Annotated in this window: 53 protein-coding genes (2 of these 53 cut by a window edge); 40 read left to right on the plus strand and 13 right to left on the minus strand. The window is 46.7% G+C overall.

What is annotated here, in order from left to right; all coding sequences use genetic code 11:
- Positions 1–611, minus strand: partial view of a hypothetical protein gene (locus tag HQ865_RS02030; RefSeq protein WP_173413285.1) — the 5' end (the start) only. It extends 1,474 nt beyond the left edge of the window; 611 of the gene's 2,085 nt are visible here — the first part of the coding sequence; its start codon is at positions 609–611; the stop codon falls past the left edge of the window.
- A gap of 143 nt (positions 612–754) precedes the next feature.
- The gene (locus HQ865_RS02035; RefSeq protein ID WP_173413286.1) at positions 755–1,444 is read right to left on the minus strand and encodes a DUF4397 domain-containing protein; all 690 of its coding nucleotides are present in this window, start codon (positions 1,442–1,444) and stop codon (positions 755–757) included.
- A 269-nt stretch (positions 1,445–1,713) separates the two neighbouring features.
- Here HQ865_RS02035 and HQ865_RS02040 point away from each other — a divergent pair, with 269 nt between their 5' ends.
- A complete protein-coding gene (locus HQ865_RS02040) occupies positions 1,714–3,018 on the plus strand; it encodes a DASH family cryptochrome (RefSeq protein WP_173413287.1) in 1,305 nt (434 codons plus the stop codon).
- Between the two features lie 429 nt (positions 3,019–3,447).
- Here the strand turns inward: HQ865_RS02040 and HQ865_RS02045 are convergent, their stop codons facing one another.
- Together HQ865_RS02045 and metK are read right to left on the minus strand one after the other, a co-directional pair.
- Entirely contained in the window at positions 3,448–4,983 is a 1,536-nt protein-coding gene (locus HQ865_RS02045; RefSeq protein WP_173412997.1) for an IS1182 family transposase, read from the minus strand.
- A gap of 152 nt (positions 4,984–5,135) precedes the next feature.
- Positions 5,136–6,386 (minus strand): methionine adenosyltransferase, encoded by a 1,251-nt coding sequence (metK, locus tag HQ865_RS02050; protein ID WP_173413288.1) that lies wholly within the window; start codon positions 6,384–6,386, stop codon positions 5,136–5,138.
- A 205-nt stretch (positions 6,387–6,591) separates the two neighbouring features.
- Here metK and HQ865_RS02055 point away from each other — a divergent pair, with 205 nt between their 5' ends.
- The 4 genes from HQ865_RS02055 to HQ865_RS02070 all read left to right on the plus strand — a co-directional run bounded on the left by HQ865_RS02055 (position 6,592) and on the right by HQ865_RS02070 (position 9,560).
- Positions 6,592–7,479 carry a diacylglycerol/lipid kinase family protein gene (locus HQ865_RS02055; RefSeq protein ID WP_173413289.1) on the plus strand — a complete coding sequence of 296 codons (888 nt, stop codon included), beginning with the start codon at positions 6,592–6,594 and terminating at the stop codon, positions 7,477–7,479.
- A 5-nt stretch (positions 7,480–7,484) separates the two neighbouring features.
- Positions 7,485–7,826, plus strand: coding sequence for a translation initiation factor (locus tag HQ865_RS02060; RefSeq protein WP_173413290.1), 342 nt, complete (start codon positions 7,485–7,487; stop codon positions 7,824–7,826).
- A gap of 366 nt (positions 7,827–8,192) precedes the next feature.
- Positions 8,193–8,807: a hypothetical protein gene (locus HQ865_RS02065; RefSeq protein ID WP_173413291.1), complete on the plus strand. Its 615-nt coding sequence runs from the start codon at positions 8,193–8,195 to the stop codon at positions 8,805–8,807.
- Positions 8,808–9,113: 306 nt separating this feature from the next.
- Positions 9,114–9,560 carry a KTSC domain-containing protein gene (locus HQ865_RS02070; protein ID WP_173413292.1) on the plus strand — a complete coding sequence of 149 codons (447 nt, stop codon included), beginning with the start codon at positions 9,114–9,116 and terminating at the stop codon, positions 9,558–9,560.
- Between the two features lie 214 nt (positions 9,561–9,774).
- Here the strand turns inward: HQ865_RS02070 and HQ865_RS02075 are convergent, their stop codons facing one another.
- Entirely contained in the window at positions 9,775–10,587 is an 813-nt protein-coding gene (locus tag HQ865_RS02075; RefSeq protein ID WP_173413293.1) for a glycoside hydrolase family 16 protein, read from the minus strand.
- Positions 10,588–10,919: 332 nt separating this feature from the next.
- Between HQ865_RS02075 and HQ865_RS02080 the strand changes: the two genes are divergently transcribed.
- Positions 10,920–12,275, plus strand: coding sequence for a Gfo/Idh/MocA family protein (locus HQ865_RS02080; protein WP_173413294.1), 1,356 nt, complete (start codon positions 10,920–10,922; stop codon positions 12,273–12,275).
- A 609-nt stretch (positions 12,276–12,884) separates the two neighbouring features.
- Positions 12,885–13,928 carry a DUF6807 domain-containing protein gene (locus HQ865_RS02085; protein ID WP_202020440.1) on the plus strand — a complete coding sequence of 348 codons (1,044 nt, stop codon included), beginning with the start codon at positions 12,885–12,887 and terminating at the stop codon, positions 13,926–13,928.
- A 197-nt stretch (positions 13,929–14,125) separates the two neighbouring features.
- Here HQ865_RS02085 and HQ865_RS02090 read toward each other — a convergent pair whose 3' ends face one another.
- Complete coding sequence (locus tag HQ865_RS02090) at positions 14,126–14,551, minus strand: SRPBCC family protein (protein WP_173413295.1); 426 nt, start codon at positions 14,549–14,551, stop codon at positions 14,126–14,128.
- Between the two features lie 179 nt (positions 14,552–14,730).
- Between HQ865_RS02090 and HQ865_RS02095 the strand changes: the two genes are divergently transcribed.
- Positions 14,731–15,126 carry a hypothetical protein gene (locus tag HQ865_RS02095; RefSeq protein ID WP_173413296.1) on the plus strand — a complete coding sequence of 132 codons (396 nt, stop codon included), beginning with the start codon at positions 14,731–14,733 and terminating at the stop codon, positions 15,124–15,126.
- Between the two features lie 146 nt (positions 15,127–15,272).
- On the opposite strand, the gene HQ865_RS02100 is transcribed toward HQ865_RS02095, so the two are convergent.
- Positions 15,273–17,435 (minus strand): polysaccharide lyase family protein, encoded by a 2,163-nt coding sequence (locus HQ865_RS02100; RefSeq protein WP_202020441.1) that lies wholly within the window; start codon positions 17,433–17,435, stop codon positions 15,273–15,275.
- Between the two features lie 434 nt (positions 17,436–17,869).
- Between HQ865_RS02100 and tyrS the strand changes: the two genes are divergently transcribed.
- Positions 17,870–19,159, plus strand: coding sequence for a tyrosine--tRNA ligase (gene tyrS, locus HQ865_RS02105; RefSeq protein ID WP_173413297.1), 1,290 nt, complete (start codon positions 17,870–17,872; stop codon positions 19,157–19,159).
- Positions 19,160–19,205: 46 nt separating this feature from the next.
- Here tyrS and meaB read toward each other — a convergent pair whose 3' ends face one another.
- The 3 genes from meaB to HQ865_RS02120 all read right to left on the minus strand — a co-directional run bounded on the left by meaB (position 19,206) and on the right by HQ865_RS02120 (position 23,221).
- Positions 19,206–20,090: a methylmalonyl Co-A mutase-associated GTPase MeaB gene (gene meaB / locus HQ865_RS02110; protein ID WP_173413298.1), complete on the minus strand. Its 885-nt coding sequence runs from the start codon at positions 20,088–20,090 to the stop codon at positions 19,206–19,208.
- A 340-nt stretch (positions 20,091–20,430) separates the two neighbouring features.
- A complete protein-coding gene (locus HQ865_RS02115) occupies positions 20,431–21,015 on the minus strand; it encodes an RNA polymerase sigma factor (RefSeq protein ID WP_173413299.1) in 585 nt (194 codons plus the stop codon).
- A gap of 349 nt (positions 21,016–21,364) precedes the next feature.
- Entirely contained in the window at positions 21,365–23,221 is a 1,857-nt protein-coding gene (locus HQ865_RS02120; RefSeq protein WP_173413300.1) for an amidohydrolase, read from the minus strand.
- Between the two features lie 500 nt (positions 23,222–23,721).
- On the opposite strand from HQ865_RS02120, the gene uvrA reads away from it, so the two are divergent.
- Complete coding sequence (gene uvrA / locus HQ865_RS02125) at positions 23,722–26,604, plus strand: excinuclease ABC subunit UvrA (protein ID WP_173413301.1); 2,883 nt, start codon at positions 23,722–23,724, stop codon at positions 26,602–26,604.
- A gap of 184 nt (positions 26,605–26,788) precedes the next feature.
- Entirely contained in the window at positions 26,789–27,460 is a 672-nt protein-coding gene (nth, locus tag HQ865_RS02130) for an endonuclease III (RefSeq protein ID WP_173413302.1), read from the plus strand.
- Between the two features lie 169 nt (positions 27,461–27,629).
- Here nth and HQ865_RS02135 read toward each other — a convergent pair whose 3' ends face one another.
- Positions 27,630–28,136: a DinB family protein gene (locus tag HQ865_RS02135; protein WP_173413303.1), complete on the minus strand. Its 507-nt coding sequence runs from the start codon at positions 28,134–28,136 to the stop codon at positions 27,630–27,632.
- Between the two features lie 479 nt (positions 28,137–28,615).
- On the opposite strand from HQ865_RS02135, the gene pckA reads away from it, so the two are divergent.
- From pckA to HQ865_RS02280, 29 genes are all read left to right on the plus strand, one after another.
- On the plus strand, positions 28,616–30,220 hold the full coding sequence (gene pckA / locus HQ865_RS02140) for a phosphoenolpyruvate carboxykinase (ATP) (protein WP_173413304.1): 1,605 nt from the start codon (positions 28,616–28,618) through the stop codon (positions 30,218–30,220).
- A gap of 273 nt (positions 30,221–30,493) precedes the next feature.
- Positions 30,494–31,330 (plus strand): MotA/TolQ/ExbB proton channel family protein, encoded by an 837-nt coding sequence (locus tag HQ865_RS02145; protein WP_173413305.1) that lies wholly within the window; start codon positions 30,494–30,496, stop codon positions 31,328–31,330.
- An 82-nt stretch (positions 31,331–31,412) separates the two neighbouring features.
- Positions 31,413–32,027, plus strand: a complete 615-nt coding sequence (locus tag HQ865_RS02150) for an ExbD/TolR family protein (RefSeq protein WP_173413306.1) — start codon at positions 31,413–31,415, stop codon at positions 32,025–32,027.
- 4 nt (positions 32,028–32,031) lie between these two features.
- Positions 32,032–32,580: an ExbD/TolR family protein gene (locus HQ865_RS02155; protein ID WP_173413307.1), complete on the plus strand. Its 549-nt coding sequence runs from the start codon at positions 32,032–32,034 to the stop codon at positions 32,578–32,580.
- A gap of 85 nt (positions 32,581–32,665) precedes the next feature.
- Positions 32,666–33,490, plus strand: coding sequence for an energy transducer TonB (locus HQ865_RS02160; protein WP_173413308.1), 825 nt, complete (start codon positions 32,666–32,668; stop codon positions 33,488–33,490).
- 237 nt (positions 33,491–33,727) lie between these two features.
- On the plus strand, positions 33,728–34,642 hold the full coding sequence (locus HQ865_RS02165) for a PstS family phosphate ABC transporter substrate-binding protein (RefSeq protein ID WP_173413309.1): 915 nt from the start codon (positions 33,728–33,730) through the stop codon (positions 34,640–34,642).
- 21 nt (positions 34,643–34,663) lie between these two features.
- On the plus strand, positions 34,664–36,367 hold the full coding sequence (locus HQ865_RS02170; RefSeq protein ID WP_173413310.1) for a tetratricopeptide repeat protein: 1,704 nt from the start codon (positions 34,664–34,666) through the stop codon (positions 36,365–36,367).
- A 91-nt stretch (positions 36,368–36,458) separates the two neighbouring features.
- Positions 36,459–36,830, plus strand: coding sequence for an NADH-quinone oxidoreductase subunit A (locus tag HQ865_RS02175; RefSeq protein WP_173413311.1), 372 nt, complete (start codon positions 36,459–36,461; stop codon positions 36,828–36,830).
- A 203-nt stretch (positions 36,831–37,033) separates the two neighbouring features.
- The gene (locus HQ865_RS02180) at positions 37,034–37,576 is read left to right on the plus strand and encodes an NADH-quinone oxidoreductase subunit B (protein ID WP_173413312.1); all 543 of its coding nucleotides are present in this window, start codon (positions 37,034–37,036) and stop codon (positions 37,574–37,576) included.
- Positions 37,577–38,080: an NADH-quinone oxidoreductase subunit C gene (locus HQ865_RS02185; protein WP_173413313.1), complete on the plus strand. Its 504-nt coding sequence runs from the start codon at positions 37,577–37,579 to the stop codon at positions 38,078–38,080. It begins immediately after the preceding gene.
- Positions 38,081–38,083: 3 nt separating this feature from the next.
- Complete coding sequence (locus HQ865_RS02190; RefSeq protein ID WP_173413314.1) at positions 38,084–39,295, plus strand: NADH-quinone oxidoreductase subunit D; 1,212 nt, start codon at positions 38,084–38,086, stop codon at positions 39,293–39,295.
- Positions 39,288–39,821: an NADH-quinone oxidoreductase subunit NuoE family protein gene (locus HQ865_RS02195; RefSeq protein ID WP_173413315.1), complete on the plus strand. Its 534-nt coding sequence runs from the start codon at positions 39,288–39,290 to the stop codon at positions 39,819–39,821. Before HQ865_RS02190 ends, HQ865_RS02195 begins: the two co-directional genes overlap by 8 nt.
- A 116-nt stretch (positions 39,822–39,937) precedes the next feature.
- Positions 39,938–41,302 carry an NADH-quinone oxidoreductase subunit NuoF gene (nuoF, locus tag HQ865_RS02200; RefSeq protein ID WP_173413316.1) on the plus strand — a complete coding sequence of 455 codons (1,365 nt, stop codon included), beginning with the start codon at positions 39,938–39,940 and terminating at the stop codon, positions 41,300–41,302.
- A 137-nt stretch (positions 41,303–41,439) separates the two neighbouring features.
- Entirely contained in the window at positions 41,440–42,450 is a 1,011-nt protein-coding gene (locus HQ865_RS02205; RefSeq protein WP_173413317.1) for a 2Fe-2S iron-sulfur cluster-binding protein, read from the plus strand.
- Entirely contained in the window at positions 42,450–43,493 is a 1,044-nt protein-coding gene (gene nuoH / locus HQ865_RS02210) for an NADH-quinone oxidoreductase subunit NuoH (RefSeq protein WP_173413318.1), read from the plus strand. The genes HQ865_RS02205 and nuoH overlap by 1 nt, the downstream gene beginning before the upstream one ends.
- A gap of 9 nt (positions 43,494–43,502) precedes the next feature.
- Positions 43,503–44,000, plus strand: coding sequence for a NuoI/complex I 23 kDa subunit family protein (locus HQ865_RS02215; protein ID WP_173413319.1), 498 nt, complete (start codon positions 43,503–43,505; stop codon positions 43,998–44,000).
- Positions 44,001–44,063: 63 nt separating this feature from the next.
- Positions 44,064–44,573, plus strand: a complete 510-nt coding sequence (locus HQ865_RS02220; protein WP_173413320.1) for an NADH-quinone oxidoreductase subunit J family protein — start codon at positions 44,064–44,066, stop codon at positions 44,571–44,573.
- A complete protein-coding gene (nuoK, locus tag HQ865_RS02225; RefSeq protein ID WP_173413321.1) occupies positions 44,557–44,886 on the plus strand; it encodes an NADH-quinone oxidoreductase subunit NuoK in 330 nt (109 codons plus the stop codon). The genes HQ865_RS02220 and nuoK overlap by 17 nt, the downstream gene beginning before the upstream one ends.
- 222 nt (positions 44,887–45,108) lie before the next feature.
- Complete coding sequence (nuoL, locus tag HQ865_RS02230; RefSeq protein ID WP_173413322.1) at positions 45,109–47,028, plus strand: NADH-quinone oxidoreductase subunit L; 1,920 nt, start codon at positions 45,109–45,111, stop codon at positions 47,026–47,028.
- Positions 47,025–48,515, plus strand: a complete 1,491-nt coding sequence (locus tag HQ865_RS02235) for a complex I subunit 4 family protein (protein ID WP_173413323.1) — start codon at positions 47,025–47,027, stop codon at positions 48,513–48,515. Before nuoL ends, HQ865_RS02235 begins: the two co-directional genes overlap by 4 nt.
- 28 nt (positions 48,516–48,543) lie before the next feature.
- Positions 48,544–49,926: an NADH-quinone oxidoreductase subunit N gene (locus tag HQ865_RS02240; RefSeq protein WP_173413324.1), complete on the plus strand. Its 1,383-nt coding sequence runs from the start codon at positions 48,544–48,546 to the stop codon at positions 49,924–49,926.
- Between the two features lie 54 nt (positions 49,927–49,980).
- Complete coding sequence (locus HQ865_RS02245) at positions 49,981–50,637, plus strand: DedA family protein (protein ID WP_173413325.1); 657 nt, start codon at positions 49,981–49,983, stop codon at positions 50,635–50,637.
- Positions 50,638–50,655: 18 nt separating this feature from the next.
- Positions 50,656–51,201 carry an inorganic diphosphatase gene (locus HQ865_RS02250; RefSeq protein ID WP_173413326.1) on the plus strand — a complete coding sequence of 182 codons (546 nt, stop codon included), beginning with the start codon at positions 50,656–50,658 and terminating at the stop codon, positions 51,199–51,201.
- A 9-nt stretch (positions 51,202–51,210) separates the two neighbouring features.
- Positions 51,211–52,554: a hemolysin family protein gene (locus tag HQ865_RS02255; protein WP_173413327.1), complete on the plus strand. Its 1,344-nt coding sequence runs from the start codon at positions 51,211–51,213 to the stop codon at positions 52,552–52,554.
- Positions 52,555–52,566: 12 nt separating this feature from the next.
- On the plus strand, positions 52,567–53,274 hold the full coding sequence (locus HQ865_RS02260; RefSeq protein ID WP_173413328.1) for a 16S rRNA (uracil(1498)-N(3))-methyltransferase: 708 nt from the start codon (positions 52,567–52,569) through the stop codon (positions 53,272–53,274).
- Between the two features lie 2 nt (positions 53,275–53,276).
- The gene (locus HQ865_RS02265; RefSeq protein WP_173413329.1) at positions 53,277–53,936 is read left to right on the plus strand and encodes a DUF4159 domain-containing protein; all 660 of its coding nucleotides are present in this window, start codon (positions 53,277–53,279) and stop codon (positions 53,934–53,936) included.
- Positions 53,937–53,940: 4 nt separating this feature from the next.
- On the plus strand, positions 53,941–54,438 hold the full coding sequence (locus HQ865_RS02270) for a biotin/lipoyl-containing protein (protein ID WP_173413330.1): 498 nt from the start codon (positions 53,941–53,943) through the stop codon (positions 54,436–54,438).
- Between the two features lie 300 nt (positions 54,439–54,738).
- Entirely contained in the window at positions 54,739–56,364 is a 1,626-nt protein-coding gene (locus tag HQ865_RS02275; RefSeq protein ID WP_173413331.1) for a hypothetical protein, read from the plus strand.
- A gap of 265 nt (positions 56,365–56,629) precedes the next feature.
- Positions 56,630–57,076, plus strand: a complete 447-nt coding sequence (locus HQ865_RS02280) for a hypothetical protein (RefSeq protein ID WP_173413332.1) — start codon at positions 56,630–56,632, stop codon at positions 57,074–57,076.
- Between the two features lie 3 nt (positions 57,077–57,079).
- Here the strand turns inward: HQ865_RS02280 and ispF are convergent, their stop codons facing one another.
- A complete protein-coding gene (gene ispF, locus HQ865_RS02285; protein ID WP_173413333.1) occupies positions 57,080–57,562 on the minus strand; it encodes a 2-C-methyl-D-erythritol 2,4-cyclodiphosphate synthase in 483 nt (160 codons plus the stop codon).
- A 3-nt stretch (positions 57,563–57,565) separates the two neighbouring features.
- Positions 57,566–57,671, minus strand: partial view of a type IX secretion system outer membrane channel protein PorV gene (gene porV / locus HQ865_RS02290; RefSeq protein WP_237073727.1) — the 3' end only. It continues 1,091 nt past the right edge of the window; only the last 106 of its 1,197 coding nucleotides appear in the window; the start codon falls outside the window, past its right edge — the gene reads right to left on this strand; the stop codon is at positions 57,566–57,568.

Below are 57,671 nucleotides of genomic sequence, written 5' to 3' on the forward strand. Positions count from 1 at the left end.
ACAGGCGCGCCATATTTAGTATTGCCAACCCGTAGCTGTGGCAGGGTGTAGTGTTGCCAGTCTGCCGAAAAACCGGTTTGCGTTGCCGATGTGTTTGAATACACCGATGCGTAATACTGGTGATAAAAACTGGTGGTACTTTTGGCATCGGGCAATGTGCTGCTATTGGTATTGCGCAGGCTGATCAGATTAGTTTGCCCGGCAACCGTAACGCCCGATTTGCCGGCACCACCGCGTTTAGTTTTAACCAGCAACAGCATTTGCGATGGCGATATACCGTTTAAATGCACCATGGCATTTTGCACCAGGGTTATTTCTTCTATATCGTAAATACTGTAAGCGTTAATATCGGCATTTAACAGGCCATCTATCACCGTGGCATAGTTTACATTTGTGCCATAAACACCGTGCAGCCAGTTGGCCACAGCATCGCTCAGGGTAAGAAACGGGATCTTTTCAAGGTCGGCAGCTTTTATGGTTACGGCTTGGGTAAAGTCCTTTTTTACGGCAATGCGGCCAAGATCGTATTTGGTATCATCGGTTTGTGCACTGGCTTGCAGCAACGATAGGGTTAGGATTGCTGCGATAGTTGCGGGTAGATATTTTTTCATAAATTGTATAAGGCAAGGCTAAAATATAAAACAAACGACGAATTTAGTTAACAAAATGAAAAAATCCCTGCATGGCCTAAGTCATACAGGGATTCAATAGCCTGGCTTTAAATGCTAAAATCAGCCAGAGTTTTTGGGTAACATTAGTTTTGAGCTATAATGTGGTAGCTTAAAGTAGCGGTTGTTGCACCCGATACATAAATGGTATAAATTTTACCGGCCTGTATGGTAACAGGGATGCTTAAAGTAGCTGTAGTTGAACCAGAGGCATATAAAAAGAAAGTAGTATTGGCATCAACCGTGTTATAGGCCGAAACTGCTTTGTAGGCCAAACCGGTAACCAGCTTATTAGTAGCCGAGATACCAAAATCAACCGCTGTAGACGCTGCGGCCGATGCCAGGTGGATAAAGCGTACTTTAGCTTTGCCTGATGCAGGGGCTGACTGATCGTCCTGGGCAACTACATAACTGTTTGAAGATGCGCTGCCAGTATAGTAAACGCTATAGTATTGACCGCCGCTTAACGACATGCTAAATGACGCGTTTGCTGTTGTTGACCCTGAATTGGTAAACTGCGCGGCGCGGTTACCACTGCTGGCGGTAAGATAACTTGAACTTTGTGTATAAGCTACTGCCGACGCGTTTAGTTTGGCATTATCAAGGTAAAAGTCCTGGGCTGAAGATCCTTCTGCCGCGTTTGTGATCATTACATACGCTGAACCGGAAATGCCGGCATTACTATCATCTTTTTTACATGATGACAGCGCAGCTATAGCAAATAGCACCAGCAGGAACAGGTATTTAAATTGGAGTGTGTGTTTGAACGTTTTCATATTTATAATTTTTTAAATAGATACTTAGCCATAGTCAAGTTGTATTCCAAAAAGTGTTAAAACGGGCTTTGGGTAATGTAGAGGCAGTTTTGTCCATATGCTGGAAAAATACTATGTATCTTTTTTGATACAATCAAGGCGAGGGATGTTGGCTCAATTGGGCAATAATCCCTCTCATTATAGTGTAAATATTTTATTAACCGTTATATCAACAGCTAAATAATTACGATAATTGTAGATTGGCTGAATTTCCGGGGAGCACTATCACTATGAGCGAAAGAATAATATTGGTTTGGTTTAGAAATGATCTGCGCATACAGGACAATGAAATTTTGCTCGAAGCCACCCGCAAGGCCGATAAGGTAATCCCTGTTTACTGCTTCGATCCTTATTATTTTAAAACCACACCATCCGGCACACTTAAAACCGGCAACTTCAGGGCTAAGTTTTTGATCGAGTCGGTACAAAACCTGCGCGATAATTTGCGGGCAATGGGTTCTGAACTGGTGGTGCGCATCGGTTCACCAACCGAAGTTATTCCCCAACTCGCTGCCGAATATGCTGTGAACGAAGTATATCATCACCGCGAAGTGGCGTTTGAAGAAACCGGCATATCCGAACAGGTAGAAGCCGCGCTTTGGAAGATCAAACTTAACCTGAAGCATTTTATAGGGCATACGCTTTATCATAAGGAGGATCTGCCATTCCCAATCAAGGATATACCCGACAGCTTCGCCACGTTCCGTAAAAAGATAGAGCGCGATAGTTCGGTAAGGGTAATCGTACCCGCGCCGCAAACCATCAGCACTCCTGATATTAACGATGCAGGCGAAATCCCTACTTTGCAGCAATTGGGATTGGATAAACCCGTTAACGACCCCCGCGATCACTTTCATTTTACCGGAGGCGAAACCATAGCGCATGAACGACTGCAACAGTACTTCCAAAACTTCGATCCGGCCCTCAACGGAAAAAATATCCGTACGGCTACATCCGGTTCGCAACTATCACCATGGTTAACCTTTGGCTGCATATCGCCAAGGCAGGTTTACCACGAGGCTATTAAGCACGAACACCGCACCAACCACTCGTTGATACTGGAACTGCTTTGGCGCGATTACTTCCGCTTTATGTTTAAAAAATACGGCAACCAGTTTTTTAAGGCCGATGGTTTTAAAGATGAAGCCCCCGAAGTAAGCGCCGATCAGCACGCGCTTTTAGAGCAATGGAAGCATGGCAGCACGGGCGTGCCTTTTGTTGATGCCTGTATGCACGAACTGAATGCCACCGGGTACTTTAATAATTACTGCCGCCAAACCGTGGCATCGTACCTGGTGAAGGAAATGAAGGTAGACTGGACTAAAGGCGCCGCCTATTTTGAAGAAAAACTGATTGACTACTCGCCGGCCAGTAACTGGGGCAACTGGGCCTTTATAGCCGGCGTAGGCAGCGATCCGCGCGATAATAAATACTTCAGCAACTTTAAACCCGCCGCCGAGCACGACCCGCGGGATGAATTTATTCAAACCTGGCTGCCTGCAAACGCGGCGGAGTTGGATGCGTTGATGGGGTAACCCGGTCCGGCTTATTCTATAAATATTCTTCTGAAAAAATATACTACCGGTAAAATATCAGCGTATATTTATTATCATGAACTCGTTCGAACAATTTACCATCATCATCGGCGCCTTAGCCATTTTGTTTGAGGGGTATGATTACCTGCGCAATTATGTGCGAAAGTTGATGCACTGATAATAATCCGTCATGCTGAGCGATAGCGAAGCATCCCCGATAAGCAGAGTGAAAATGCATAGCTTGGGATGTTTCGCTATCGCTCAACATGACGAATAGGTAATAAATAAAAAGAGGCCGTATCATAAATCAAATGATGCGGTCTTTATTTTTTTAGCCTAATAGCTGAATTTGGTATTGAGTTTCTATGGAATTTTTTGAGGGGGAGGGGGTAGCTTTCTTGGGCGAACCTGAGTGGTAAAACGACTCATTTAAGCCGCTTTTTTCCTTAGATTTTGTGCGATTGCAACTAAACCCCATTCTATTTCTACTTTTTCCTTGCCGCGGAGCATAAACCGTTTAAAGCCATGGTTCTGCTTAATATTACCAAATACAGGTTCTACATCAAAGCAGCGTTTCTTTCGCCGTTGTATGCCTTCTTCACTGTTTAACAGCTCGTGCGCCTTTTGTTTCAGGCGGTTCAGGTTTTCATTGATTTCAATGATCCGATTCCCTTTTGATTTATGGCAAATACCGTTCAGCGGACAGTTAGCGCAGTTAACTGCCTGGTATCTTTTTACCGTTTGTTCAAACTCCGTGCTTGTTTTTCTTTTACTTGTTCCGATGAAATTCATTTGCTGGCCCATCGGGCAGATGTAACAATCTTTCTCCTGGTTGTAAAAAAGCTTATTTGCTGCAAAAGGGTGCTTGTTGTTGTGATTCTCATTTTGTTCCTTATCGAACATCCCATACTTTACAAAGGCGATTGTTCCTTTTTGTTCCAACCGCGTGTAGTTCTCCTCGGAGCCATATCCGGCATCGGCTGTAAGCACTTGCGGTGCTTTGCCAAAGCTGACTTCATGCTGCGCTAAATGAGCACTTAATGTATTGGTGTCTGTGGTGTTGGAGTGAATGGTGTAATTGACAATGAACTGGTTGGATGTGGATATCTGAACATTATACCCCGGTTTTAACTGGCCGTTTTTCATGTGGTCTTCCTTCATCCGCATGAATGTGGCATCCGTATCGGTCTTGGAATAGCTGTTGCGTTCACCCAGCAGAGCTTCCTGCTGCTCATAGCGGGCAATGGCCTGCGGGTAATGTTTGCTGATATACCGCAGCTTGCTTTTGACCTGTTTGGAAACATCCTCACGCGAGGAAAGCTTCTCATTGAGTTTATCTACTGCGGCATTGACCTTTTCACTGTCAATAACAGTAAAGTCAGGCGGATCAGGCAGCCTGTCTTCTTCTTTTGCTACGCTTTGGGCATAGTCCCATATCTCTGACAGCTGCTTTTTCATCTTTTCCTTATTGGTCTGAATCGCTTTCTTCCAGACAAAGGTATACCGGTTTGCATTCGCCTCTATCTTTGTCCCGTCCGTATTCACTTCTTCAATACTGAGCAGGCCTTCCTCTGCCAAAAGTTTCACCACATCTTCGAACACATCACGCAGCGCATGCTTCAAACGTACGCCCCGGAAACGGTTGATCGTATTATGATCAGGATAGTTCATCGAACTCAGCCACATCAGGTAAACGCTTTCCCGGCAGGCTGCTGCCAGCTTTCGGCTGGAGTAGGTGTTGGTTACATACCCATATACCAGCACCTTTAACAACATTTGCGGGTGATAGCTTGAACTCCCGCGGATATGATAAGCTTTCAGCAATGGTTCCAGATAGAGCCTGTCGATCACATCGTTAACTACACGCACCGGGTGCGATGCCGGAACTAATTCGTCAAGTGTCGGAGGAATAGCCATCAACTGCCGTTGCTGGTAGGGCTTGAATACAGGTCTTTTAGAGGACATACTACGCTACTTTCGATACATAAATATATGAAAATCAGATTATTATATCAAATAAATACCCCTCTTTATTCCAATAAATTATGCACAAATAAAAAAGAGGCCATACCATGATTTATGATACAGCCCCTTTTTATTTTATAAAGTCAGTCAGATTACAATCCAAAAGCAGCTTTCACTTTATCTACATAATCCAGCTTCTCCCAGGTAAACAGCTCAACCTCTTTGCTGATCGAAGAGCCATCGGGGCTGAAGAATGTTTTGGTTACGGTTTGGCTTGGTTTGCCAAAGTGGCCGTATGCAGCAGTTTCGCTATAGATAGGGTTACGCAGTTTAAAGCGGGTTTCGATAGCATAAGGTGTCATGTTGAAGATCTGCTCAACTTTAGCGGCAATCTCGCCATCGTGCAGGCCAACTTTACCTGTACCGTAAGTATTTACGTAGATCCCCATTGGCTGTGCTACACCAATAGCGTAGCTAACCTGTACCAGTACCTCGCTGCAAACACCGGCAGCCACCAGGTTTTTGGCAATGTGACGGGTAGCATAAGCAGCCGAACGGTCAACCTTTGACGGGTCTTTACCGCTGAACGCGCCACCACCGTGTGCGCCTTTACCGCCGTAGGTGTCAACAATAATTTTACGGCCAGTCAGACCAGTATCGCCATGCGGGCCGCCGATAACGAATTTACCGGTTGGGTTAATGTGATATTTGATCTGATCGTTAAAGAAGTGAGCGTATTTTGGATATTTAGCTTTTACGCGCGGGATCAGGATGCCAATAATATCGGCTTTGATCTTGGCAAGCATCGCTTGTTCCTCGTCAAAATCATCGTGCTGGGTACTGATAACGATCGCGTCGATACGGATAGGCTGGTTGTTATCATCGTATTCCAGCGTTACCTGCGATTTTGCATCAGGGCGCAGGTATTTAATATCGGTCATTTCGCGGCGGATAACGGCCAGCTCTAATAAAAGGGCGTGGGCGATGTCCAGTGCCAATGGCATGTAGTTATCGGTTTCAACAGTCGCATACCCGAACATCATACCCTGATCGCCGGCGCCTTGCTCTTCTTTGCTTTTACGGTCGACACCCTGGTTAATATCAGGCGATTGCTCGTGAATAGCCGAAAGCACACCGCAGCTGCTGCCATCAAACATGTATTCGCCTTTGGTGTAACCAATTTTATTGATCACATCGCGGGCAATTTTTTGCACATCTAAATAAGCTTTTGATTTAACCTCGCCTGCAAGTATTACCTGGCCGGTGGTTACTAAAGTTTCGCAGGCTACTTTCGATTCTGCGTCGAACGCCAGGAAGTTATCAATTAACGCGTCTGATATCTGGTCGGCAACTTTATCCGGGTGGCCTTCTGATACGGATTCTGATGTGAATAAATATGGCATAAATAATAATTAATATATGTACAATACGAAAGTGGGCAAGAAACAGATTGCGGATGAAAAAAGCATGAGTTTTTAGCACTTTTTTACGTGGTTGCAATCCAGCCTTAATATAAGGCATCAAATCAGTCCACTTTCAGGCGCAAATGTAAAACAATTTTACAAAAGCCGAAAATAGGTTACTTTTGACCGCTGAAAAAAATTAAGCTTGAAACAGAAGATCCTATTTATTATTAATCCGATATCGGGCGGAAAGAAAAAAGACGCAGTGCCGCAACTTATTCAGCAATACCTGGATGTTGAAAAATACGAATACGCCATAGTGTATACCGCCGGCGTTGCGCACGGCCGTAAGCTGGCGCTGGAAGCCCGTGGTAATTACGATGTGGTAGTAGCCGTAGGTGGCGATGGCACGATAAACGAAATAGCTTCGGCATTAGTGGGCAGCAGTACCGTAATGGGAGTTATCCCTTTTGGTTCGGGTAACGGGCTATCCCGGTTTTTAAGCATCCCGATGGATATTGTGGGCGCCGTAAAAAACATCAACAACGGACGGGTAGAAACCATAGATGCCGGTCGGTTGAATGGCAAATACTTTTTTAATATGGCCGGCATGGGCTTTGATGCCCACATCAGCGAAGTATTCTCGCACGATAAAAAACGGGGTTTCGGGACGTATATCAAGTCGTCGTTCCGCGAGATCAATAATTATAGGTCGGAGACCTACCAGTTAAATATCGACGGCAAGGAGTACACCCGCCAGGCCTTTATGCTTAGCTTTGCCAACTCATCGCAGTATGGCAATAACGCGCATATATCGCCCTATGCTTCGGTGCAGGATGGCCTGTTGGATGTTTGTGTGGTAAAACCTTTCCCGCTTTATAAGTTTATCATTATGGGGCTGCGCATGTTTACCAAAACTACCGATAGCTCTAAATATGTCGAGATCATCCGCGGGAAGCATATCACCGTGAAACGCGAAAAGGAGGGGGCTATCCACCTCGACGGCGAACCCCAAATTGCAGGCACCGATATTGATATCGAAGTATTGCCGGCATCGTTAAAATTAATTACAGGCAGCAACTATAAAGCATAGCGGTCATGTCAAAAAAAAATAAAAATACCACCGGTGTTGTTTACTCAACCGACCCAGGTTTTCAATACCAGCAGGAAGCCAGCAACTCATCGGCTACTTTGCCACCGCAACAGCAAAACCTGCGCATTTTCCTCGACCGTAAGGGCGGCGGCAAAATGGTGACCGCTATTGCCGGTTTTGTAGGTACCGAAGCCGATATGGAAACGCTGGGCAAAAAGCTAAAAAGCAAATGCGGCGTAGGCGGATCGGTAAAAGATTTTGAGATACTGATACAAGGCGACCACCGCGATAAGATACTGGCCCTGCTGCTGGCCGATGGCTATAAAGCTAAAAAGGCGGGCGGGTAGCCGGATAGTAGGATCTTATCATCAAAAAACTCTTTCGAAATCTAAACCTGCAGAGTGTTGTGTGAGGACTACTTTGATGACGTAATATCAAATCATTCTGAAATATAGCCCTAACATAGCCGCGAAGGCAGATTGGTATCAATTACTGCCAAAGAACTACTGAGATTTATTGTTTGTCGATGGCCTTTTTTGCCAAATATTGTTTGGCAATTTAGGCACAGTCGAAAAGTGGGCTTTGCAAAGATCGTACAATGGCTTAATTGCACGTGTGGCAAACTATACAATATACAAAAAATTATCGGTAAAAGCCAGTCTGGTAACAGAAGTATTTTGATTAATCCCTATCTTCAATCCCAAACCATTACCATGCCCCTCCAAAACCGTGTAACCCCGCAAGGCCATATCATCAGCACCAGCGCCCGTGGCGACTGGCTGGGTAACCGCGGGGTAATTCATAATGCCGGTAAGCAGATCGTTCGGCCATATAAAATAAAAGCCTGGATCATTTGCATGCTGCATTTCAGGGGGCGGCACCGCGAAGTAATGACGCCCGACCGCTGGACCGAGCTCTTCTTTCTCGACGAAGCTACCGCCTTTTCGGCCGGGCACCGGCCTTGTTTTCAATGTCGCTATGCCGATCATGTGCGGTTTAAAGCCGCCTGGCTAAAAGGAAACCCGCAATACGGCTTTACCGATAAAACATCCATCATCGAGATCGACAACATCCTGCAAAAGGAACGGATAGACAGGAAGGGCAATAAGGTAACCTATACCGCTTTAGCCCAAAGCTTGCCCGATGGGGCTTTTATAGGAATTGATGGCGATCCCTATTTAATAGCCAATGGACAAATGTACGGGTGGTCGCCATTTGGTTATGGTAAAGGGCTGGCTTTGCCCGCAGGAAAAGCAGTAACGGTTTTAACCCCGGCATCAATTGTGAATGCCTTCGGCGCGGGGTATAAACCGCAGATGGGAGTTTAAGGGTAGGCCGAGTATCAGCTCACGCCCGGCAACTCCGTTAGCTAACGGAGGGTCGGCCCGCTCTTCGTTGCGCGGGGCAGCGGACAAGATTAGTATTGGTAACCCATTCCCTCTTTTGCCAAAGGCAAGAGAGGGTGGTCGAGCGTAGCGACGGCCGGGTGGGTCCTCGCCACAATCTATTTCACATGCCACCCTTAAAATTGTCCTCAAAAAACCCTACCTTTGCGCAAAAATTACACTCATTGTAAAAAGCTATCTTACGAATGCTTTTTCCCTCAACCACAATGAATTAAAAGATTTGATGCGATGAAGAAAATTGTTGATTACCGGAAATTATTAGGCGTTACAAAGGAAGCTGAACTACAGGAACTGAAAACCGTTTACCGCGGTTTAATGAAAACCTGGCATCCCGATAAGTTTAATGACAATGCCGAAGCCAAACTGGAGGCCGAGGAAAAAAGTAAAGAGATTATCGAAGCCTACCACTTTTTGGTAAGCATTGCCCCCGAAACTACCGCACAAACCTTAAACGCCTATACCGAAACCATTAATACCGGGATCCTTGATTTTGAATACAAATCGCAGGTATTAACATTTGACTTCACCGACGGCAACTCGTACGAGTATTTTGGCGTGCCCAAAGCCGTTTACGTTAAACTCATCAATGCCGATTCGCCGGGCCGCTTTGCCCGTCGCCACATTTTTAGCGAATATGTTTACCGTAGTGTAAGCAGATTGGTGGCTTCTGCGTAAGTAGGTAATTAACCACTATATTACTGTTTCTATAGCCCTCTTTTGCCAAAGGCAAGAGAGGGTGGTTGAGCGTAGTAACGACCGGGTGAGTCCTCGCCGATATATATATACTCACCCCGACTACGCTTCGCTGGTCGACCCTCTCTTCGCTTCGCGGAAAGAGGGTAGGAATAATCATAGATAATATGCAGGCAAAGTCTGCTTACAACACCAACTAATTCCTCACCACCAGTACCCAATCCACCAAAAACTCAGCTTTGCCGGCTTTTATCTTGTCTACTGTATTTTGCGGCAGCCCGTAATAAGGCGCTTCAACCTTGTTAATGCCATGCGGATACCCGCCGCCAAGGGCAAAGTTGAGGATGAGATATTTGGGATTATCATAGGCCCAACGGCCGTATTTTTCAACCATGGCCCGGGTTACCGTATAGGTTACTTTATTATCTACACTAAATACAATGCTGTCTGCCGTCCATTTTACCGCGTAGATATGCCATTTGGTAATGTCGATACCTTTTATCAGCGTATCCTTGTACGATAGCGGCGTATTGCCCGAGTAGCCGGGGCCGTGCAGGGCATGGCTCACCCAGCCGGGTTCGCCTACGTTTTCCATCATGTCTATCTCGCCGCAGTCGGGCCATTTGCCCTGGCCTAATGCCCAAAATGCCGGCCATAAACCCTGACCGGCTGTCATTTTTATCCGCGCCGAAGCTGTACCATAAGTAAACTGAACCTTATCGCGGGTATTGATCCGGCCCGAAAGAAAATCGTACTTTTTTTGCTGATCGCTTACATAACCGGGGTGATAAACCGGGGTAATATGCAGTAAGCCGCCTCGCAGGCTTAACACACTGGCCGAATCGACATAAGCCTGCTGCTCGTTATTTACCGTGCGGCCGGTAACCTCCACGTTCCACCTGCTACGATCGAGGTTTTTAGCATTAAAGTTTTCATAAAAAATGGTATCAGGCTTAGATTGCGCAAACGCGGTAACGGAAAGGCAAAGCAGGGCGAAGGTGAGTTTCATGAATGAAAGGTAGTTATTTAACCACAAAGTGCACAAAGGTTTGCCCAAAGCACACAAAGAAAAATAAAGCTATCATACACTTCTTTACCACTACACAAGTCTCTGTGGCCTTTGTGGTTCTCTCTTTGTGTCCTTTGTGGTTAAATCGCCACCAATGCATGCCATATATTAAGTGTATAAAGCACATTAAATGGAATATATCGTATACTAATCGCCTTAATTTTAACTTCGTTTTATCTAAATATTTACCCATATTTGGGATATACCCCAATCGGTTGCATTGCCGGTTATAAACCATTACCCATTTACTAAACAAAACTTTACCTAATAGCATGGAAAAATCACGCCGTACTTTTATCAGGCAGGCCGCGGTGGCCGGTGCCGGTGTATTGTTAGCCAAAAGTGGCTTCAGCGCCAAAAGTTATAAGCGCATCATCGGCGCAAACGATCGTGTGCGCGTGGGCGTAGTCGGCTTCTCCGACAGGCACCGCAGCTCGCACATCCCCAGCTTTATGAACCACTACAAAGAGCTGAATTTTGAGGTGGTGGGCGTATCCGACATCTGGAAGAAGCGTCGCGAAGAAGGCGCCGCCATCTGGAAAGAAAAGATGCAGAACGATGTAAAGGCCTATCGCAATAACGAGGAAATGTACGATGCCAAGGCAGTTGACGCCGTATTTATCAGCACCGCCGATTTTCAGCACGCGCGCCACTGTATCGAAGCTGTAAAAGCCGGGTGCGATGCCTATGTAGAGAAGCCTTTTGCCGAAACCATGGAAGATGCCCGCGCGGCCCTGAAAGCGGTAAAAGAGACTGGCAAGATCGTGCAGATCGGTTCGCAGCGCCGTAGTGGTTCTAACTATCATGCCGCAAACGATTTTATCCAGTCGGGTAAGTTTGGCGATATCACCATGGTAGAGCTGACCTGGAACGTGAACCAGCCCGGTCGCTGGCGCCGCCCCGAGTTATTACCTTTATTAAAAGAAGAAGATACCGACTGGAAGCGCTTCATCATGAACCGCCCGTACGAGAAATTTAACCCGCGCTATTACCTGGAGTACCGCCTGTTCTGGCCATATTCGTCGGGCCTTGCCGGCCAATGGATGAGCCACCAGATAGATACCGTGCACTGGTTCAGTGGTTTAAAACACCCGCGCAGCGTGGTAGCCAACGGCGGTATTTACATGTGGAAAGACGGCCGCCGCAACTGGGATACCATTTTAGCCGCCTTCGATTATGGTCCGCTGGATGATATGAGCAAAGGCTTCCAGGTAACCTTCGGTTCGCGCATGCACAATGGCGACGAACACCCTGCCGAGATCTACTACAGCAACGGCGGCGAACTGAACCTGATCACCAACAAGATATCGCCAAAAGGCGGCCTTACCGAAAAGATGGCCGCTGCCATGAATATGCACGCCAACCTGCTGCCCGAGATCAGCCTGAAAAATACCGAAGCGGTGGTGGCATCGGCCAATACCGGCGGCGATATCCTGACATCCAACCACGTACGTAACTGGATGGAATGTGTGCGCAACCGCAAAACACCTAACGCCCCTGTAGAAGCAGGTTACAGCCACTCGATAGCCAACATCATGACCAACGCCGCCGTACACACCGGCTACAAGGCCACGTTTGATGAGAACACGCAGGAAGTTATGGCTAATGGTAAGGTGTTTAAGTATTGATAGGGTAAACAGGAGTATGTTAGTCGCGTTCATTCCCATAATACTGCTTATTTTGTTTGTGGCAAGTGTTATTTATTTGGCTAACATCTCAAAATTTAAGGATCGCACTTTTGCGCAAAGACTGGGTCAGTTTGGTCTTTACAGCTTATACGTGCTTTTAGGTATGTGTATACTTATCGCGGTTGCATATATAAGGTCTAAGAGCAGCTAAAAGATCTTACCGCCGTCGCTCGGCTCCAACCGAGCGACGGCATTGTGAGCCACAAATATGTCATTTCGAACCCTTGAAGGGCGGGGAATAGCAGGGAAAGGGTGAGAAATCTTATACGATACGCGGTGTTTAGCATGGTTGAAACAAGCCGTATAAGATTTCTCCTCATCCCCAACACGCTATCCCACGCTGATTCGTTCGAAATGATAAGCTAAAAAGTGTGGTAGGAAGCTAAACGGTAAGAAATTTTGAAAAGCAATGCCACTGATACTATTAACGCTTGTTCCTGCTTTCCGCTGCAAGTCCGCACTGCGCTACGCTTCGTTTACGGGCTTTCCGCTGCAATCAGGTTTAGGCCGAACGGTACTGCAATAAAATAACATCGACAAAAAACTAAAATGAACACAATAAAAACCATAGGATTAGCCATCACCATAACAGCTATGGCGGCATCAACCTTCGCGCAAAAAGCGCTGCCGGTAACGGTTGTAAAATCGGGCAAGGGAAACAAGATAGATATCAGCATTGGCGGCAAGCCGTTCACCAGTTTCCTGTATCCCGATACACTGGAGAAACCCGTATTATACCCGGTGCATGCGGCCAACGGCACAGTAGTTACCCGCGGCTTCCCGCTTAACCCGCAGCCCGGCGATCCGACCGATCACCCGCACCATATCGGTATCTGGTTCAATTTTGAGAACCTGAACGGTTTGGATTTCTGGAACAACAGTTACGCCATCGCGGCAGCTAAAAAAAGCCAGTATGGCTGGGTGCGTACCGATAAAATTTTAGAAACCAAAAGTGGGAACACCGGTGTACTAAGCTACCACGCCAACTGGACCAACCAGGCCAAAGAAGTGATACTGGAAGAAACCACCCGCTTCGAATTTAGCGGCAGCGGCAACCAACGCATCATCGACCGCATCACTACCCTGAAGGCCGATATGGAAGCCAAGTTTAACGATGCTAAAGACGGTATGCTTGGCCTGCGCCTGGCCCATGCCCTGCAGATCCCCACTACTGAAGACCAAAAGTTTACCGATGATAAAGGCATTGTAACTGTAGTAAAAGGCGGCACCGATAAGATCCCTAATGGTACTTACTTAACCAGCGCCGGCAAAACCGGTAACGATGCCTGGAGCACCCGGGGCGTGTGGTGCAAGGTATACGCCAAAATGGGCGCCGATTCTGTGAGCATATCTATCATCGACCACCCGAAAAACCCTAACTACCCAACCTTTTGGCATGCCCGCGGTTACGGTCTGTTCGCGGCCAATCCGCTGGGCGAGAAGATCTTCACCAACGGCAAATCGGCCAAAAACCTAACCCTGCAAAAAGGCGAATCGGTAACGTTTAAATATCGTATCGTTATCGATAACGGCGGCAAAACCATCAGCGCTAAAGATCTGAATGAAATGGCTGCTGCTTATGGGATGAAGTAAGTTTAAACTTTAAATAAAACAGGAAAGCCACCGCTGAGGTGGCTTTCCTGTTTTATCAGCTTTCGTCATCCTGAGCGAGAGCGAAGGATCCCAGGTTATGCATTACCGCTCTGCTTATCAGGGGTCCTTCGCTTTCGCTCAGGATGACGTGTAATCAGGATGACGTGCAGTATTTATAAGACGGATTGAAAAGTGTCTTAATTCGTCTCCGTATGCCTCTTGAAATTATCCAAAATAGCCTGCCAGCCACCGCGCTGCATTTCGATGGGGTTTTGATTTTCCGGGTCGAAGGTTTCGATGATCCGGGTGCTGTCGCCCTGATCTTCAAAAACCACCTTTACCTTGCGGCCATCGCCCATGGCATACTCCATTAATTGGTTATCTACCACATTGCTGTACTCGCCGCCGAAGTCAAAGCTGAAGCTGCCATCTTTAGCGGCCATAGTGGTTTTGAATGTGCCGCCGGTGCGCGGGTCGTTATCCGAGTAGGGGGCATGCCAATCGTCTGAAGCTGCGCACCATTGCGTAATGTGTTCGGGGCTGTTCCAATATTCCCACACTTTGGCAACCGGCGCGTTTACGGTAGCTTCAATCGTTATCGGGCTGTGTGTTGTAGTTTCCATTGTTTTAGTTTTTGTAATTGATATGATCTGTTTGTTGATGTAAAGGTACGGCGACTGCTCTGATACCGGCATGGGCGATTGCGACATTTTCGGGTGCGAATTTGCCAATTATCGGGGAGTGTATTTTTATGCAATCATTTTGCACCATCTGTTGTTAATCAGCCAGTAATTACCGAAATATGGCCATTAACGTACAAATAACCTGGCTGTTCCTACTGGCGCTACCCATTGCCTGCGTAGCCTGGACCGTAACCCACGAAGAAGTTTTTCGCGAGCCGCGCGAGTTTTGCATCAAATGCAGCAAGCAGGGAAAAACTTTGATCAGCCGCAAATTCTTTTACCTGTTCACCTGCGAGTATTGCTTTAGCCATTACGTTACCGCCACGTTCCTGTCTTTAACCCATTATAAATTATTGCTTGATGACTGGCGGGGATACATCATTGCCGGCTTCGCGCTGGTTTGGGTGGCCAATTTTTATATGAGTTTGTATGGCTTGCTGCGGCAATTTATTACGGTAGAGAAAGCCGAGGCCGAGGTTTTGAAAGATAAGATAGATGACACCCCAAAAAAGTAAAGCCACCGGAAGGTGACCTTACTTTTTATATATTTTTTAATGTCATGCCGAACTTGTTTCGGCACCCCATCTGATCAGTTGTCGGACGGCATCGCTTTCCATGCAAGTGGGATGCCGAAACAAGTTCGGCATGACTTAGTTACCTTTTACAATTTTCCATCCTTATCCACTTCCAGCCTGATCACATCATAACAAATACCGCTGGCTACACCACCTGCCGGAACAGTAAGCACAATGGTATTATCGCCAGCCTTCAGCAGGGATGCATCAAATTTAAAGTCGCGCTCCACCCAAGTACCTTCAATGCCATCGCGGATCATGCTGGCGCCGCCGCCGCCAATATCGGTGAACGGACCAACATCTTTGCCATTAACAGCTATGCCCAGCGAGCGGGCACCCGAGCCGGAGATCCCGAAACGCAGGGTAGCCTTGCCGGTTGTAGCGGCGCTGGCAGGCATGTTGAAATTGATGGTCCACGGGGTGGCTCGGCCCTGATCACGGCCGTCGGGTTTATTGTCCGTATCGTGCGGAACGTGGTAGATATACCAGTCCTTAGCCGGATCTGATTTGCCTACGGTAAAGTTCACATCGTTAGGGAAATACTTGGCGTATTCGATATACATACCCCAGTGCCAATGGTCATCACCTTTGTAAAACTCCTTAGCCGAGCGGTTAGGTGTGCCTATCTGGAAGATCTGCTGTCCGTAATGCACCGGCTTCCACTCGATAGTGCCCAAATCAAGTTTTTGGCCGGGCGTAATGGTTACATTGGCAACCGCATCATAGGCGCCCAATACGCCTTCGGCTACGGCGTGTAACTGGTAAGTGCCGGGGCGAACGTTAGGGATGGTAAAGCTGCCATCGGCTGCACCTTCAGCCCAAAACTCGTAATGCTTGGCATCATTTTGCCAGGTAACGGCCTGCGGCTGGAAAGCGAAAGCCGGGCGTGCTGCGCCACCTGCAGGTCGTGGTGGCAAGTAAGTGCCACGGTTAGCGCGTTTACCATTTGGTAACAACTTCGGTGTATCGGCCGGGGCTGGTGGCGGCGGAGTTGGCTGTGTAACCGGTGGTGTAGCCGCTTCGGTACGCTGCGGGCGTGGCTGGCGCGGTACAGGTGCCTGGTCAGGGAAGGAAAGGCCGACCAGCAGGGTGCTGAATTTAGTGGTTGGTGCCTGCGGGTCTACCAGTTTCATTTTGCCTTTTACGGTGGCGCGTTCGTTGGCCAGCGGGTAATCCACACCTTTTACCCAGGTGTACGGCCAGCGGGCTTGTTCGGCTTTGGCCTGCTTTTTGGCATCGGTAAACAAAGCTTGCGGGTCGTTACCGGTGGGTACGTAAATAAACATCGGGCCAACCACTTTATGCCATTCCTCGTTATCGCCAAAATTAAGTTCGCTGCCGCCGTAGTGAGTGCCGCGCCAGTAATTAAGCAGGGTAGGGTCGCCGCCGTCGCCATCATCAAGGTGTCCGGTCAGCTCGTAATGCAATGGTCCGCTCGACAGGTATTCAAATGATGGGTTGATGATATACAGGCCCACCTTCTCTTTGGTAGACGACCAGCCGAAAGCCGGTATTTTAGATTGCTTGGCCGAGTAATCGTACTTATGCTCGGCGCGGCCTTTGTGTACGCCAGTAGTCAAACGGCGGGCTTCCTTCATATTCAGGTCTTCGCCCTCGTCCCAATCCTTGCCGGTAGGCATGATATCGTTGCGCTGCTCGTCTATCGACAACCAATCGAACACATTGCCCGCCAGCTTAAAGCCAAAGCGCGATTCGCCCACCGAACCGGCAGGATAAGTATTTTGATGGGTGAAGATGGCGTAGGTATACAAACCATGCGCGCCGCGCTCAAGGGTATAGCGGATCTCCAGGTCGGCTATCAGGCCGCCGCCTTGCCCGGCAGCGGTAGGGTTTGGCCCCAGGATGCTCTTCCCATCCGAATACCCTTTTACCGATACCTCGCCGCGGTCGCCGTTAACATCTTTCGGGTCGATGGTAATTTTGGTCTCCTCACGGGCTGCAAGGGCGGGGCTTTGTTCCCAGTACCCGGCATGGTGTCCCGATACATAGCCCATCAGTTCTACATTAGGCGTTACGGTTTTGGGTGTTTTTACTGATGTAAGGTCGCCCGTACGCTTGTTTACCTTAATGGTAAGGTAGCCGTTGCTAAGGGTATAGGTAGGGCCGTCGTCTGTCACGGTAACGGGCGGACCGGTAGGCGCTGCCTTGCGTGGTATGGGTTTTAGGATGGTGAATGATGATAGCGCGACAGTGGCTACTATCAGCATAGATTTGTAAATATGCTGCATATCAATGGTTTATTCGGGCCGGGTTTATGTACGGCCCTGGTTTATTGGGTTTACAGGATTAAATATATATAGGCTGTCCGGCTCAAGTATCCTGTACTGTGCGGGTGCGTGGAGATTGTTACAATGCGTTACAAAAACCTGTTTTTGATTTTAGCCCGCGCCAATGCAGGTTAATTTGCATATTTGCAGTTCAATGTTGTTTACTACAAGATTTGAGACTGCATTTGGTTTTGTGGACATTTAACCACAAAGTGCACAAAGATCGGATACACAAAGCCCACAAAGCCTTTGTGTCCGAGATCGCTGATCAAAATACTTTGTGTCTCTTCGTGCTGTTCAGTCGGTATTTCTTTGCGACCTTTGTGGTTAAATTAACCACAAGGACACTAAGTAAACGCTATTGATTTACACTTTATAAAATATACTTTGCTATAATGAACTTTGTTGAAGAATTACGCTGGCGCGGCATGCTGCACGATATTATGCCCGGAACCGAGGATATGCTTGCTAAAGGTATGGCATCGGGCTATATCGGGTTCGACCCGACGGCCGACTCGCTGCATGTGGGTAGCCTGGCCCAGATCATGACGCTGATCCACTTCCAGAAAGCTGGTCACAAACCCTTCGCGCTGGTGGGCGGTGCTACCGGCATGGTGGGCGACCCATCGGGTAAATCGGCCGAGCGTAACCTGTTGTCTGCCGATGCCTTACAGCGCAACCTGGATGGTATTAAGGCCCAGTTAGAACGTTTTTTAGATTTTGAAAGCGGCGCTAACAGTGCCCAGATGGTAAATAACTACGATTGGTTTAAGGATTTCCATTTCCTTGATTTTATACGCGATGTAGGTAAACACATCACCGTAAATTATATGATGGCTAAAGATTCGGTAAAGAACCGTATCAGCGGCGATACTGGCATGTCGTTCACCGAGTTTAGCTACCAACTGGTACAGGGCTACGATTTTTACTACCTGTGGAAGAACCATAACTGCGCCTTGCAAATGGGCGGCAGCGACCAATGGGGGAACATCGTGACCGGTACCGAACTGATCCGCCGTAAAGGCGAGGGCCAGGGCGAAGCCTATGCATTAACCACCCAGTTGATCAAAAAATCCGACGGCAGCAAATTCGGCAAAAGCGAAGGCGGCAATATCTGGTTGGATCCCGAGAAAACATCGCCATACAAATTTTACCAGTTTTGGCTGAACACCAGCGATGAGGATGCCAAATCATACATCCGCATATTTACCCTGTTCGATAAGGCTACTATTGAAGGTTTGGAAGCCGAACACGATGCCGCGCCGCATTTGCGCGTGTTGCAGAAAGCTTTAGCAAAAGATATCACCATGCGTGTACACAGCGAAGCTGAGTACGAAAAAGCGATCAAAGCATCCGAGTTTTTATTCGGTAATACCGATATCCAGTTCTTAAGCGAGCTGAACGATGCCGAGGTTTTAGGCCTGTTTGATGGTGTGCCTAACTTCACCATCAGCGCAAGCGATGTAGCCGATGGCATTAACGTGATCGACCTGCTGGCCGATAAAACTGCCGTATTCCCATCAAAAGGCGAAGCAAAAAAGATGATAACCGGCGGTGGTGTAGCTGTTAACAAAGCCAAATTGGGTGGTGTGGACGATGTATTTAATGCATCGCACCTCATCAATGGCAAATACCTGGTAGCGCAAAAGGGTAAGAAGAATTACTTTTTGATAATAGCAGAGTAAGCTTAAAGCTAAAAGACCAAAGCAGAAAGCTTTTTGCTTTAAGCCTTTAGCTTTTTGCTAAAAATTGATACAAATTAAACCCCGGTTTAAGCATAGCTTCAGCAATATCCTGCTGAAGCTTTTTTTTGTCTACACCTGCCATGCGCTGATGCCTGATCAACTGGTAAGCTTTTTCAGCCATTAGCAAAGCGCGGCGGTTATTGACTGTTTGGGGCAGATTACGGATGTACTCAGCTATTTCAGTAATGCCTGTATTTTGCGATGCTACCGCTTTATACACCGGTATGGCGGTTTCCTTTTGATGGATGAGTTTTTTTAGCGTATTATAATAGGTATCGGCACCATCCCTGTCGGCTTTGTTGATGATGTAGGCATCGGCAATCTCCATCACGCCCGATTTGATGTTTTGGATCTCGTCGCCGCTCTCAGGCACCAGCACCAGCAGGGTAGCATCGGCCAATCCGGCTATCTCCACTTCCGATTGACCTACGCCAACAGTTTCTACCATAATATAGTCGAAATCCGCTGCCCGTAGCACATCGCACATCTCGATGGTTTTGGCCGATAATCCCCCCAGCGAACCACGTGTGGCCAGCGAACGGATAAATACACCGGGATGATTAAAGTGTGTAGCCATGCGGATCCTGTCGCCCAGTAATGATCCATAATTGAATGGCGATGTCGGGTCGATAGCTAATATGGCAACGGTCTTGCCGCCGGTAGTTAGTTCGGTAATTAACGCGTTTACCAGTGTGCTTTTCCCCGCTCCCGGAGGACCAGTTATCCCTATCACCGGGGCCTTGCTGCTTAGATCTAAACCACGAAGCAATTCGTCAGCGCCGGGCAGGTCGTTCTCTACCACGGTCAATGCCCGTGCAACAGATTTAAAATCGCGGCAATTTGGTATTATAGGCTGATGACTGGCTGGCATAAGGATGGTAAAGTAACAAAATATTTGGCAGAGTTAGTTCCTTCCTTGGGGAGTAGCTATCGTGTACCCATCTCCTCTGATAAAGAGAAGTTTGTCATTTCGAACCCTTGGAGAGATGGGTACGGCGCGGCAAGGGTGAGAAATCTTATACGTGCAGCCGGTCGCACGTATAAGATTTCTCCTCACGCCACCACACTATCCTTTCCCGGGTTCGTTCGAAATGACAAGTGGTTAATGTAGGTACACGGTAGTTCCCAGGGGAGGGAACTAATGGATTCAAACAAAAAATGCCCCAAACGGGGCATTTTTCAAACATAATTATCTAAAGGAAAGAAATCGACTAATTTTTCAGGCTTAGTTCCTTGTTCTGCATCATTTTGCGCAGGTTATTCAAGGCGTAGCGCATACGGCCAAGGGCGGTGTTGATGCTTACCTGGGTAATGTCGGCTATTTCTTTAAAGCTCAGGTCGCCGAAGTGGCGCATGATCAGCACTTCCTTTTGCTCTTCGGGCAGCAGGTAGATCAGGGCTTTAAGGTCTTTGTGGGTTTGTTCGCGCACCATGCGGTCTTCGGCGCTTTCGTCGTAATTGCCTAAAACTTCAAAAATATCAAAGTCGTCGCCGCCGCTCACCAATGGGGTGCGTTTTTCCCTGCGGAAGTGATCGATCACGAGGTTATGCGCAATACGGGTAACCCAGGGCAGAAATTTGCCTTCTTCGTTATATTTCCCGGCTTTAAGGGTATTTATTACTTTGATAAAAGTATCCTGGAAAATATCCTCGGCCAGCGCTTCGTCTTTAACCAGTAAATAAATGGAAGTGTAAATTTTGGCCTGATACCGCCTGATCAATTCTACCAGCCCGCTCTCATCACCGGCGATATACAGATGGATTAAATCCTGATCACTTTTCAATTGAAAATCCATAGAACTTGTTATACTTTAAATTAAAGTTAAAAACTTAATAATGTCTCGTTTAAAGTAAAGTTCTAATCTATAGGGTTCTCCTTTTATTGTTTTGTGCTTATCCAAATAAAATGATTAATCATTAAAAAAACAAATATTTTACATTTATTAACAAAAACCTGTTTTAAACATTGCTGTATAAAACTACTGTAAAACATTGTTTTGACAGCTGATCACCATCGACAGTTTAAATATAAGAAAAATTTAGTTGATGTTGCAAGAGGAAAAACTATTTTTTTAGTTTTATTTTAAAAACGAGACGGGAATACACCCGTCCCGTTTTTATCTCCATCAGTTAATAGTTCTGCAATTATGCCGTGTAAACGGGTATACCGCCCACCCAGGTTTCCGAAACGGTGATATTACGCATTTGCAAATCTTCGGGTAAGTTAAGCGGGTCGTTCTCCAATATCACAAAATCGGCAAACAAACCGGTGTTTAACGATCCTACCCATTGGTCGGCATAGCATTGCCAGGCCGCGTCATAAGTAACGGCTACCAGCGCTTGTTCGGGTGTAATGCATTCGGCAGGGTTTAGGATATTATTACCGGTATCATCAGGGCCGGCCTCCATAAAGCGGGTAATGGCCTGTTCCATCATCCGCAGGGTGCCTAAAGGGGTAACCTGGTTATCACTGTGCAGGGTAATGCGTAACCCCTTGTCAAGCGTCGACTTGCAGCGATCAAGAAACTGCACCTTCTCCTTGCCAAATATCACCTGACTAAAGGCGTAGCCCCAGTAACCCACGTGCCCTATCAAAAAGCTTGGCGATATGCCCAGTTTGCTCATCGTATCAATCTGGTTGTTTGTAAGCAGCGAGCAATGCTCGATACGATGACGCACAGTATTGCCCGGTTTAACCGCGTTTTGATAAGCCTCTATAGCGAAGGTTACAGCGGTATCGCCATTGGCATGTATCATCAGCGGCCAGCCTTTGTTCACCACTACGTCGGTAACAAGGGCTTCGTATGATGGCGGTACGATTTGCGCGGGCACTCCCGCTTCGGGGAAGTTGAACAAGCCGTAGTTATCGAGCGGATTGCAGCAATAAGGTTCTGATTGATAGCCGGTCAACCCTTGGTTAGATCCATCGGTAACCAGTTTGGCATGCGCGTAATAAACATGCCCGTAAGCTGATGGCTGGGTGTATTGCGGCAAATTATCTACATCCTGGTTGGTAAGGCATAGCTGGGCGGCGCCAACACGTATCTTTTTATAACCCAAATCAAAGTATGCGTCTAATCCTAATTTATAGTCGGGGGTCATGGCGGCATCGTACAAAAAGGTTATCCCGCGCGAGTTAGCCAAAGCAAACAGTTCGTCGAGATATTTTATGGCCGGGATACTTAATATGGCCAGTTGGGCCTTTACCTCAAGCACCTCCAACGCGGGGCGCATTTCGGCTTCCTCCTGCAGCTGGCCTTTTGTTTGCTGCCTGTACTCGTGCAAGGTGCCATATTTTTGCCGTATCGCTTCATTGTTATCAAAGGCAAGTTTAAGCGCCGGGGAATTTACATAAAGCGTATGCATAGATGCGCTTAATAAAAACATCGGTGTTTTTGCATCTATCTTGTCAAGGTCATCGTAGTGTATGGTTTGCAGTTCCATTTGGGCTTCATCCAGCGAAGGGATAAAGGGCATCAGCGCCGGGTCCATGTCTTTGCCAAAAATAAAATCAACAGGGTAGTTTTGGCGGCCTTTTATCACCTTTGCCACATACTCCATGCCGTAATCGGCCTGTAGGTCCTGCCCGTTAAAGCCACCCACATCCAGCCAGCCGGTTGTTAAAGCAGTGGGCATAATGTGCACATGCGGGTCGATAAAGCCCGGCAACAGCGTTTGCGTAGCGCTTAAGGTTTTAGTAGCATGAAACGGGTGATGGAAAAGCATGTACTCCTTTACATGTAATTCCGTTCCAGATACAACAACGTTTCCGTTAGCAATGCCGATAGCCTCAACCGTATCGGTAGATCCGCCTATCATTGGCCTGATGATACCGCCTGTAAATATGGTTGCTTGTGGTTCGGCAGGGAAGATGGACTTCGGCGGCGCGGCCGCGGTCATTTTTTCGCGGTTCTCCTTACTAAAGATGGTTTCGCCTAATATTTCAAAAATGGGATTGTTGCAAGCGCAGTGGGTGCAGCCATGTGTGTGGTGGTGTGCCATGATGTGATAAAATTTAGATTTATATTGAGTTAGTTTATACACCTTGCTATGTATACAAATCAAGTTTATAGAAATAATTTTTGTTGTTGATTGTAAAGGGGATAAGGCCTTTGTTTATGATGATGAAACGGGAATAGGTGAGTGTTAAACAGATTGGTAAGTGTAGGGAATCAACCACAAAGGCCACCAAGAAAGGGAGGCACAAAGTTCACAAAGGATCTGCCTGGTTTAAAATAAGTGTATTTAAAAGTGAGTTTTCTTTGTGGCCTTTGTGAAAACCCTTTGTGTGCTTTGTGGTTCAATTAAAAGCCATGCAGGGTTAAATTTTACTTACAATAGACTGATAATTAAAAGCAAAACCCATTTGGAAAGTGCTAAATTTTTTAGGATTTTTGCGTTCCGCTGAAAGCGGATAGCTGATAGTTAATAGTTCATGGTTCATAGCTGTTCCATTTTTGGCTTACCATGAACCATCAACTATGAACCATGAACTACAACGAATGAGCAAACAAGCAGAAAAAGATCCGCAAAAACATATTATTATAAAAGGCGCCAGGGTGCACAACCTTAAAAATATGGATGTGGCCATCCCTAAGAACAAGCTGGTGGTGATCACCGGCATGTCGGGGTCGGGCAAATCGTCGCTGGCTTTCGACACCTTGTATGCCGAGGGCCAAAGGCGCTACGTGGAAAGTTTATCCAGCTATGCCCGCCAGTTTTTGGGCCGTATGAATAAGCCCGATGTTGATTATATTAAAGGCATAGCCCCGGCCATCGCTATCGAGCAAAAGGTAATTACCAGCAACCCGCGGTCTACCGTTGGTACATCTACCGAGATATACGATTACCTGAAGCTGCTGTTCTCGCGCATAGGTAAAACCATATCGCCCGTATCGGGCAATGTGGTGAAAAAAGATACGGTGACCGATGTAGTGAATTTCATAGCCGCGCAACCCGATGAAACCCAGGTAACCATCCTGTGCCCGCTGCATCCGCATAATAACCGCAGCCTGAAGGAAGAACTGGCGGTACTGCTGCAAAAAGGTTTTATCCGTGTAGAACTGAATGGTTCGCTGGCGCGGATAGAAACCATACTGGAAGATGAGTCGGTAGCCAACAATGCCACTGCCGAACAGGTGAAGATTGTTGTCGATCGTATTGTTAAAAACAACGAGGACGAAACACTCAGTCGTGCGGCAGACTCTGCACAAACCGCTTTCTTTGAAGGTAAGGGGGATTGTTATGTGCGTTATGAACGTCCCGAAGCCTCACCCCAGCCCTCTCCAGGGGAGAGGGAGTTAGGAAATAAAGCTTCTGAAGTCCTCTCCTCTGGAGAGGATTTAGGTGAGGCTTTCTTCTGCGACCGCTTTGAACTGGATGGGATCCGTTTTGAAGAACCTTCGGCCAATTTCTTCAGCTTTAATAACCCTTATGGTGCTTGCAAAAGGTGCGAGGGCTATGGCAAAGTGATCGGTATCGACGAGGATCTGGTGATCCCCGATAAAAGTAAAAGTGTTTACGATGGCGCGATAGCCCCATGGCGCGGCGAAAAAATGCGCGAGTGGAACGACCGCCTGGTGAAAAACGCCATTAAGTTCGATTTCCCGATCCATCGCCAGTATAACCAGTTAACCGAAGATCAGCAGCGCCTGCTTTGGCGCGGTAACCAGTATTTCACCGGTTTGGATGCCTTTTTTAAAGAGCTGGAAGAGCAGACCTATAAGATCCAATACCGCGTAATGCTGTCGCGCTATCGTGGTAAAACTACCTGCCCCGAGTGTAAGGGCAGCCGCCTGCGCCAGGATGCATCGTATGTAAAGATTGCCGGTAAAAGTATTACCGATATTGTACTGATGCCGTTGGATAAGGCGCTGGAGTTTTTTAAAACAGTTGAACTGAGCGCGCATGACGAGAAGATAGGCAAGCGCCTGCTTACCGAGATCAATAACCGACTGATGTTCCTGAACGATGTAGGTTTAAGTTATCTTACGCTGAACCGTCTTTCAAACACGCTTTCGGGCGGCGAATCGCAGCGGATTAACCTGGCTACCTCGTTGGGTAGTAGTTTGGTAGGTTCGGTATATGTGTTGGACGAGCCAAGCATCGGCCTCCACCCGCGCGATACGCAGCGCTTGATCACCGTGTTAAAATCGTTGCGCGATGTGGGTAATACCGTTTTGGTGGTTGAACACGAAGAAGAAATTATGGAAGCGGCCGATTACCTGATCGATATTGGCCCGGCGGCAGGTACCCATGGCGGCGAACTGTGCTTTTCGGGCACTTATGAAGAGATCATTAAAGACGACGACAGCCTTACCGGCAAGTACCTGAGCGGTAAAGAGCAGATAGCCATCCCTACCCAGCGCCGCAAATGGAGCGACTATATAGAGATAAAAGGTGCCCGCGAAAATAACCTGAAGCATGTGAACGTGAAGTTCCCGCTACAGGCATTTACCGTGGTAACAGGTGTATCAGGCTCGGGAAAGACCAGTTTGGTGAAACGCATATTGGCGCCTGCACTGCAAAAAACACTGGGCAATTATACCGGCGAGCAGACCGGCAGCTACGATAGCATTGAGGGTGACTACAATAAAATAGAACAGGTGGAACTGGTAGATCAGAACCCGATCGGCCGCTCATCGCGATCTAACCCGGTTACTTATGTAAAGGCCTGGGACGAGATCCGTAACCTGTTCGCCGCGCAGCCGGCTGCCAAAGCTGCTGGATTAAAACCATCGGCGTTCTCGTTCAATGTGGAGGGTGGCCGCTGCGATGTTTGCCAGGGCGAGGGCGAGGTGAAGATAGAGATGCAGTTTATGGCCGATATCTTTCTGCCCTGCGAATCGTGCAACGGCAAACGTTTCAAGCAGCACATTCTTGATGTGCAGTATAACGAAAAGAATGTTGCCGATGTACTGAGCATGACCATTGACGAAGCGCTGGAATTCTTTAAAAAAGAACCAAAGATCATCAGCAAGATAAAACCGCTGGTTGACGTAGGTTTGGGCTATGTGCAATTGGGGCAATCATCAAACACGCTGTCGGGCGGCGAGGCGCAGCGTATCAAACTGGCATCGTTCCTGGTAAAGGGTAATAATACCCACAAAACCCTGTTCATTTTTGATGAACCGACCACTGGCCTGCATTTTGCCGATATTAAAAAGTTGTTGAAATCGTTCGATGCGCTGTTAGATAACGGTAATACCATTATTGTTATTGAACACAATATGGACGTGATAAAAAGCGCCGACTGGGTGATAGATATCGGTCCCGAAGGCGGCGATAACGGGGGTAAAGTAGTTTTTGAAGGTTTGCCCGAAGATCTGGCTAAAAAGGAAGATTCGTATACAGGTAGGTTTTTGAAGGAGCGGTTCGAGGCTTAGGCCGCGGCGCGGTCACTCACCCGGTCATCGCTGCGCTTGACCACCCTCTCTTGCCTTTGGCAAAAGAGGGGACGGGTTATTCGATACTCCTGCCCTCTTTTCGCGCAGCGAAGAGAGGGTCGACCAGCGTAGCGTAGTCGGGGTGAGTACGCGCCACAATGCAGATCATTAACTATATTCGCACATGCTTAAACAAGAACGCTACCGGCTGTTCGTAGAATACTTTTCAGAACATAACCCCAATCCGGTTACCGAACTGCATTATACCAATCCATACGAGTTATTGGTGGCGGTTATCCTTTCGGCACAGTGTACCGATAAGCGCATCAACCAGGTAACCCCGGCCTTGTTCGATCGTTTCCCTACGCCCGAAAGCCTGGCTTTAAGTACGGCCGAAGAGGTTTTTACCTATATCCGCAGCGTTAGTTATCCTAATAATAAGGCTAAACATTTGGTAGGCATGGCCCAAATGCTGATAGGGGAGTTTGGCGGCGTAGTGCCATCCGATTTAAACCAACTGCAAAAAATGCCGGGCGTGGGCCGCAAAACGGCCAATGTTATCGCCTCGGTAATTTATGATATACCCGCTATGGCGGTTGATACGCATGTGTTTAGGGTAGCCAACCGTATTGGCTTGACCAGTAAGGCCACAACGCCGCTGGCGGTTGAGAAGCAACTTATTAAATATCTTCCTAAACATACTATTGCCATTGCCCACCACTGGTTGATACTGCATGGCCGCTACATTTGCGTGGCCCGCAACCCTAAATGCGATATTTGTCCGTTGACGGGGTTTTGTAAGTATTATGAGAAGGTGCGGACCTCTCCCAAACCCTCTCCGAAGGAGAGGGCTTAAGAAGGTGTACCAGCTTGTCATTTCGACGAACAAGGACTGGCTTGAGCGTTTGCGTGAGGAGAAATCTTATAAGCGCGATAGGCACATCGTATAAGATTTCTACTCACTCCCCACACAGCACCTGCTCTATTCGTCGAAATAACATTGGGGAGAATAGCAGTAAGGGCGATTAACCAAATACCTCTTCCATCATCTCATCGGCGCTTGGGCCGTAGCTGCCCGGGATGCGCACATCCAGCAGGCGCAAGAATACACCCAGCTGCGCACGGTGGTGTGTTAACTGCGAGAACGACATGCGGATCACTTCAGATACCGGCAGGGTGAAGTACACCTGGTCGCCGCTGCGCATGCTCCATGGTTTATCAAGGTCTTCCATGGTTGCGGCTTCCAGTTGCGCCTTCGATTCGGCTAAGCATTTTTCAAGGCAGGCCATCGCGTCGGCGGTATTGGTGAATTGAGTTGGCTTTTCCTCGGTGGCAAAATCCAGTTCGGTAGTAGTCAATGCAATGTTTATCCAACCCGGTATCTCGGCAATGTGGCTTACCAGTTGGCTTACGGTCATGCTTTTTGGGTGTGGCTGCCAGTTGTAGCTATCGTTAGGTACTATGGCCAGCATTTTACGGGTGATCTGGGCTTCCTGCTCCAAACCGCTTAAAAAGAATTCAATCAGGTTCATAATGTATTTGTTTTTTGTTTGTGATGATACAAAGGAACCATGCGTTAATGACAGCCCTATGTCAGCAGGATTTTTGACCGCTGATTTTTTTATGATTTTTTGATTTCGCTGATGTTTTTACAAATCCTGTTATCCTCTAAATCCGTTTAATCACGGTTCAAGACAATCAGCGGTTCAGACATTCCGCAATAGGGATAGCAGTGGAAAGCCCGGAGCGCGCGGGGGATGGTGCCGGGGAAAGGCGAGGACTTGCAACGGATAGCCCGGGCCGCAGGCATTGCCATATTTTGCCATTATTTTAATGATTATAACTGGCATGTTGCTGATACCCCTTAGTGTATTAATGACTAAATATAAAATATTTATAATCAGTTAATTACGTTAGTGTAAAATCTACATATTTAAAATATTTCTTTTATTTTGCTTCCAACTGTGCTATCAAAATTGCTATGTTTGCATAATAATTATAAGCCAATTTAATGAAGAGAGTTCTAAACCAACTACCTGACCTGGGGTACCTGAACCTGGGTGGGGCAGAGGAAGTATTTTATCAGTTAACGCCAGCGCAACTGGTGCAAGCCGCCTTAAAAAGGAACGAGGGCAGCCTGGCCGACAGCGGCGCGTTAGCTATTGATACCGGCAAATTTACCGGGCGCTCCCCTAAAGACCGTTTTATAGTTGAAGACGATGTTACCCGTAACACCGTTTGGTGGGGCGATGTGAATATTAAGTTCGACCCCGCTAAGTTTGACACCTTATATAATAAGATGACCGCTTACCTGAGCGGCCGCCCGTTTTTTGTGCGCGATGCCTGTGCCTGCGCTAACGAAAAATATCATTTAGATGTACGCGTAATTACCGAAACAGCTTACCAAAACCTGTTTGTACACCATTTATTTATTCGCCCTGAGGTGGTTGATGCGAAAAGCAAGCCCGAGTGGACTGTTATAGCCGCGCCCGGTTTTATGGCCGATCCGGCGATTGATGGTACCCGGCAGGAAAACTTCTCGATCATTAACTTCAGCAGGAAAATGATATTGGTAGGGGGTACCGGTTATACCGGCGAGATCAAAAAAGGGATCTTCTCGGTACTGAACTTTATTTTGCCGCACGATAAAAAGGTGCTGTCGATGCATTGCTCGGCCAATGTGGGGCCCGAGGGCGATACAGCTGTATTCTTCGGCTTATCGGGCACCGGCAAAACCACCCTAAGCGCCGATCCGCAACGTAACCTGATAGGCGACGACGAGCATGGCTGGAGCGATTACAGTATCTTTAACTTTGAGGGGGGCTGCTACGCAAAATGCGTAAACCTTACAGCCGAAAGCGAGCCGCAGATATTTAACGCCATCAGGTTTGGTTCGCTGCTGGAGAATATTAACTTTTATAAAGGTACCAGCCGCGTAAACTTTGCCGATGTAGAGAAGACCGAGAACACCCGCGTATCGTATCCGCTTAACTATATTAATAACGCGGTTATCCCATCTATCGGGGCATCGCCAAAAAATATCTTCTTTTTAACGGCTGATGCTTTTGGCATATTGCCACCCATATCAAAACTAACGCCCGAGCAGGCCATGTACTACTTTATATCGGGCTATACCGCCAAAGTAGCCGGTACCGAGCACGGCGTGGTGCACCCTGAAGCTACGTTTTCTGCTTGTTTTGGTAAGGCGTTTTTACCGCTGCACCCTATTACCTATGCCCGTTTGCTGGGGCATAAAATAAAAGAGCACGATGTAAACGTATGGCTGGTAAATACCGGCTGGACCGGCGGGGCCTTTGGTACCGGCAAGCGCATGCGCCTTAAATATACCCGCGCCATGATTACCGCCGCGCTAAACGGACAGCTGGACAATGTGCATTTTGAACCGCACCATATATTTAATGTAAATATCCCGTTAAGTTGCCCTCACGTACCCGATAATATACTTAACCCCCGTAAAACCTGGGCTAACCCTGATGAGTATGACGAACGCGCCAGCGAACTGGCTGCCTTGTTTGTAAAGAACTTTGAACAGTACGCCAAATACAGCACCGCCGAAATATTAAACGCGGGGCCTGCGGTTACTATATCAGTTTAGTTACACACATTTTTATGTTATAGTCTTGCTAATTAAAAAAAATTTAGTTTTCATTGTAAAAAATTGTCTGTAACAGAGACAATTTTTTTGTTTAATACCGTTTAAATAAGCTTGCAAATTGCAAACTTTACAAAACGGCGTATTAAAAAATTATTAATAATAGCAGATACGATTTTTTTATATTAATAAAATTATAAATTTGTTATTCGCATAAAGCGCACATTTAATTAACTTATACATATAAACAAAAACTAAAAACTAAATTTTAAAGTAATGGCAAACGCACCAAAACCAACTACTACACCTGCAAAGAAAGAAGGCGGCTCAGGTTCAAGCATTTTCGCTACCCTGGTAATTCCTATCTGTTTTGTTATCGCGATCCTGATCTTCCTGTTCATTTTGGGCGATCCAAGTCACTACAAAGGCGGCGACGTTGAGCACGGCGAACCATCTGATTACTTTGGTACTGTGCACCGTGGTGGTCCAATTGTACCGGTTCTGATGACCATGTTCCTGATGCTGATCGTTTTCTCTATCGAGCGTTTCGTAGTTATCGGCAAAGCTTCAGGCTCGGCCAGTGTTGCTACATTCGTTCACAAAATTCAAATGTTCCTGAACCAGGGTAACATCGAAGCAGCTTCTGCAGAGTGCGACAAGCAAAAAGGTTCGGTTGCTAACGTAATCAAATCGGGCTTAAAGAAATACAGGGAAATGGAAGCGGAGCAAACGCTTGACGTTGACCAGAAAACTTTGGCTATCCAGAAAGATATTGAAGAAGCTACCGCTTTGGAAATGCCAATGTTAGAGCAAAACTTAACTATCATCGCTACCCTGGTATCTATCGGTACACTGTTGGGTCTGTTAGGTACAGTAACCGGTATGATCCGTGCATTCGCTGCGCTGGGTGCTTCTGGTGCTCCAAGCCAGTCAGCTCTTGCGGTAGGTATCTCTGAAGCGCTTATCAATACCGCTTTAGGTATCAGTACTTCGGCCCTGTCAATCATCATGTACAACATCTTTACATCAAAAATTGACAGCCTGACCTACGCTATCGACGAAACCGGCTTTAGCATCGTACAAACATTTGCTGCGTCTCACAAAAACAAATAAAATTTAGTGCATAATTAGTACCCGGCCTAAGGGGCGGGTACTATACCAAACTCACTAATTTTTTATTTAATTAAACAGCATTATGCCAAGAGTAAAGATTCCAAGAAAGAGCACGGCGATAGACATGACAGCCATGTGCGACGTTGCATTCCTGCTGCTTACTTTCTTTATATTAACAGCAAAACCCCGTACAGATGATCCTGTACCGGTTGATCAGCCAGCATCAACCATAAACGAACAGCTGCCCGAATCGGATGTTGCCGTGCTGACCGTAGGCCAAAAGAAAGTATTTTTTGGTGTGGAAGGCCCTAAAGTGCGCGAGGAGTTATTGAAGCAAATGGGTGCTAAATACAAAATTGAATTTACCCAAACAGAAGTTAACCAATTTGTGGCGCTTAACTCGTTTGGTGTGGATATCAATAACCTGAAGCAATTCCTGGCCCTGAGCGCGGAAGATAAAAAGAACTACGTTCAGCCCGGTATCCCTATCGATACTACCGAAACCAGCCAGTTTTATGACTGGGTGCGCGAAGCCCGTAAAGTGAATGCCAACCTTAACCAAAAGGAACTGAAAATAGCTATTAAAGGCGACAGCAAGGAAGAGTATCCAACCATTGCGATGATGATAAAGGCTTTGCAAAAGCAAAAAGTTAACAAATTCGCGTTAATCACTAACGTTAAATCCGCATTAAAATAATAAGATGGCAGAATTAGATACCTCCGGCGGGGGTGGGAAAAAAGGCGGGAAAGTAAGAACCAAGAAGAAATCGACCCGTGTTGACTTAACAGCGATGGTGGATTTGGCTTTCTTGCTGGTAACTTTCTTTATGCTTACTACCACCCTGAGCAAGCCCAAAGCGATGGACTTGACCATGCCAGATAAAGACGAGAAGAAAAAGGACGAGAAGCCGGTTCCGGAATCGCGTACGCTTACTATTCTGTTAGGAAAAAATAACAAGATAGAGTGGTACCGTGGTTTGCCCGGCAAACCATACCAGGGCACTGCACCTACTACCGATAACTTTGGTAAAGAGGGCATCCGTAAAACTCTGGTTGAACTGAAACAAAAGATAGCACAGGAGTCTGGCGGCCAGCGTATGATCGTACTGGTTAAACCAAGCGACCACTCGGTGTACAAAAACACGGTAGATATTATGGATGAGCTGAATATCGCAAACATCGAGATCAGGGCCATTGTTGATATTTTACCAAGTGAAGTGGAACTTTTGAAAAGGGACGGTAATTACTAAAAATAAAACTAAGATTTTAGTTGTTTATTTCAATAATAAACTATATCTTTAGTCGTTCAATAATTAACAACAAAAATATTATACCATGTTAGGTTCAAAATTAGATATCCTGAAACCAGAATGGCTTGATATTGTTTTTAATGGCAGGAACAAAAGTTACGGAGCATACGAGTTAAGGAAGCAAAATCCTAAAAGCACCGTTAAGGCGCTCTTAATTACACTGCTTTTATTCATTGTAGCCGTTTCAGCACCAACCATTATAAACAAGATCAAAGGCTTTATTCCAAAAGCCCCGCCAAAAGTTAAAATTGTTGAGGTGACGCTTAAACCGCCGCCACCAGTTGATGAAACCAAGAAACCACCTCCGCCACCTCCGGAACCACCAAAACCGAAGGTAGACCAGGTACGTTTCCCACCTCCGGTAGTAAAACCCGATAACGAGGTGAAAGAAAAAGATCCGCCAACCGTTGAGGATTTAAAGGTGGCAGATCCGGGCCCGAAAGATCAGAAGGGTGACCCAACCGCAGCTATCCGTATTGACGAGCCTGTAGGTAACTCTGATACCAAAGCGGTAACCGAGGATACCAACGAGATCTTTACCGCGGTAGAGCAAAGCGCTGAGTTCCCTGGTGGTTTAGAGAAGTTTGGTGCTTACCTGAGCAAGAACATCCGTTACCCGGGTGTAGCCCGCGAAAACAATGTACAAGGTAAGGTGTTCCTTCAGTTCGTAGTTGAACGTGATGGTAGCTTAACCGATATTAAAGTGATACGCGGTATTGGCAGCGGTTGCGATGAGGAAGCAGTACGCGTTATCAAGGCTTCGCCAAAATGGAAGCCAGGTATGCAAAACGGCCGTGCCGTTCGTCAGCAATATACTGTTCCAATTAGCTTCACTTTAGCGGAACAATAAGAATATCAATGTCTTATTTTTATAAACGTGAGCAAAAATCGCCTCAAAGGCGGTTTTTGCTCATTTTAGGAATTGCCCTGTTAGTGAGTATCACCACGTTTGGGCTAATGATATTGTTTTGGGATAAACTGGCCACGGCTATGCATCTTGAAGCATACAACAGGATCGGGTTTGGCGTTATATGTATACTTTATGCCATATTGCGCAGTTCGAGACTGATATTTAAGAAGAACTTGAATGAATAAGATAAAAGGTGTAGCGCTTATTGTTTTAAGCCTGGCATTAACAGCATTAATGCCGGCATGTAAAGACAGGGGCAAGGTTAGTAAAGACACCTTTATGACAGGTACAGCCGATTTTTTAATAGATGAATCGTGCGCACCTATCATTGATGAGGAAGCTTATATTTTTACATCATCGTACCCACAGGCAAAGCCGCGCTTACTGTATAAAACAGAGAACGAAGTACTAAGGCTTTTGCTGAACGATAGCATACCGTTTGCTATCATGACAAGAAATTTAACAGCGGATGAGGCCAAGATAATGGAAGCCCATACTTTGCCGGCCGATGCGAACAAATTTGCCGTCGACGCCATAGCGCTGATCGTAAATAAAACATCAAACGATACGACGATAACCGTATCTGAATTGAAGGCAATATTGCGTGGCGAATCAAAAACGGGGAAAAATGTTGTTTTTGATAACCCCAACTCCAGCCTGGTGCGCTACCTTAAAGATCTGGCAGGCACTAAGGAGCTGACCGCGAAGAATGTATACGCCCTGAAATCAAATAAGGATGTGATACGTTATGTAAGCGAACATCCCGGCGCAATTGGCATTACAGGCTTTGCCTGGCTAAACGACCCGGATAAGGATTATGCCGACGCGGTTGCAAAAATAAAGCTGATGGGTGTGAAGGATGATAAGCGGAAAGATGACATTGGGTTTACTAAACCATCGCAGGAGACTTTGTCTCTAAAACAATATCCGCTTACCCGCTCGTTGTATATTATTAACTGTACGGGCAGGCAGGGTTTAGGATCAGGGTTTGCGTCGTTTTTATTAAGCGACAGGGGCCAGCGGATCATACTAAAATCGGGCTTATTGCCGGAGATAATGCCTGGCAGAGAAATTAACATTGTAAAAGAATAAACTAAAACTATAAATAGAGCCATGAAAATGATTAAAAGAGTAGCGATGTCGGTAACGGCACTGGTATTTATAGGTTCATCAGTTTTTGCGCAGAGTCTTGCCGACGCCAAAAAAGCTATTGACGCCGAACAATATCAGAAAGCTAAAACGATGCTTAAAAACCTGACTGTAACACAACCAACCAGCGATGAGAACTGGTTTTACCTGGGTTGGGTATACATTAAACAGGATTATGCTGATTCTGCAAAAACTGCCTTTAACAAAGGCATTGCCATTAATCCCAAAACAGCCCTTAACTACGCTGGTTTAGGCGCGGTGGCCCGTTTGGATAAAGACCAGGCCGGTGCAACCAGTAACTTTAACCAGGCCCTGGCCAATGCCGGTAAGGATACTAAACCATACCTGTATGTAGGTAAGGCTTACCTGCTGATGGTTCCGCCTGCTAACATTGTAACCCAGGCCAATGCCGACGCGGCTATTGCTGTATTGGAAAAAGGTAAAACCGTTAACACTAAGGTAAAAGATGCCGAGTTGATGGTAACTTTAGGTGATGCTTATGTATCGCAATTAAAAAGCAGCGAGGCTTACAAAAACTATTCAGACGCGCTGGGTGCCGATCCCAAATCGCTGACCGCTAACGTGGCTGAAGGTGTTTTATGGCGTTTGGCCAACAACTGGGAATCGGCTGCTAACCAGTTTAAAGCTGCCTTAGCTATCGATCCTAACTACGGCCCTGCTTATCGTGAGTGGGCTGAAACTGACCTGCGCCAGGCTAAAAACGAACTGAAAGTTGCTAAAGAAAAAGTAATGGAAGGTGTGGAATACTACAAAAAGTACCTTAGTCTGACAGACATGTCGTTAGAATCGCAATTGCGTTATGCCGACTTCCTGTACAATGCCGGTGATTTTAAAGCCCTGCAGGAACTTGCTGCCAACTTAAGTAAGTATGCCAACAGTAACCTGCGTGTTTACCGTTACTTAGGCTATTCGGCTTCAGAGAATAAAGATTATCCTGCAGCTATATCAGCTTTAAACAAATGGATTAGCGCTGCCGGTGAAAAACGTATCCTGGCTACCGATTACCTGGTTTTAGGTAAAGCGCAGTTAGGTGCAGGAGATACTTTAGGTATTGCTAACTTAAGGAAAGCGTACCAGATGGATACAACTAAGGCCGATGTGTTTTTAGAGATAGCTAAAAGTGATTTGGATAGGAAAAAATACTTAGAGGGCGCACAAGCTTATCAGGATTATTTTGATAAGTCGCACAAAAGCACCCTGCAGGATAAGTTTTTGCAAGCAAGGGCATACTTCTCAGCGTTTACGCGTGCACCAGAAGGCTCAAAACCAGATAGCGCCTTATTGACTAAGGCTGATACCGGTTTTGCCATTGTAAGTATAAAATTAGGCAAACCATTTGCGGCTGCTGTACAGTATAGGGCTTATATTGCGGATATGAAGGACTTAGACCGTAATAATATTAAGGGTTTGGCTAAGCCTTATTACGAACAGCTGATATCTCTTATAACAGCTAAACCGGCATTAACCGATGTGGATAAAAGAGATCTTGCAGAAGCGTATGCTTATTTAGCTGCGATTTATGAATACAAGGACAAGGATGATGCTAAAACTTTGGAGGCTTATACAAAGGCTAAAGAGTATGATCCGGCTAACAAACAGGTAGTAGCGTACTTCTCGCGCAAACCTGCGGCTAAGACAACCAAGTAAAAACTATCAATTTAGATACAAATGGAAAAGCTTCCCGGTAACCATCCCGGGAAGCTTTTTTTATAAAAAGTACATTACTATATTTGCGCCCATGGAAGCACAAAGCACGGCAATTAACTATTTGCCAATTATTATACAAATGCTGGTAGCCGCCGGTTTTGCCGTTGGCACCATGTTTGCCACGCACTACCTGGGGCCTAAGCGCCAAACTAAAGATAAACTGACCCCGTTCGAATCGGGTGTGGAAGTGGTTGGTAACGCGCGTACGCCTATATCTATCAAGTACTTTTTGGTGGCTATATTATTTGTGCTTTTTGATGTGGAGGTAATATTTATGTATCCGTGGGCGGTGAACTTCAGGGAGATGGGTGTGAAGGGTTTGGTAGAGATGTTCATCTTTATGGCTACCCTGTTATTGGGCTTCATCTATATCCTGAAAAAGAAAGCGCTGGACTGGGATTAATTAGCCCCACCCAAACCCTCCCCAGGGGAGAGGGCTTTTGAAGTCTCCCCCTTTGGGGGGAGATTTAGAGGGGGCTGAGCTAAGATTGTTTAGACTGATTCTAAATATCTTCGCCTTATCATAGTGTACTTTTAACAACGTTTAATTATTGTAAATTTGCCCGTCAGTTTTTTAGCACTGACGGCTTTATTTGTTCAATAACAATGAGTGATATTCAAATTGTTAACGCCCCCGCAGGTGTAGAAGGCCAGGGCTTTTTTGCCACAAAGCTTGATGAAGCGGTGGGTTTAGCCCGTTCATACTCGTTATGGCCACTGCCATTTGCCACCTCGTGCTGCGGTATCGAATTTATGGCTACTATGGCATCTCACTATGATCTGTCCCGTTTTGGTGCCGAGCGTTTAAGCTTTTCGCCACGCCAGGCCGACCTGCTGATGGTGATGGGTACTATATCTAAAAAAATGGGCCCGGTACTGCGCCAGGTTTACCTGCAAATGGCCGAACCACGTTGGGTAATGGCTGTTGGTGCCTGTGCGTCAAGCGGTGGTATATTTGATACTTATTCGGTTTTGCAGGGTATAGATGAGGTGATACCGGTGGATGTTTACGTTCCCGGATGCCCGCCACGCCCCGAAGCCATTATCGACGGTTTTATGCAGATCCAGAAGCTGGTACAGACCGAAGAGCGCCGTCGCCGCGATACGCCAGAATATCAGAAATTATTAGCATCATACGGTATCCAGTAAATGAGCACGATCAGTAACGAACAGATCATCGAAGCTATCGCCGCTAAATTTGGCGATAACGTAAAAACAGAAGGCGAACCTTACGGCCTGCTTACCGTAGAGACCGGTCGCGAACAGATCATCGATCTGCTTAGCTTTCTGAAAAATGATGCCACTTTAAAATTCGGCTTCCTTACAGATATCACTGCTATCCATTATCCTGAAAGGGAGAAAGCGATAGGCGTGATCTATCACCTGCACAGCCTGCAAAACAACATCCGCATACGCATAAAAGTATTTGTTGCCGATGGTGATGTGCATGTGCCTACCGCCACCGTGCTGTGGGATGGTGCCAACTGGATGGAGCGTGAGACCTACGATTTTTTTGGCGTTGACTTTACCGGTCATCCCGATTTGAGAAGAATATTAAATGTTGACGACATGACGGTTTTCCCGATGCGACGCGAGTTCCCGCTGGAAGACCCTAACCGTGTTGATAAAAAAGATTACTTTTTCGGAAGATAACAAATGCATAACCACCCTGTATTTACAGACAACGATCCGCAAAGCGAACTTTCTACCCTTAACCTGGGGCCAACGCACCCGGCCACGCACGGCGTGTTCCAAAATGTGTTGCAGTTGGATGGCGAGCGTATTGTAAGCGGTGTATCAACCATTGGTTACATCCACCGGGCATTTGAAAAAATTGCCGAACACCGCCCGTTCTACCAGATCACCCCGCTGACCGACAGACTGAACTACTGCTCGTCGCCCATTAACAATATGGGCTGGCACATGACGGTAGAGAAACTGCTGAACATACAATTACCAAAACGTGTTGATTACATGCGTATCATCGTGATGGAACTGGCGCGTATAGCCGACCATATTGTATGTAACGGTGTATTGGGTGTGGATACCGGCGCTTTTACGGGTTTCCTTTATATGATGGAATTCCGTGAGGCTATTTATGAGATATATGAAGAGATATGCGGATCGCGACTGACCACTAACGTGGGCCGTATAGGCGGTTTTGAACGCAATTTCAACGAGATATTTTTCCGCAAGACACGCAAGTTCTTAGTGGATTTCCCGCCTGCACTGGCCGAATTCGAGAGCCTTTTCAACCGTAACCGTATCTTTATCGACCGTACCAAAGGTGTGGCCGAGGTTACTGCCGAAACTGCGCTAAGCTATAGCTGGACAGGCCCGCTGCTGCGTGCTGCCGGTGTAGATTATGATGTGAGAGCCATGAACCCGTACTCATCATACCAAGACCTTGACTTTGAAGTACCCGTAGGTACTACTGGCGATGTTTACGACCGCTTTTTGGTACGTAACGAGGAAATGAAGCAGAGCATGCGTATGATAGAGCAATGCCTGAAACTGGTAGAAAAAGAAGACCCGACCATCTTCCACGCTGATGTGCCGGCCTATTACCTGCCGCCGAAAGAAGAAGTTTATAACAACATGGAAGCGCTGATCTATCACTTTAAAATAGTGATGGGCGAGGTGGAAACCCCGGTTGGCGAGGTATACCACTCGGTAGAGGGTGCCAACGGCGAACTGGGTTTTTACCTGGTTAACGATGGCGGCCGCTCCCCGTACCGTTTGCATTTCCGCAGGCCAAGCTTTATCAATTACCAGATGTACGCGCCAATGAGCCGCGGCATGCTGTTAAGCGATGCCATTATTAACATGAGTAGTTTAAACATTATAGCCGGAGAGTTAGATGCTTAGAGTTGAAGATACTACCCAGCAACATGAACCGGTAACCTTTAGCGCCGAACTGACCGCTAAATTTGCCGATATAGTAAGCCGTTATCCGCAGGGTAAACAAAAATCGGCGCTGCTGCCTATACTGCACCTGGTGCAGGCCGAATATGGCTGGCTGAGCGTGCCCGCTATGGACAACGTTGCTGCTTTTTTAGAGATATTACCTATTGAAGTTTACGAAGTAGCCACTTTTTATACCATGTACTTTATGCGCCCGCAAGGCAAATATGTATTAGAAGTTTGCCGTACCGGCCCTTGCGAGATAGTTGGTGCCGGCAAAATAATGGACTACATTGAAAACAAGCTGGGTGTTAAAGAAGGTGAAGTTACCGCTGATGGCTTATTTAGCTGGAGAGGTGTGGAGTGTTTAGCCGCCTGCGGTTACGCCCCTGTTTTACAGATAGGCCCTGAATATACTTTCTACGAAAATTTAACAGAGCAATCGGTAGATCAGTTAATTGGCGATCTGAAAGCAAAAGCGAAGAATTAAAAATCAAATGGTCATCCCGAACTTGTTTCGGGATCCCACACGGCAGGCAAATGCGAGTGGGATGCTGAAACAAGTTCAGCATGACAGGTAAAATAAATTAAAAAAACAGCGTAACGATGGGACGCAAATTATTATTAGAACATATCAACGTACCGGGCATCAACACTTTTGATGTTTATCGCCAAAAGGGCGGATATCGCGCTGTTGAAAAGGCTTTGAAAACGCTTGCCCCTGCCGATATTGTAGAGGAAGTGAAAAAGTCGGGCTTACGCGGTCGCGGCGGCGCGGGTTTCCCTACCGGTATGAAGTGGAGCTTTTTGGCTAAACCCGAGGGCGTAGCACGTTACCTGGTTTGCAATGCCGACGAATCGGAACCGGGCACTTTTAAAGACCGTTACCTGATGACCTACATCCCTCATGCTTTAATTGAGGGGATGATCGTATCGAGCTTTGCGCTGGGTGCCAATACATCGTACATATATGTTCGCGGCGAAATGATGCCGCAGATCCGCATACTGGAAAAAGCCATTGCCGAAGCCAAAGCTGCCGGATTTTTGGGTAAAAATATACTGGGTACCGGTTACGACCTGGAGCTGTACGTACAGCCAGGTGGCGGTGCCTACATCTGCGGTGAAGAGACCGCCTTGTTAGAATCGCTGGAGGGTAAACGTGGTAACCCGCGTATCAAACCGCCGTTCCCGGCTATTGCTGGTCTGTATGGTTGCCCAACGGTAGTGAACAACGTTGAATCGATAGCTGCGGTAGTTCCCATCATTAACGATGGCGGCGAAGAGTATGCCAAGATAGGCGTTGGCCGTAGCACAGGTACCAAACTGATATCGGCTGGTGGTAACCTGCGCAAACCGGGTGTTTACGAAATAGACCTGGGTTTATCGGCCGAAGAATTTTTATATAGCGACGAATACTGCGGTGGTATAGCTAATGGCAAACGCCTGAAGGCTGTTGTTGCCGGTGGCTCATCGGTACCGATATTGCCTGCCAACCTGTTCCTGAAGACCGTTAATGGCGAAGCCCGCCTGATGAGCTACGAATCCTTAGCTGATGGTGGCTTTGTGAGCGGTACCATGCTGGGTTCGGGTGGTTTCATCGCTTATGACGAAGATCAGTGCATCGTTCGCAACACCTGGAACTTTGCCCGTTTCTATCACCACGAAAGCTGTGGCCAATGCTCGCCTTGCCGCGAGGGTACCGGCTGGATGGAGAAAGTACTGCACCGCCTGGAATATGGTCACGGCAAAATGAGCGATATTGACCTGTTGGTAGATGTTTCTAAAAAGATAGAAGGTAATACCATTTGTCCGCTGGGTGATGCGGCAGCCTGGCCGGTAGCCAGCGCCATCCGCCATTTCAGGGATGAGTTTGAGTGGCACGTAACACACGCTGGCGAAGCTACAACGCATAACTTTGGGTTGGCGCATTACGCTGATCCGCTGCCGAAGAAGGAAGAGAGCGTAGCGTAGTGCAGTTTTGTCATTGCGAGGAGCGTAGCGACGCGGCAACCGCGAACTATGCATAACCGCAATGTCCTATGAGATTGCCGCGCTATCGCTCGCAATGACATAGTAGATCGATAAAAGAAAAACTTTGACTAAGAAAAATGTCAGATAAACATAAAGTTACCATAGACGGAATAGCCATTGAGGTAGATGCCGGAACAAGCATCCTGAATGCCGCGAGGCTGATAGGTGGCGACGTTGTTCCACCTGCTATGTGCTATTACTCTAAACTGGAAGGCAGCGGCGGTAAATGCCGTACTTGTTTGGTGCAGGTAAGCAAGGGTTCGGAAAAAGACCCGCGCCCTATGCCTAAGCTGGTAGCCAGCTGCCGTACCACCGTAATGGATGGTATGGAAGTGAAGAACATCACATCGCCCGAAGTTATTGAGGCGCGCAAAGGTGTGGTGGAGATGCTGCTGATCAATCACCCGCTGGATTGCCCGGTATGCGACCAGGCCGGCGAATGCCACCTACAGGATCTGGGCTATGAGCACGGTGCAGCCAAAACCCGTTACGAATTTGACCGCCGTACATTTGAGAAGATCGATATCGGCGATAAGATCCAGCTACACATGACGCGTTGCATCCTTTGTTACCGCTGCGTGTTCACTGCCGATCAGATCACAAATACCCGCCTGCACGGTATCCTTAACCGCGGCGACCATTCTGAAATTTCTACCTATATCAGCAAAGCTGTCGACAACGATTTCTCAGGGAACGTGATTGATGTTTGCCCGGTAGGTGCATTGACCGATAAAACTTTCCGCTTTAAAAACCGTGTTTGGTTCACCAAGCCTGTCGACGCCCACCGCGATTGCGACCACGAGAACTGCAACGGCAAAGTGACTCTGTGGTACAAAGGCGAAGATGTAATACGCGTAACTGCCCGCAAGGATGTTTACGGCGAAGTGGAAGAATTTATTTGCAATACCTGCCGCTTTGATAAAAAGAAAACCGCTGATTGGGTGATTGAAGGCCCGCGCCATATATCAAACAAATCGGTTATCAGCGCAAATCATTACGATACCCTGCGCCCGCTGCCGGTGGTGAAAACCAACCCACTGCTGCAGGAAGCCAATAAAGAACAGTTTGAACGAGACACACGCTTATAATGGGAGTATCAGAGTTAATAATTAAAGCAATATTGGTGGTGGTTATTTTCGCCATCAGCTTGGTGGTGGCTATGTACAGCACCTATGCCGAGCGTAAAATTGCCGCGTTTTTGCAGGATAGGGTAGGTCCTAACCGTGCTGGTCCGTGGGGATTATTGCAACCCCTGGCCGATGGTGGCAAGATGTTTATGAAAGAAGAAATTATCCCTACCCGTGCCAGCGGTTTCCTGTTTATTGTAGGCCCGGCACTGGCTATCATGACGGCCTGTATCGGTTCGGCGGTGATACCATGGGGACAAAAGATAGTTGCCGGTAACACGGTGATCGATTTGCAGGTAACCGATATCAACGTAGGTATCCTGTACATTTTCGGCGTGGTATCGCTGGGTGTATATGGTATCATGATCGGTGGCTGGGCATCAAACAACAAATACTCATTGCTGGGCGCTATCCGCGCGGCATCGCAAAATATCAGCTACGAGATCTCGATGGGCCTTTCTATCATCGCTTTACTGATGGTTACCGGCACCCTGAGCTTGAAAGAAATTGCCGAGCAACAACATGGCTGGCATTGGAACGTGATCTATCAGCCATTTGGCTTTTTGCTGTTCCTGGTGTGCGCTTTTGCCGAGACCAACCGTTCACCATTCGACCTGCCTGAGTGCGAGACTGAACTGGTAGGTGGTTACCACACCGAATATTCATCAATGAAACTGGGTTTTTACCTGTTCGCTGAGTATATCAACATGTTCATTTCATCGGCAGTAATGGCTACCCTGTACTGGGGCGGTTATAACTACCCGGGTATGGATTGGGTAACAGCGCACGTTGGCCCGGTTATCGGTCCGCTGATTGGTACGGCTGTATTGTTTGCAAAGATCTTCCTGTTCATCTTCTTCTTTATGTGGGTACGCTGGACCATCCCGCGTTTCCGTTATGACCAGTTGATGGACCTGGGCTGGAAGGCTTTGATACCTTTGGCTATCACCAACATTGTAATTACCGGTGCCTGGATCACCATTTACGATAAATTTTTTAAGTAATACACCGGCATGGAACCACTAAGTAATAAACGTAAAGTTTTAGAAGTAAAGCCACTTACCCTGGCCGAGCGCGCTTATTTGCCGGCTATATTAGGCGGCTTAAAGATCACCATAAAGCACTTTTTTAAAAAGCCGGTAACCATTAAGTATCCCGAAGAAAAACGCGAGTTCTCTGAGAACTTCCGCGGGATGCACTCGCTTAAACGCGATGAGAATGGTGCCGAACGCTGTACCGCCTGCGGCCTTTGCGCCCTGTCGTGCCCGGCCGAAGCCATCACTATGACGGCTGCCGAGCGCCAGAAAGGTGAAGAGAACCTGTACCGCGAAGAAAAGTACGCTGCCGTATACGAAATTAATATGCTGCGCTGCATCTTCTGCGGATTGTGCGAAGAGGCTTGTCCTAAAGAAGCGATATACCTTGATGGCGACATTGTACCATCGGATATGTTGCGCAAGGACTTTATTTATGGTAAAGACAAATTAGTAGAGGCGCCCTTAAATCAATAGAGAAGTTTTATACCTTTGCCCCGCTATTTGGCAGGGCCCAGGTAATTATAGATCAACCAAAAAATGAGTATATTTTACTTCATCGCATTTTTATCCATACTGTTTGCAGTATTGGTTATTACTGCCAAAAACCCGGTGCACAGCGTACTGTACCTTGTACTTACCTTTTTTACCATTACCATTCACTATATTTTGCTTAACGCGCAGTTTTTAGCTGTGGTGAACTTCATCGTTTACATGGGGGCCATTATGGTACTGTTCCTGTTTGTGCTGATGTTGCTGAACCTGAACGTAGATTCGGAACCTGCTAAAAGCAATATTGTAAAAATTGCCGGTGTTATTGGCGGTTGCTGCCTGTTGGCTACACTGTTCGGCGCGCTGAAGCTATGCGCGGTTTCAAAACCGGTAGTGCTTGATAACCCGGGCTTAGGTTTGGTGAAAAATTTAGGTAAAGTGTTATTCAACGAGTTTTTATTGCCTTTTGAAATATCGTCTATCCTGCTGTTATCGGCAATGGTGGGCGCGGTTTTATTAGCTAAAAGAGAAAAGCAGCCCGATGGAAAGTTTTTTTAATACGGTAAAGTACGTGCCGCTTAATCACTACATTATATTAAGCAGCATTTTGTTTTGCATAGGCGTTATTGGGGTATTAACCCGCCGCAACGCTATTGTGATCTTCATGTCGGTTGAGCTGATGCTGAATGCCGTGAACCTGTTGCTGACCGTGTTTTCGGTTTACCGTAACGATGCAGCCGGGCAGGTATTCGTATTTTTTATTATGGCCCTGGCCGCTGCCGAAGTGGCGATAGGTTTGGCCATCATTGTGATGATCTATCGTAACACCAGTTCGATAGATACGAATGTGCTGAATAAATTGAAATGGTAGTTAAATAAACTGTCATTGCGAGGAGGTACGACGAAGCAATCCCGTAGTACGCAGAGTAGATAAGCATGGCTACGAGATTGCCGCGCTATCGCTCGCAATGACAAGCTGAAAATAAAAACAAAACGTCATCCCGAACTTGTTTCGGGACCTCACACCGCTGGTAATAGCAAGTGGGATGCTGAAACAAGTTCAGCATGACACATTGAATAGAATAGTATAACAATGGATAAATATATCTGGCTTATTCCTTTATTACCGCTGCTTGGCTTCGTATTCAACGGGCTTGGCCGCAATGTGTTGTCTAAAGGCGTTATCGGCTTTATTGGTACCTTTATGGTACTGGTTGCCTTTGGTATCAGCTTAAGTACCTTTATGCAGATACACGAGACCGGCAAGGCTATCAATGTAACCCTGTTCCAGTGGATCAGTGCCGGTACCATGAAGGTGCCTTTCGCCTTTTTGGTAGATCAGCTGAGTTCTATCATGCTGCTCATCATCACCGGTGTAGGTACATTGATCCATTTATATTCGATAGGTTATATGCATGATGATGCGGGCTTCGGTAAGTTCTTCGCTTACTTAAACCTGTTCATCTTCTTCATGCTGCTGCTGGTGATGGGATCTAACTACGTCATCATGTTTATTGGCTGGGAAGGTGTAGGTTTATGCTCGTACCTGCTCATCGGTTTCTGGTATACTAATCCCGATTATGCCGATGCCGCTAAAAAGGCATTCATCATGAACCGTATAGGTGATCTGGGCTTCCTGATCGCCATCTTCCTGATGGTGAATATTTTTGGCAGTGTAGAGTTTGCACAGATATTCCCACGCGTACATTTAATGCCGCATGGCTTCTGGACCATCACCCTGGTAACCATGCTGCTGTTTGTGGGCGCTACCGGTAAATCGGCACAGATACCATTGTTTACCTGGCTGCCCGACGCGATGGCCGGCCCGACACCTGTTTCGGCCCTGATCCACGCGGCTACCATGGTTACCGCCGGTATTTATATGATAGCCCGCTCTAACATCTTATTTGTTTGGGCGCCGGTTACGATGGATGTGATCGCTATCATCGGTTTAGCTACCGCTTTATTTGCCGCGCTGATAGCCCTGACACAAACTGATATTAAAAAGGTACTGGCTTATTCAACCGTGTCGCAGCTTGGTTATATGTTCCTGGGTTTGGGTGTGGGTGCTTTTACAGGCGGCTTCTTCCACGTAATCACGCATGCTTTCTTTAAAGCCCTTTTATTCCTGGGTGCGGGTTCTGTCATCCACGCGGTGAGCGGCGAGCAGGATATGCGCAATATGGGTGGCCTGCGCAAAAAGTTGCCGGTTACCTTCGCAACCATGCTCATTGGTACCATCGCCATTGCCGGCATCCCTCCGTTTGCTGGTTTCTTTTCTAAAGACGAGATATTATCACATACATACGAACATAGCAAATGGATGTACGGCGTTGGTGTTTTCACCGCCATGCTGACATCGTTCTACATGTTCCGCCTGTTGTTCCTTACCTTCTTTGGTAAGTTCCGTGGCACGCACGAACAGGAGCATCACCTGCACGAATCACCTGCTACCATGACCATACCACTAATTGTTTTGGCGGTGCTGTCTATCGTTGGCGGTTTCATCGGTATCCCTGAAGTATTGGGTGGACATCACGCTTTAGGCCATTTCCTTGCACCGATATTTAAAGCCGGCGCGCCTAAGGAAGTTGCCGAATTACCGGTATCTATGGAAATGACTTTGATGGGCATATCTGTAGGCGTAGCCGTATTAGCATTAATATACGCTTACATTAAATATATCAGCAAAGGCGATCTGCCTGTTCGCGATGGCGAGGAGCGCAGCTTCCTGTCAACCTTGTCATACAAAAAATTCTATGTAGATGAGTTATACGATATGCTGTTCCGCAAACCACTGGATGCCGCGTCGGAGTTCCTTTATAAGGTAGTTGACAAGATGGGTATTGATGGTTTGGTGAATGGTATAGGCGCCGCGCCGGTTGAAGGCAGTAAGGGTTTGCGCCTGCTGCAAACCGGTAATGTGGGCTTCTATATATTTATGATGGTGCTGGGCATTATTGCCTTACTGGTTTATAGTTTTGGATTTACAGGTATACTGCATACAAAATGACGGTTTCTTTATTAATTTTTTTACCCCTGCTGGCTGCTCTTGCCCTTGTTTTTATTAAGAACGAGTCGGCAAAGTATGTGGCATTGTTTTTTGCTGTAGCCGAACTGGCCTTATCCGCATACTTCATTACCCAATATCACCCGGATGCTTCGGTACAGTTTGCTGTAGATCAGGCATGGATCCCGCAATTTGGTATCTACTTTAGTGCAGGGCTTGATGGTATCAACATTATACCGGTATTGCTGTGTACCCTGATGGTGCCGATAATTATCCTTACAACCTTTAAGCACGAGTATAATACCAACAGCAATATTTTTTACGCGCTGATTTTATTTATGCAAAGCGGCATGCTGGTGGTGTTCACCGCGCTTGATGCCTTTTTGTTTTATGTAGGATGGGAAGCCGCGTTGATCCCGATCTATTTTATATCGGCATTGTGGGGCGGCGAGAACCGGATAAAGGTTACGCTGAAATTCTTTATCTACACCTTCGCCGGTTCGCTGTTTATGCTGGCGGCTATTATTTACCTGTACACGCAAAACCCCGGCAAAACATTTGATATCCATGAACTGTATGGCCTGTTGTTGACGCCGAAAGCACAGGGCTGGATATTCTGGGCGTTCTTTTTAGCATTCGCTATCAAGATGCCGATATTCCCCTTCCATACCTGGCAGCCTGATACTTATACCGAATCGCCAAGCGCGGGTACCATGATGCTTTCGGGCATTATGCTGAAGATGGGTATTTTCGGTGTTATCCGCTGGCTGATCCCGATGGCACCGCAGGGCTTTAACGAATATTATCCTTACGCCATCACTTTATCGGTTGTTGGTATTGTATATGCCTCTATCATCGCGTTCCGCCAAAAAGACGGCAAGCGTTTGGTGGCTTATTCATCTATCGCCCACGTTGGTTTGATTGCTGCCGCCATCTTCGCCTGGAATGTGAACGGTGTGCAGGGTGCTATGATACAAATGCTAAACCATGCCATTAACGTAGTAGGTTTATTCTTTGTATGGGATATCATCAGTCGCAAACTGAATACCCGCGATCTGGGCCAGTTGGGCGGTATCGCTAAAAATTCGCCATGGTTCGCGGTATCATTCCTCATCATCACCCTGGGTACGGTGGCCTTGCCGCTGACAAACGGCTTCATCGGTGAGTTTTTACTGCTGAACGGCGTTTATTATTACAACATCAGGCTGGCTGTTGTGGCGGGTACTACCATTATATTAGGCGGTGTATATATGCTGCGCATGTACAAAAGCGTAATGCAGGGCCCAACCAACGACCTGACCATTACCTTTACCGATATTACCGGCAGCGAACGCCTGGTGATGGTAATCATCTGCGCGCTGATCATTGTGATCGGTATTTACCCGCAGCCGATCTTACACCTGTCGGAAGCTTCGGTTACCAACCTGATAGATTTAGTTAACAAGAAAACCGGGCCTATAGGCGCAGTGTCTGCTATCCCTGCTCACTAATTTGCCCCTTTGAATTAAAATATAAAGAATGAATACGCTGATACTCATATCTGTTTTACCTATACTGCTGTTGTACCTGGGCTTGTACAAAGCCAAAAACGCGCTGTTGCCTATTACCATTACCGGCTTATTAGTTGCCCTGGGTTTAGGTATTGCGCAATGGAATGCCGTTGCCGAACCTATTTACAGCGGCATGATGCAGTTTGACAGGTTCGCTATCGCGTTTTCGGGTGTTACGATACTGTCGACCGTATTGATCCTGATGCTATCAAAGGATTATTTCGAGCGGATCAGCGACCATGTGGCCGAATACTATGCCATCATCCTGTTCGCCCTTGCAGGGATCATCGTAATGGTATCGTACCATAACCTTACGATGCTGTTTATTGGTATCGAGATCATGTCGGTAAGCTTATACATATTGGCAGGTATCAAAAAGAACGATTTCGCATCAAACGAAGCTGCTTTAAAATACTTCCTGATGGGCGCGTTCTCTACCGGTTTCCTGCTGTTTGGCATTACGCTCATCTACGGTTCGGTAGGTTCGTTCGACCTGGATGTTATCCGCGACTGGGCCTTAACCCATACCAGCAAAACACCCGATGCCATGTTTTATACCGGCATTATGCTGATGATCGTTGGCCTTTGCTTTAAAGTAGGCGCCGCACCATTCCACTTCTGGACACCGGACGTATACGAAGGCGCGCCAACGCTGATCACCGCGTTTATGTCGACTGTTGTTAAAACTGCGGGCTTCGCAGCATTTTTAAGGTTATTTTCGGTTTGCTTTACTTCGATATCCGAAGTTTGGGTGCCGACCCTAATGGCCATCACTATCCTTACTTTATGTGTAGGCAATATCACCGCCCTGTATCAACATAGCTTTAAAAGGATGCTGGCATTTTCGAGTATCTCGCATGCCGGTTATATGTTGTTTGCTATTGTGGCTTTGGGGGCAAACTCGGGTAACTCGGTGTTTGTGTATGCCATCGCTTATTCGGTAGCATCGATCATTGCCTTCGCGGTATTGATTTTGGTTCAGCAGCAATCGGGCAACGATAATTTTGAGAGTTTCAACGGTTTGGGTAAAAGCAATCCGTTCCTGGCGCTTGTGCTTACTATCGCAATGCTGTCGTTGGCAGGTATACCGCTTACCGCGGGCTTTATGGGTAAGTTCCTGATGTTCTCGGGCGCTATGGCCAAAATGCAGATCTGGATGATCCTGATAGCGGTGGTAAATGCCATCATCAGCATATTCTACTATTTCAGGGTCATCGTGGCCATGTATTTCCGCAGCGCCGAGCGTACCGAACTGGCTATCCCGGGCTATTTTAATGTAGTACTGGCTTTATCGGCCATTATTACCTTAATAGTTGGTATATACCCCGGCTTTATTTCCAATCTTATTTAATATTAAGTATTGATTACAAATTAAATAATATTTGTAGTTTTACTTAATAGCCGAATGGAAAGTTTCTGGGAACACCTACACAATTTAACCGATGCCGATTCCATCATAAGTACGGGGGGATTTTACCTTTTGCTTATTGTTGTTTACGCAGAAACGGGCCTGTTCTTCGGGTTTTTTCTGCCCGGTGATTACCTGCTATTTTTAGCCGGACTGCTTTGTGCCACAGGTATTTTAGATGTACCGGTATATGTGCTCATCGGCTCGTTGATCGTAGCAGGCATTTTGGGCAATTATACCGGCTACTGGTTTGGCTACCGAACGGGGCCGCTGCTATTTTCAAAGAACGAATCCCTATTCTTTAAGAAACGTTATGTAACCATGGCCGAGGCCTTTTATGGGAAATATGGCGGCATGGCATTGGTTTTAGGCAGATTTTTCCCAATAATCAGAACTTTTGCACCTATCTTTGCAGGGGTTGTAAAGGTGGATATCAAAAAGTTCACTATCTACAATATTATTGGTAGCGTAGCCTGGGTGAGCATATTAACCTTAACCGGCTTTTTTTTAGGGCTTAAATACCCCAACCTGAAATACTACCTGCAATACGTGATACTGGGGCTGATCGTAGTAACCAGTATCCCGCTTATAATAGCATTTGTAAAGCGAAAGAGCTTCGGCAATGCAGGCGATGATAAAACAAATAAAGAGTAATAACATTTAATATAACGAATGAGCACACAACACCCATGGCACCAGGTATCGCCGGGCGAGGATATCCCGAATATAGTGAACGCGGTAATAGAGATACCCAAAGGATCGAAAGCGAAATACGAGATCGATAAAGATTCAGGCTTGCTGAAACTTGACCGTATATTGTTCTCATCGGTGATGTACCCGGCAAATTATGGCTTTATCCCGCAAACTTATTGTGATGATAAAGACCCTTTGGATATATTAGTACTTTGCAGCGCCGACGTTTACCCCATGTCGATGATCGAAGCAAAGGTGATTGGCGTAATGCACATGGTGGATAACGGCGAACAGGACGACAAGATCATCGCGGTAGCGAAGAATGATATGTCGGTAAATTATATCGACGACCTGAACGAACTACCGCCGCATGCCATGAAAGAGATCGTACGCTTTTTCCAGGATTATAAAGCCCTTGAAGGGAAAAACGTAACCATAGAGCACCTTTTAGGTAAGCCTTACGCGTATAAAGTAATTAAGGAAAGTCTGGCATTATACAACGAGACTTTCAAAGTTGAACAATAAAACAAATTAATGGACCACCCCGTCGACCTACACGTCAGTTTTTTTGAGATAATTGCTACCTTATTCCTTGTTGCACTGAACGGGTTTTTCGTGGCAGCCGAATTTGCCATTGTAAGGGTAAGGGGGTCGCAAATAGAATTGCAGATCAAATCGGGTAGTACAGCAGCTAAGCTGGCCCGCAAGATCATGCACAACATGGATGGCTACCTGGCGGCAACGCAGCTGGGTGTTACCATCGCCTCGCTGGGGCTTGGTGTAGTGGGCGAGGAGGTGGTTACCAAATGCATGCTCAGCCTGTTCGCGCTGTTTGGCGTGGTTATTACATCGCAGGCCATTATCACCACCAGCCATATCGTGGCGTTTGCCACTATCACCATATTCCACATTGTATTTGGCGAGCTGGCGCCTAAGTCGATAGCCATACAACGTTCGGTACGTACCACGCTGGCTGTTTCGCTGCCGCTGCGCTTCTTCTTTGTGGCCTTTAAACCATTTATCTGGTTATTGAACGGCTTCGCGACATTCCTGTTAAAGCTGATCGGTATCAACAATATCAGCGAGGAGGCGCACCATAGTTCAGAAGAGTTACAGTACCTGCTGGAACAAGGTAAGGAAAGTGGCGCGCTGGATAGTACCGAACACGAACTGATCAAAAACGTATTCGATTTTAACGAACGTGTGGTGAAAAACATCATGGTGCCCCGTACTAAAATATCGGGCATGGATATCGATACTACCCGCGAGGAATTACTGGAACTGATCATCACCGAAGGCTACTCCCGTATGCCGGTTTACCAGGATAGTATCGATAAGATCATCGGCGTGGTGCATGCCAAGGATATCTTACCGTTGTTGGTACGTAACGAGCATTTTGAGCTAAAGAACGTGATCCGTAAGCCCTACTTCATTCCTGAAACCAAAAAGATAAACGATCTGATGGCCGAACTGCAGCAAAAGCGCATGCAGATAGCCATTGTGCTGGATGAGTTTGGCGGTACGGCTGGTATGGTAACGCTGGAAGATATCGTGGAAGAACTGGTGGGCGAGATACAGGACGAATTTGACGAAGAAAAGCCAATTGTAGATAAAGTAAGCGACCGCGAATTTATAGTGAACGCCGTAGCATCTATTTATGATGTAAACAGCCACCTGCCGCACGACCTGCCCGAAGACGGCGACTTTGATACCGTAAGCGGTTGGGTGAGCGAGATCTTCGGGAAGATACCCGAAGTTGGCGAACAACGCGAAGCTGATGGCTACAATATCACCGTGCTGAAAAAATCAGACCAGAACATTGAATCTGTAAAGCTGGAGCTGCTGCTGAACGAAGAAGACGCGGTAGACCTGCATTAATTGTAGCCGGCCATGCACCTGTTCTACACCCCCGATATTAATCCCGATGCCCAAAACTGGTTTTTAACCGAGGAGGAGAGCAAGCACTGTACCCGTGTGCTACGCCTGGAAAAGGGCGATCAAATTAACCTGATAGACGGTAGGGGAGGATTTTATACAGCGACCATTTCCGATGCGCATCCCAAAAGAACCATCCTGCAAATTAATTCGGTAGTAACAGCATATGGCAAGCGCAACCATTATCTGCACATCGCGGTAGCGCCAACTAAAAATCTGGACAGGTTGGAGTGGTTTTTAGAGAAGGCTACCGAGATCGGTATAGATGAGATCTCGCTGATCATCAGCCAGCGGTCTGAGCGTAAAGAGGCCAAGGTAGATCGTTTGAATAAGATCATTACTTCGGCTATCAAGCAATCACTTAAGGCTTATCACCCGGTATTGAACGAGGCGGTTAGCTTCAGTAAATTCCTGTCGCAGCCGTTTGAAGGGCAAAAATTTATTGCTCATTGCATTGATGGAGAGAAAGCTGAAATAAAGGATACGCTGCAATTGAAAGGTAACTATTTAGTGATGATTGGCCCGGAAGGCGATTTTACCGAAAAAGAAGTAGCTGACGCTTTACAAAACGGATTTAAACCCATAACTTTAGGTGAAAGCAGGCTGCGCACCGAAACCGCCGCGCTGGAAGCCTGCTTTGAGATAAACTTTTTAAACCGCTAAGTATGAAATTAAGGTATGGGATAGCTTTGGTGCTGGTGTTTTGCCTGTTCACGGGTTTTCATGCCCCCTCATACCGGATGGCCAAGCTGAAATATAACGGCGGGGGCGATTGGTATGGCGACCGCACAGCCCTGCCCAATCTCATTAAGTTTTGCAACGAAAATTTAAAGACCAACTTCCAGGCCGAGGACGAGATAGTGGAAGCCGGAAGCGCCGAGGTGTTCAATTATCCGTTTATTTTTATGACGGGCCACGGCAACGTGATCTTTAGTGATACCGAGGCGCGCAACCTGCGCAAATATCTTACCGGCGGCGGTTTTTTGCATATCGATGATAATTATGGTTTAGACCAGTTTATCCGCCCGCAGATGAAAAAGGTATTCCCCGAATTGGATTTTGTGGAGTTGCCGGTGAACCACCCTATCTACCACCAGAAATATGATTTCCCTGCCGGATTACCCAAAATACATGAGCACGATGGCACCCGCGCGCAGGGCTTCGGCCTGATCTATAAAGGCCGCCTGGTATGCTTTTACACCTACGAGTGCGACCTGGGCAACGGCTGGGAAGATTTTGGCACCTACGCCAACGATACCCAGGAAGCCCGCCTTAAAGCCCTTAAAATGGGCGCTAACTTAATTCAATACGTACTTACCCAGTAAACATATGTACCGCATAAAAGTAAACGACAAGTTTGATTTTGAGGCCAAACGCAATAAAGGCGCACTAACCGTTAATGGCGAACAAGCCACTGCCGATATTCAAAAATTGGGTAAGCAAGGCTATCACCTGTTGCACAACAACGCATCCTACAATGCCGAGGTAGTTAGCTTTGACGCGGAAGGGAAAACTGCCGAGATAAAGGTGAACGGTAATACCTACCAGGTATCAGCACAGGATCAGTTCGATCTGCTGCTCGATCAGTTGGGGATGAGCAGCAAGGATAGCTCAAAGATCAGCGAGATAAAAGCCCCCATGCCCGGTCTGGTGCTGAAGATATTTGTAAACGATGGCGACGAGGTTAAAAAAGGCGATAACCTGTTTATACTGGAAGCCATGAAGATGGAGAACATCATTAAAGCTCCCGCCGATGTAACCATTAAAGCCACCAAAATAAAACCCGGTGATAAAGTGGAAAAAGGGCAGGTACTGATGTTGTTTTAGCGCGGTCTTTACGCTGATTAGGAAGTTTGTCATTTCGAACCCTTAGCGGGAGGGAAATAGCGGGGCAAGGGTGAGAAATCTTATACGATACGCTGAGTGGAAATGCATATCGTACAAGATTTCTCTTTCGCGCCAGTGCACATCCTCCCAGGCTCTATCGAAATAACAAACGGTATTTTGTTTCCAATCCCTAAAATTTGTTAAATCAGGCCGTTACAATTCAAAATACTAAATTTTTAGTTTATCTTGGGCTGATATTAAAACTTACCACACAAATTAAAGCGAACCCCGGCTTAATAGATGAACCTTAAATCCTTGTCGCAGTTTTTTGCAAAAGACAAATCGCACCGAATTTTAATTTTACTGGCTTGCCTGCTGGCCCTTGTTTTAGGTATACTTTCATGGAGCGTGCCGCCAGGCATCGACCCAGACCCATGCTGGGGCTTCCTTGTGATGGATGGCATCGCGAAGCACGCGCCCTGGAATACTTATATCACTGTCGATCCTTTTAATATCGCCAAAAATCATTACGAGTTTTTAGCCTGGTGGTCGCCGGGGCAATATTTGGTACCTTATCTATTTAAGTGCTTGTTGAATATCAATACGGCAAAAGCGGTAGCGGTTACCTTAATAGTGTGTAACGTATTGGGATTGACGGGTTTTTACAAACTTTTTACCCGCCTGGGTTTTAGCAGGCAGGTATCGGCAATTACCATTGCGTTTGTGGCCACACAGTTGTTTTTTGTTAACTCGTACGTATACTTTTTAGGAGGCGAGGTTTTGCTGTTTGCTTTCTTAGGTTGGTTTTTGTATGGCTGTTTCAGCATCGAAAAAATAACATGGCAGATATTGTTGTTTGTGTTTTTGGGCGGATTGCTGGGCTTCTTCGCCAAATCTTCAGTACTGTGGATGTTCGCTGCGGCGGTTGGTTGTATCTGGATAAATGTGGGTATGGCTGAAACAGGCAGCAGCCATAAGCCCTGGTATGATAAAACCACGCTGTGGGCATGGATACGTAACGGCCTTTTGCTGGCCATCCCTTTTGTGGCCGCCCTGGCTGTCATTTATGTAGGTTATATGTCGAAGGGAGATAACCCTACATCGGATACCGGCCCCTTGCTGGTGTTGCCCGAAACATTTGGCTATCCACTGGCCGCGCCAATTCTTTCAGGCTTTTCGGTTGATGAACTGGTGGATGGGTTGATCTATCATACCGATGCACCGATGGTCTCGTACCAGGCGGCTATTATGATGATCGTGATCTTCGCGCTCGCCTGCATCGCTTTCGTGGCCTTTATTGGCAAACTATCGCATAATAAGAAGTATCCTGTTGTGCTGATCTTTTTTTATGCGTTGGGCACTGCGTTTTTCAGTTATATGTATATCAGGCAGGCTACTATATCGTACGAGGGCCGGCACTTCCGCATGATAGCGATGTTGTTTATGCCGGGATTTGTTTACCTGTTGATGAAGACAAAGGTAAGCAGGATGGTATTTTTTGCGATGTGGATAGCGTATGCATACTTAAGCTTTAACTCGTTTAAAATACAATACGTAGCCAACCGCCAAACGGCTAAGGGACCGGTAACCGGCTTTGTTCAGCAGGTTTATGATCAGGCTACTATTGATGAGGTGGTAAGGCTTGATCATATGCATTATAACGACGCCATATTTGTATTCAACGGGCCGGATATTGCTATGGAGGTAAAGCAAAATCGCACCATTATTAATGATGACGACATGAACGAAACCGTATTTGCCAGTTTGAAGTATAGAGGTAAGGCGGGCACTATCTATATCATAACCCCAACACGCTACATCAAAAACGGCAAACTATCGGTGCTTACTAAAAGCTTTGTGGATTATCATCATTTTACCTACCGGCAAATAACGGCAGCGTATGGGATATCGGAGGCGAGAGAGTAAGCTATACGTCTCTCCTGTACTTTTTCATCATTTCATCCGTAGATTTCGTTTGTTCATTACGCACTTGTTGCCTGCCCCGTTCTATACCAGCTTTTACGCGATCGGGATACTCGTTCGTTTTCTCTGATAAGTTAAGATTATTATTGTGTTCTTTTCTGCCGTTCGTATGTTTGATGGTCATGAACTAATTTAAGAATTATTAACATTTATTTATGGAATAACGCTTCGCTGCACATCATCATGTTAATATTGAACCCGATTTAACATGAAGGCATTTTTAACCATTATTCTATTATCAACTATCGCTAAAGCCACTTTTGCGCAAAGCGATACCGGGTATTTATTAAAAGCGGTTAAAGGCCCCATCATATATCGGGCCACCAACAAAGCCGTAACTGATACAAACAAAGGAAAGCGCCTGATTATATGCGGCCCCAGCCGCGGACGCCTGATGAGTGCCGTTACTGTGATATTTGTTCGGAATAAGCTAATTTATAAGTCGGATACAGGCAGGAACAACGGGGGGGTGCTGGGCGGTTTAAACCCCCAACTAATTGCAAAAGTGAATGTATTGAATGGGATGCAGGCAGCTTCCAGATATGGCGATATTGCAAGATACGGGACGATTGAGATATCTATCGATCCCATGAAGAACCGTCCGGCGTACCGCGAACTTAAAAAACAAATAGAAGAGGCAATAGCCAATAAGTAAAACTTAAATCCGCTCTATCAAACAAACCGCATAAGCCACAACACCCTCTTCACGGCCAATAAAGCCCATTTGCTCGTTAGTGGTAGCTTTGATAGAGATATCCTCCTCGCTGATACCTGCGGCTTGTGCGATGTTGGCTTTCATGGCAGGTACATGCGGGTTTACTTTTGGCGCTTCCAGGCATATCATGGCATCGATATTGCCAATGGCCCAGCCTTTTTCCTTCAGCATTTCCATGACATGCTGTAACAGCACCAGGCTGCTGATGCCTTTCCAGCGGTCGTCGGTATTTTTAAAGTGATAGCCGATATCGCGCAGGTTGGCCGCGCCCAGCAGGGCATCGCAAATGGCATGCAGCAATACATCGGCGTCTGAGTGGCCGTATGCGCCAGATGTGTGTTCCAGCTTAACGCCGCCCATTATGAAAGGATGGTTTTGCCTTAGTTGATGTACATCAAACCCAAAGCCTACTTTTATTTTAGCCATTAATTACTTGTCGGATGATTTTTGTCCGCCAAAGTTAATCGATACCGAGAAGCGCAGGGTATTTGATAGCGGACTTTTTTGCTGATTGGCTGCCAGGTACGAAAAATCG

The organism is Mucilaginibacter mali, from assembly GCF_013283875.1.
Lineage (GTDB): Bacteria > Bacteroidota > Bacteroidia > Sphingobacteriales > Sphingobacteriaceae > Mucilaginibacter > Mucilaginibacter mali.

Excerpts from the sequence above, each read along its gene's own strand:
- nuoH (WP_173413318.1), top strand. The coding sequence starts at position 42,450 with ATGGGAGTATCAGAGTTAATAATTAAAGCAATATTGGTGGTGGTTATT.
- HQ865_RS02245 (WP_173413325.1), top strand. The coding sequence starts at position 49,981 with ATGGAAAGTTTCTGGGAACACCTACACAATTTAACCGATGCCGATTCC.
- HQ865_RS02265 (WP_173413329.1), top strand. The coding sequence starts at position 53,277 with ATGAAATTAAGGTATGGGATAGCTTTGGTGCTGGTGTTTTGCCTGTTC.
- HQ865_RS02205 (WP_173413317.1), top strand. The coding sequence starts at position 41,440 with ATGTCAGATAAACATAAAGTTACCATAGACGGAATAGCCATTGAGGTA.
- metK (WP_173413288.1), bottom strand. The coding sequence starts at position 6,386 with ATGCCATATTTATTCACATCAGAATCCGTATCAGAAGGCCACCCGGAT.
- HQ865_RS02170 (WP_173413310.1), top strand. The coding sequence starts at position 34,664 with ATGAAAATGATTAAAAGAGTAGCGATGTCGGTAACGGCACTGGTATTT.
- HQ865_RS02160 (WP_173413308.1), top strand. The coding sequence starts at position 32,666 with ATGTTAGGTTCAAAATTAGATATCCTGAAACCAGAATGGCTTGATATT.
- HQ865_RS02045 (WP_173412997.1), bottom strand. The coding sequence starts at position 4,983 with ATGTCCTCTAAAAGACCTGTATTCAAGCCCTACCAGCAACGGCAGTTG.
- HQ865_RS02180 (WP_173413312.1), top strand. The coding sequence starts at position 37,034 with ATGAGTGATATTCAAATTGTTAACGCCCCCGCAGGTGTAGAAGGCCAG.
- uvrA (WP_173413301.1), top strand. The coding sequence starts at position 23,722 with ATGAGCAAACAAGCAGAAAAAGATCCGCAAAAACATATTATTATAAAA.
- HQ865_RS02090 (WP_173413295.1), bottom strand. The coding sequence starts at position 14,551 with ATGGAAACTACAACACACAGCCCGATAACGATTGAAGCTACCGTAAAC.
- pckA (WP_173413304.1), top strand. The coding sequence starts at position 28,616 with ATGAAGAGAGTTCTAAACCAACTACCTGACCTGGGGTACCTGAACCTG.
- nth (WP_173413302.1), top strand. The coding sequence starts at position 26,789 with ATGCTTAAACAAGAACGCTACCGGCTGTTCGTAGAATACTTTTCAGAA.
- HQ865_RS02145 (WP_173413305.1), top strand. The coding sequence starts at position 30,494 with ATGGCAAACGCACCAAAACCAACTACTACACCTGCAAAGAAAGAAGGC.
- HQ865_RS02065 (WP_173413291.1), top strand. The coding sequence starts at position 8,193 with ATGCCCCTCCAAAACCGTGTAACCCCGCAAGGCCATATCATCAGCACC.
- HQ865_RS02215 (WP_173413319.1), top strand. The coding sequence starts at position 43,503 with ATGGAACCACTAAGTAATAAACGTAAAGTTTTAGAAGTAAAGCCACTT.
- HQ865_RS02195 (WP_173413315.1), top strand. The coding sequence starts at position 39,288 with ATGCTTAGAGTTGAAGATACTACCCAGCAACATGAACCGGTAACCTTT.
- HQ865_RS02080 (WP_173413294.1), top strand. The coding sequence starts at position 10,920 with ATGGAAAAATCACGCCGTACTTTTATCAGGCAGGCCGCGGTGGCCGGT.
- HQ865_RS02165 (WP_173413309.1), top strand. The coding sequence starts at position 33,728 with ATGAATAAGATAAAAGGTGTAGCGCTTATTGTTTTAAGCCTGGCATTA.
- HQ865_RS02155 (WP_173413307.1), top strand. The coding sequence starts at position 32,032 with ATGGCAGAATTAGATACCTCCGGCGGGGGTGGGAAAAAAGGCGGGAAA.
- HQ865_RS02095 (WP_173413296.1), top strand. The coding sequence starts at position 14,731 with ATGGCCATTAACGTACAAATAACCTGGCTGTTCCTACTGGCGCTACCC.
- HQ865_RS02275 (WP_173413331.1), top strand. The coding sequence starts at position 54,739 with ATGAACCTTAAATCCTTGTCGCAGTTTTTTGCAAAAGACAAATCGCAC.
- HQ865_RS02185 (WP_173413313.1), top strand. The coding sequence starts at position 37,577 with ATGAGCACGATCAGTAACGAACAGATCATCGAAGCTATCGCCGCTAAA.
- HQ865_RS02135 (WP_173413303.1), bottom strand. The coding sequence starts at position 28,136 with ATGAACCTGATTGAATTCTTTTTAAGCGGTTTGGAGCAGGAAGCCCAG.
- meaB (WP_173413298.1), bottom strand. The coding sequence starts at position 20,090 with ATGCCAGCCAGTCATCAGCCTATAATACCAAATTGCCGCGATTTTAAA.
- HQ865_RS02280 (WP_173413332.1), top strand. The coding sequence starts at position 56,630 with ATGAAGGCATTTTTAACCATTATTCTATTATCAACTATCGCTAAAGCC.
- HQ865_RS02250 (WP_173413326.1), top strand. The coding sequence starts at position 50,656 with ATGAGCACACAACACCCATGGCACCAGGTATCGCCGGGCGAGGATATC.
- HQ865_RS02270 (WP_173413330.1), top strand. The coding sequence starts at position 53,941 with ATGTACCGCATAAAAGTAAACGACAAGTTTGATTTTGAGGCCAAACGC.
- HQ865_RS02060 (WP_173413290.1), top strand. The coding sequence starts at position 7,485 with ATGTCAAAAAAAAATAAAAATACCACCGGTGTTGTTTACTCAACCGAC.
- HQ865_RS02100 (WP_202020441.1), bottom strand. The coding sequence starts at position 17,435 with ATGCAGCATATTTACAAATCTATGCTGATAGTAGCCACTGTCGCGCTA.
- HQ865_RS02235 (WP_173413323.1), top strand. The coding sequence starts at position 47,025 with ATGACGGTTTCTTTATTAATTTTTTTACCCCTGCTGGCTGCTCTTGCC.
- HQ865_RS02260 (WP_173413328.1), top strand. The coding sequence starts at position 52,567 with ATGCACCTGTTCTACACCCCCGATATTAATCCCGATGCCCAAAACTGG.
- HQ865_RS02240 (WP_173413324.1), top strand. The coding sequence starts at position 48,544 with ATGAATACGCTGATACTCATATCTGTTTTACCTATACTGCTGTTGTAC.
- HQ865_RS02040 (WP_173413287.1), top strand. The coding sequence starts at position 1,714 with ATGAGCGAAAGAATAATATTGGTTTGGTTTAGAAATGATCTGCGCATA.
- nuoL (WP_173413322.1), top strand. The coding sequence starts at position 45,109 with ATGGATAAATATATCTGGCTTATTCCTTTATTACCGCTGCTTGGCTTC.
- HQ865_RS02175 (WP_173413311.1), top strand. The coding sequence starts at position 36,459 with ATGGAAGCACAAAGCACGGCAATTAACTATTTGCCAATTATTATACAA.
- HQ865_RS02075 (WP_173413293.1), bottom strand. The coding sequence starts at position 10,587 with ATGAAACTCACCTTCGCCCTGCTTTGCCTTTCCGTTACCGCGTTTGCG.
- HQ865_RS02035 (WP_173413286.1), bottom strand. The coding sequence starts at position 1,444 with ATGAAAACGTTCAAACACACACTCCAATTTAAATACCTGTTCCTGCTG.
- HQ865_RS02190 (WP_173413314.1), top strand. The coding sequence starts at position 38,084 with ATGCATAACCACCCTGTATTTACAGACAACGATCCGCAAAGCGAACTT.
- tyrS (WP_173413297.1), top strand. The coding sequence starts at position 17,870 with ATGAACTTTGTTGAAGAATTACGCTGGCGCGGCATGCTGCACGATATT.
- HQ865_RS02115 (WP_173413299.1), bottom strand. The coding sequence starts at position 21,015 with ATGGATTTTCAATTGAAAAGTGATCAGGATTTAATCCATCTGTATATC.
- HQ865_RS02070 (WP_173413292.1), top strand. The coding sequence starts at position 9,114 with ATGAAGAAAATTGTTGATTACCGGAAATTATTAGGCGTTACAAAGGAA.
- HQ865_RS02085 (WP_202020440.1), top strand. The coding sequence starts at position 12,885 with ATGAACACAATAAAAACCATAGGATTAGCCATCACCATAACAGCTATG.
- HQ865_RS02255 (WP_173413327.1), top strand. The coding sequence starts at position 51,211 with ATGGACCACCCCGTCGACCTACACGTCAGTTTTTTTGAGATAATTGCT.
- ispF (WP_173413333.1), bottom strand. The coding sequence starts at position 57,562 with ATGGCTAAAATAAAAGTAGGCTTTGGGTTTGATGTACATCAACTAAGG.
- nuoK (WP_173413321.1), top strand. The coding sequence starts at position 44,557 with ATGGAAAGTTTTTTTAATACGGTAAAGTACGTGCCGCTTAATCACTAC.
- HQ865_RS02150 (WP_173413306.1), top strand. The coding sequence starts at position 31,413 with ATGCCAAGAGTAAAGATTCCAAGAAAGAGCACGGCGATAGACATGACA.
- HQ865_RS02220 (WP_173413320.1), top strand. The coding sequence starts at position 44,064 with ATGAGTATATTTTACTTCATCGCATTTTTATCCATACTGTTTGCAGTA.
- nuoF (WP_173413316.1), top strand. The coding sequence starts at position 39,938 with ATGGGACGCAAATTATTATTAGAACATATCAACGTACCGGGCATCAAC.
- HQ865_RS02120 (WP_173413300.1), bottom strand. The coding sequence starts at position 23,221 with ATGGCACACCACCACACACATGGCTGCACCCACTGCGCTTGCAACAAT.